Source organism: Demequina maris, assembly GCF_000971155.1.
Lineage (GTDB): Bacteria > Actinomycetota > Actinomycetes > Actinomycetales > Demequinaceae > Demequina > Demequina maris.
Window position 1 is genome coordinate 113,415 of record NZ_BBLX01000002.1, and the last position, 56,798, is coordinate 170,212.

Sequence of the window (56,798 nt, forward strand, 5' to 3'; positions counted from 1 at the left end):
GCTCGGCTCCGCCGCGCTGACCTTCGCCGCCTTCGCGACCCTGCTCGCCTTCGACACCCCGCGGCCGATGTGGCAGCTCGCGCTCTTCACCCTCGCGATCGGGCTCGGCGGCCCCGCGTCCGCGGTCGGCTTCGACTTCGCACGCACGTTCTCCGAGCGCCACCGGCTGGGCACCGCGAGCGGCTTCGTCAACGTCGGCGGCTTCTCCGCGACCATCCTCGCGGTGCTGCTCGTGGGCCTCGTGCTGCAGCTCGTGTCCGCGCCGGGCGCGACGGTCTACACGCTCGACGAGTACCGGATCGCGTTCGGCGTGCTCGCGGTGCCGTGGGCGGTCGGCGTCGCCGGCGTGATCGGCTCGCGCCGCCTGGCACGTCGCGACATGGCGGCCGGCGGGGTCGTGGTGCCGCCGCTGCGCGAGGCGCTGCGCCGCCGTCGCTGAACCTGGGTCCGAGGTCCGACGCGCGGGGACCGGTCGCGCCGTACCGTGAGGCGACCCTCGGAGGGACCCGTGACCCAGCCGCCCGCGCCCACGATGCGCGCCCGCGCGCCCCGGGCGGCCTGGCTCGTGCTGATCTCCGGCATGGCGCTGTACTTCGTGGCGATCGTCAACCGCACCGCGCTCGGCGTCGCCGGCGTCGCGGCGCTCGACCGCTTCGGCATCGAGGCCGCGTGGCTGTCGATCCTCGCGATCGCGCAGGTCGCGACCTACGCGGCGCTGCAGCTGCCCGCGGGCGCGCTGCTCGACCGCTGGGGCGCGCGCCGGCTCATGATCGGCGGCGCGCTGCTGATGGCGGCCGGCACCGCGCTGCTCGCCGTCACCACGAGCCTGCCGCTCGCGATCCTCGCGCGCGTGCTCATCGGGGCGGGCGACGCCCCCATCTTCATCTCCGCGTGCCGGCTCATCCCGCTGTGGTTCCCGCCTCGCCGCGTGCCGGTGCTCGTGCAGGTCACGGGCCTCGTGGGGCAGGCCGGCCAGCTCGCGACCTCCATCCCCGTCGCGTGGCTGCTGCGCGACCTCGGGTGGAGCGCCACGTTCGCGGTGCTCGGCGCGGCCACCCTTGCCGTCGCCGCGCTCGCGTTCCGGGGAATCCGGGTGCCGCCCGCCGACCCCGGGACGCGCACCGTCGCCGCCCCCGCATCGTCCCTGCGCGAGTCCATCCGCGTCGCCTCGCGCCCGGCGGGCACGCGTCTGGGCTTCTGGACGCACTTCCTGTCGCTGTGCTCGGCCAACACGGTCGCGCTGCTGTGGGGCGTGCCGTTCTTCGTCTCCACCCAGGGCCTGTCGCTGGCCGAGGCGAGCGCGCTGCTCATGGTCATCACTCTCACCAAGATGGCCGCGGGCCCGCTCGCTGGCTCCTTCACCGCGCGCCATCCGCTGCGCCGCAGCTGGCTGGTGATCGGCTCCGCCATCGCGACGGCTGCCGCGTGGGTCGCGATCCTCGCGCCGTCCACGCCGCGCCCGGTGTGGGAGCTCGGCGTGCTCATGGCGGTGATCGGCGCGGGCGGCCCCGTGTCCCTCATCGCGCTCGACTACGCGCGCACCTTCGGCCCCGAGGAGGCGATGGGCACCGCGACCGGCTTCGTGAACGTCGGCGGCTTCGTGTCGACCATCCTCGGCATCGTGCTCGTGGGCGTCACGCTGCAGGTGGTCTCGCCCGACGGCGCCGCGACCTACACGCTCGACGAATACCGGATCGCGTTCGCGACGCTGCTCATCCCGTGGGTCATGGGGATGGCCGGGGTGCTGCGCAACCGCCGCCTCGCGCGCGCCGACATGGCCGCCGCCGGCGTCGTGGTGCCGCCGCTGCGCGAGGCGCTCAGAAGGCTCCGATAAGGGACGATGGTGACGTTCACATCGCGGGTTTGACGGGGGGCCACCCGTGGTCCCACAATCCTCACAACAGTGCGTGTCGGCTGCACAAGTCGGCGCGCACTGTCTCTTTTTCCGGTCTGTCCGGGATGCGTGGACGATGCGCGTCGCGGGTGGGCCCGGCGGGCGGCGGCGTGGTGCGCGGAAGCGCCGTGACCGGACCGTTACCGTAGGACGGTGGTCGACTACATCGGGCGCGCGCTCGTCGCGGACGCCCTGCGCGAATGGAGGGAGCAGCTCCAGCAGCTGGCGACCGTCTCGCCGCTGCGGGACCTCGCGCTGAGCGAGACGACCACGGTGGACCTGCGGGGCTCGCATCCCGGCGGGCTGGCCCCGCTGTTCGCCGGCCGCGCCACCTCTCTCGGCGTCCTCATCCGCGACCCCGAGCTGTACGCGCAGGCGCTCCACCGCATCCGCCTCATCCGCGAGAACGCCGAGCGCGTCAAGGCCGCGACCGGCGTGTGGACCGCCGCGATGGTCATCGGCACCGTCGCGTGGGACGAGGACGGCCGCCGCCGCGAGATGCCGCTCGTGATGCGCCCCGTCCACTTCGAGCCGGCGCGCCAGGGCGACGTCCTGCTCACCATGCTCGACGAGGTCGCGGTCAACCCCGTGTTCCTCACCGAGGCGCGCGACCGCGGCGTCGACACCGGCCTCGCCGGCTTCCTGCCGCAGGCCGGCCCGGGCCTCGAGTTCGACCCGCGCCCGCTGTGGCAGCACGTCCGCACGCTCGGCGAGGCGTTCCCCGGCATCGAGGTCGTGGACCGCCTGTTCGTGGGCGCGTTCGACGACCCCGAGCAGCGCCTCCTCGACGACCTCGACGACATGGACCCCGTCATCGGCGCGTCCGACATCCTCGCGGCCACCGCGGGCGACCAGGACGCGCAGGCGCTGCTCGCGCAGCCGCTCCCCGCCTTCCCCGTGGGCGACCGCGACCCGTTCGCGGAGCGCGGCGTCGGCGACCTCGACGACGTCGAGTTCGCCGCGCTCGACCTCATCGCGACCGGCCGCTCGGTCTTCCTGCAGGCGCCGCCCGGATCCGACCCGGTGGGCGCCGTCGCGGCCATCGTGGCCGATGCGGCGGCCTCCGGTCGCGCCGTCATGGCCGTGGGTGGCACCGAGCAGTCGGTGCGCGCGGTCGCGAAGCGCCTGGACCGCGTCGGCGTGTCCGAGGCGTACGTGTCCGGCGCGGTGGCGTCGTGGAACGAGACCGCCCGTCGCCGCCTGCTGACCTCGATGACGATGGGGGTCGAGGACGTCGAGGACGAGCGCCTGCGCGCGGCGGGCGAGAGCCTCCTCACGGCGCGCCACGAGCTCGAGACGCGCCTCGACGCGCTCCACCGCCCGCATCGTCCCTGGGACGTGAGCGCGTACGACGCCGTGCAGGCCGTCGTGCGCCTCATCTCCACCTCCCCCGCGCCCCAGACCCAGCTGCGCCTGGGCGCCGAGGCCGCCGCGCTGGTCGCCGAGCACGGCTTCGCGTCCGTCGCGCAGGCGATCGTCGAACGCCTGCGCCCCGACGCCGCGCCCGAGGAGCCCGCGCCCACGACCTCGCAGGCGACGACCGTGCTCGTGCCGTGGTGGTCCGAGGTGACGGACGACGCCGAGGAGGGCGCCCGCCTCGACGAGGCGCTCGCGACCCTCGTGGTGCGCCACGTGCCCAAGATGCGCGCCGAGGCGCAGATCGCGGCGCACGAGACCGGGATGGACGAGGCGCCCACGATCGCCGCGTGGGCCGACCAGGTGGGCCTCTTCACGGACCTGCGCGCGACGCTGGAGATCTTCTCGCCGGCGGTCTTCCACCGCTCGCTGCACGACCTCGTCGCCGCCACGGCGCCCCTCGGCACCCCGCAGGCCGGCGCGCTCGCGCGCCGCGACCGTCGCGCGCTCCGCCGCCGCGCCGTCGAGCTGCTGCGCCCGGGGCGCACCAAGGACGACCTGCACGAGAACCTCGTCGCCGCGCACGCGCAGGCGCTGCGCTGGCGCGCGCACTGCTCGGCCGGCGGCTGGCCCCTCGTGCCCGACGACTTCGACCTCTACGCGGACCGCATCGAGAACGTGCTGCGGCTGTGGTCGCGACTCGCGGGGCCGGTCGCCCAGGTCTCCGGCGAGGACGACCTGCTCGACCAGCCGTGGGAGCACGTCCGCGAGGTGCTCGAGCGGCTCGCCGAGGGCGTGCCCGGCACGCTCGAGGCGGCCGAGGCGGTGCCGGTCGAGCGCGACCTCGAGTCCGCGGGCCTGGGCCCGCTGCTGGCCGAGCTGGCCGCGCGGGACGAGGCCGACGCCTCGCCCGAGCAGGTGCGCCGCGACCTCGAGTTCGCGTGGTGGGCCTCGGCCTTCGACGCGATCGTGTCCGCGGACCCGCGGCTCACGGAGGAGGGCGCGGTCGGCCGCGTCGTCGAGCAGTTCCTGGTGCGCGACCGCGAGTTCTCTGAGGCCCGCGTGGGGCCGCTCATGCGCGCCGTCGCCGAGCGTCGCCGCATCGCGATCGCCCGCCACCCCGACTTCGCGCGCGACCTGTTCGCCACGCTCGTCGAGGGCGCCGATGCGCCGTACCGCGAGCTCTGGCGCGACCACCAGCCGCTCGTGAGCGCCCTGCGCCCCATCACGCTCGCGACCGCCGAGCAGGTGTCACGCCTCGCCCCGCCGACGCGCTGCCTCGACGTGGCGGTCGTGTTCGGCGCCGAGTCCCTCGCGCTCGCGGAGACCGTCCCGACGCTCGCGCGGGCCCGCCAGGTGGTCGTTGTCGGCGACGCCGAGTCCGCGACCCGCAGCGCCGTCGCGGTGTTCGCGCAGATGCTCCCGCGCGTGCCGCTGCACGCGCTGCCGCAGCCGCGCGACCCGCGCGTCACGGGCGTGCTCGGCACGCTCGCGTACGGGCGCTCGCTCAGCTCGCTGCCGTCCGCCGGCATCCCGCACGCGCTCGACGTGACCGTGCTCGACGCGACCGGCTCCGCCGCCGCGGGCGAGCGCGCCGTCGAGTCCACGCATGCCGAGGTCGCGGCCGTGATCGACCACGCCGACCGCGTGGTCCACTCGATGCCGCGCCGCACGCTCGCGATCGTCGCGGGCAACGAGCTCCACGCGGCCCGGATCCGCGACACGCTCGACGAGCGCGGCGCACGCCTCGCCGAGGCCGTCACCGTCGTGACGTTCGGCAACGCCGCGGGCCTCGACGTCGACGAGGCGATCCTCACCCTCGGCTACGCCCGCGACGCGCAGGGCACGCTGCCTGCGCGGCTCGGCGCGCTCTCGGAGGAGTGGGGCGCGCAGGCGCTCGCCCAGGCGGTGGTCGCGAGCCACGAGCGCCTCACGGTCGTCACCGCGCTGGGCGCGGACGACCTCGCGGCGATCGCCGAGGGCGCCGAGGCCGACGCGATCGACGGCCTGCGCGAGCTCGTGCTCGCGGTGGCCACCGAGCCGGTTCCGCCGGAGCGTCCCGAGCCCGCGCCGGGCGACTGGCTGCTCGCCGACATCGCCGGCCGCGTGCGCGCCGAGGGCTACGCGGTGCACGTGCGCTACGGCGCCGGCGCCGACGCGATCCCGCTTGTGGTCGGCGGTCGTCACGACCGCGGCTACCGCGTCGCGGTCGTCACGGACGAGGCGGCGCGCACCGGCTCGGCCAGCGTGCGTGATCGCATGCGCCACCAGTACGCGAGCCTCGAGGCGCTCGGCTGGACCGTCGTGTCCCTGTGGACGCTCGACGTGTTCATGGACCCCGAGGCCGCCGTCGCCGCGATCGTCGACGCGGTCGAGCGCGAGAAGGCGCCGCTCGTGTGGGAGCAGCCCACCCTGGACCTCGGCGTCGAGACGTCGGAGATCCGCGTGCCCGCGGAGGACGTGTTCGACCTCGACAAGGTCGACGACGTCACCGGCGCGATCCCGGAGCTGCGGGCCGAGGAGCCCCCGGCCGCGCCCGTCGAGACCCCGGCCGAGCCCGAGGCGCCGGACGTCACTCTCGGCATCTCGGTGATGCTCGCGGAGCAGATCCTCGCCGACAAGGTCGAGACGCGCGCGCTGCAGCAGGTGCAGGCCGAGCTCGACTTGAAGGGCGCCGCCGACGAGGCGGACGATGAGCCCATGACCGACGAGATCGTCGAGACCGACGAGACCGATGCGCGGGAGCCGGAGGAGCCCGAGGCCGAGGCCGCCGAGCCCGAGTCCGACCAGGACGAGGCGCCTGCCGAGACCGACGCGACCGACGCATCGTCCCTGCCCTCGCCGCCGCCCATCCGGCCGGCGTCGCGCGGCTCCGGCCGCCCGCTCATCCCGACGCGGGCGAGCGAGGACCTCGACGAGGGCTGGGGCGGCTCGCACGGCGGCTCGAGCCGCGACGAGGAGATCAAGCGGGAGCGTCCGCCGCACTGGTGAGCGGCGGTCGGGGGATCAGGAGGCGCTGGAGGCGGTCTTCGCGTCCGAGCGCGAGTCCGTGCGGTAGAAGCCCGAACCCTTGAACGTCACGCCCACCGAGCCGAAGCGCTTGCGCACGGGCGCGGTGCACTCGGGGCACTCGGTCAGCGCCGCGTCGTGGATGGACTGGACCGCATCGAACGCGTGATCGCACGCGGTGCACGCGTAGGAGTACGTAGGCATGCGCACATTCTACGCGGGGAGCGGGAATGCCCCCTCGGGTGTGATGACCATGTCCACGCCGAGGTCGTGACGCTCGCGCGGCAGGGGCGCCGCGCCGGCGTCGTGGACCTCGTTCGCGAAGGTGAGGGCCACCACGGGTGCGGCGGGCCGGGCGTCCATGAGCGCGCGGTCGTACCAGCCGCCGCCCTGACCCAGGCGGGTGCCCGCCGTGTCCACCGCGAGGGCCGGCACCACGATGACGTCGGCCTCGGCGAGCGCCGCCGACGGGAGGAAGTCACCGCTGGGCTCGGGCGGGCGCCCCGGGGCGCGCTCGATCAGGTCCTCGACGCCGCGATAGACGCCCCAGCCGCGCTGCAGCCCGTCGCCGAGCAGCGGGATCAGCACCTTGATGCCCCGGCGGTGGAGCGCCTCGATGAGGAGGTCCGTGCCGGGCTCGTGCGCGCGGGAGGCGTACACGGAGACGCAGCGCGCCTCCTGGATGCTGGGGAGGGCGAGCACGAGGTCGCGAAGGGCGGCGGCCGCCTCGTGGCGCCGCCTCTCGCTCCGCTGGAGCCTCTCGCGTCGGATGCTCGCCCTCAGGTGCGCCTTCGCCTCGTCCGGTTCGAGTGCGCGCAGAGAGCTGTCGGACATCGGCGTCATGGGCACCATTGTGCCAAAGATGAGTAAATCTTTGTTCCAACTCCGGGCATGTCCCTAGGCTCGGCACATGTGTCGAGCAGGAGGTCGCCTGTGCTGAGCCGGACCCTCGAGGAGCACCGCGCCGCGGTGACGAACGCGCTGGCGCCCATCCCGCCGCTCACGGTCCTCGTGGGCGACGCGGCGGGTGCGACCCTCGTCGAGCCGTTGGTCGCGACGGCGCCCCTGCCCGCGTACGACATCGCCGCATGGGACGGCTACGCGGTCCGCGCGGCCGACGTCGCCGGCGAACCCCTCCCCGTCGCGCACGACGTGTCCTTCGCCGACCACGGTCCGCGCACGCATCTGCCCGGCACGGCCGCGCGCGTCGCGTCCGGGATGGCGGTCCCCACGGGCGCCGATGCGGTGGTGCCGCTCGTCGCGACGGACGGGGGAGTGGCGCGCGTCGCGGTGCACGCCCCGGTCCGCGCCGGGGCCGGGGTCCGCCGCGCGGGCACCGACGCCGAGGCGGGGCGCATGGTCGTGCCCGCGGGCCGGCGCCTGGGCGGCCGCGAGCTCGCGCTCGCCGCGTCGCTCGGCCACCCGCGCCTCACGGTGCGGCCGGTGCCGCGCGTCGTCGTGGTCGCGACCGGCAGCGAGCTCGTCGACCCCGGCCGCCCCGGCGTGCCCGAGGCCACGGGCCACCTCATCGCCGTCGCGGCGCGCAACGCCGGCGCGCACGCGTACCGGGTGGGCCCCGTCCCCGACGACCGTCCCACGCTCCGCACCGCGATCGAGGACCAGCTCGTGCGTGCGGACCTCCTCATCGTCACCGGCGGCCTGAGCGCCGGCAGCCACGACACGGTGCTGCAGGTGCTCCAGGACCTCGGCACGGTCGACGACGTGCGGCTCGCCCTCGAGCCAGGACCCCACCATGCGTTCGCGATGCTCGGCGAGGAGGGCGCGCGCCAGGTGCCCACGATCGCGCTGCCCGGCGCGCCCGCGGCCGCCGCCCTCGCCTTCGAGGCGTACGTGCGGCCCGCGCTGCGGCGCATGTGCGGCTTCACCGAGGTGGTCCGGCCGGGCGTGCGCGCGCGGCTCGACCGCGGCTGGCCGTCGCCGGCCGGCGTCACCCAGGCGGTGCCGGTGCGGCTGGGCCTGGATTCCTCGGGCACCGTCATCGCGAGCCCCGCCTGCGAGCCGGGCGACGTGACGCTCGCGGCGCTCGGCGACGCCGACGGCATCGCGTGGGTCGACGCCGCTGCGACCGCGGTGCGCGAGGGCGACGTGCTCCGGTGCACCGTCTGGGACGACTGATGGCGCGCGACCTCGTGCTCGACGGGGCCGGGCTGCGGCTGCGGCCGCTGACCGCGCGCGACGAGGACGAGTGGATGCGGCTGCGGCAGGACAACCGCGACTGGCTGCGTCCGTGGGAGGCCACCGTGCCGCCCGAGGTCGCCGCGACCGACATGTCGTTCCGCGCGTTCGTGCGGCAGGAGCGGCGCCAGCGCCGGCTGCTCGAGGCGTTCCCGCTCGCGATCGAGGTCGACGGCGCGCTCGCGGGCCGGGTCGTCATCGCGGGCATCCAGTGGGGCGCGCAGCGGTCGGGATCGCTCGGGTACTGGATCGCGCAGGACCGGGCCGGCCTCGACCTGGTGCCGCGGGCCGCCGCGCTGCTCACCACGCATGCCTTCCGGGTGGGGCTGCACCGGGTCGAGATCGCGATCCGGCCGGAGAACGCCGCCAGCCGGCGGGTGGCCGAGAAGCTCGGCTTCGTCGAGGAGGGCCGGCGGCGGTCCTACCTCTACATCGACGGGGGCTGGCGCGACCACGTCATCTTCGCGCGGACTCAAGACGACCCTCGTACCGGACGATATTGGGGTGTCGGCGGCTGACACGCCGGGCGCGTTGCGGCGCTCGCGGGCGGCACGGCCGTAACGTCGTGCCATGCCTCCCGCTGGACTGCTCGCGATCATCGCCCTCGGCATGGTGCTCGCCTACGTCATCCCCCAGCGGATCCGCGAGCGCGCCGACTACGCGCTCGTGAGGACCGAGGACCGGTACTCCGCTGAGATGCGCGTGGTGAAGACCACCGCGTCCCGCGTCGAGAAGCCCATCGACCGCGCGTCGACCGACTCGGGCGAGGTCCCGCTGCTCGTCACCGGCGCCGCGCGTGCCTCGATCGCCTCGCTCGGCGCGGACGCGATGTCCCGCCCCGCGGGCCCGATCGACAAGGCCGCCACCGCGGCCCAGCGCCAGCTCATCGCGATGCGCAGCGACCGTGCCTCCGCGCTGGCCGAGCGCCGTGCCCGTGCCCGCCGTCGCGCCCGCGTCGCGCTGGGCGTGACCCTGCTCGCCACCACCGCGTGGGTGCTGGTCGCGTTCGGCCTGGCGCACGCCGTGGTCGGCGCGATCGCGACCGCGGTGCTCGCGGGCGTGCTCGTCCAGGGTGCCCGCGCCGCCGCCGCCCAGCGCCGCGTCGACGCGCGTCTCGCGCTCGTCGCCCGCGAGGTGGGCGCTGCCGCGACCGCGACGCAGGCGCTGCGCAAGGTCACCGCGGACCGTGCGGCCGGCCTCGAGTCGCAGCCGTCCGACGTCGCGACGCAGGCCATCAAGATCGTCACCTCCGTGGACCTTGCGCCGCTCGCGGCGCCCGCGCCGATGCCGTTCGCGAAGGTCACGGCCTCGGTCGAGCCGGCCCCGCCGGCCGTCGAGGAGTCCGCGGCGTGGAGCCCCCGCGAGCTGCCCGCCCCGAGCTACACGCTCAAGGCGGAGGTCCGGCCCGCGCAGGCCCGCCCGCTCGACACGGGCGACATCGCCGCGGCCTCGTACCGCGCCGAGGAGGGCGAGGGGGCGCCGGCCGCCCCCGCGACCGGATCGCTCGACGCGATCCTCGCCCGCCGCCGCAGCGCCTCGGCCTGAGCCGCCCGGTTCGACGCATCGTGCTCTGAGCCGCGCCGCCACCTCGCAGCGCGCCTCGGCCTGACGGCCAGGACGGTCCGCACCCCCACCTGACGCAACCGGCGTACGGGAGCGGGGACGATGCGCATCGTGCCTGGTCGCGGCTACCGGCGCCGATCTCATGCGCCGGTTCGGTGCGGGCGCGGGCGGCCGAGGACGGGCGACGACCGGCGAGGAGGCGCGGGAGCGGGCCGCCGCCGACCCACCCGACCCTTCCCGTTGCGACCCTCTCCGGACATGGTTACTGTCCTGTCAGTAATGGACAAGGATGTCCATTGCACCTCAAAGGAGAGGAAACGCCGCATGACGCATCACCCGACCGGCCGGTTCCGCCGAGGCCTCGCCCTCGCCGCCGGCGTCACGCTCGTCGCGGGAGCGGCGGTGGCCGCACCGGCCGCCGCGGCCCCGCCGCAGGACATCGACCCGACGGCGCCCGACCTGGGCCCGAACGTGACGATCATCGACCCCACCATGACCACCGCCGAGATCCAGGGGATCGTCGACGACCTGGTCGACCAGCAGCGCGACGCCGAGATGACCACGGCGCGCCACGCCGTGCTCTTCCTGCCGGGCGAGTACGGCGCCCCCGGCGCCCCCCTCCAGATCGAGGTGGGGTACTACACCGAGATCGCGGGCCTGGGCGCGATGCCCGACGACGTGACCATCACCGGCAAGGCCGACGTCTACAACCGCTGCCTCGGCGACGACGCGAACCCCAACTGCATCGCGCTGGTGAACTTCTGGCGCACCCTGTCCAACCTCGCCGTCCACGTCGACGGCACCGGCCAGGACGGCTGCCGCGCGAGCGGCAACTTCTGGGCCGTCTCGCAGGCGGTGTCGATGCGGCGGGTCGACATGTCGGGCGGGAACCTCACCCTGATGGACTACTGCACCGCCGGCCCGCAGTACGCCAGCGGCGGGTTCATCGCGGACTCGCGCCTGCCGTTCACCATCAACGGCTCGCAGCAGCAGTGGCTCACCCGCAACAGCGAGGTGGCCGGCTGGAGCAACGGCGTCTGGAACCAGGTCTTCGCCGGAGTCGTGGGCGCACCGGGCGACGCGGCCTTCCCCGCCGAGCCGTACACGACGCTCGACACCACCCCGCTCAGCCGGGAGAAGCCCTACCTCTACGTCGACGACGACGGCGTCTACCAGGTGCGCGTCCCGTCCGCGGCGCGCGACACCGCGGGCATCAGCTGGGCCGACGGGATGACGCCCGGCCGCTCGATCCCGATCGACGAGTTCTACATCGCCCGCCCCGGCGACAGCGTCCAGGAGATCAACAACGCCCTCGCCCGGGGCCGGCACCTGCTGCTCACGCCCGGCGTCTACGACATCGCGCGCAGCATCGAGGTCAAGCGTCCCGACACCGTCGTCCTCGGCATCGGCCACGCGACCCTCACCGCGGTGGGAGGCGCGACGCCGCTGCGCGTCGCCGACGTCCCCGGCGCGATCGTCGCGGGGGTCACCATCGACGCGGGCGAGACGCTCTCGCCGGTCCTGCTCGAGGTGGGCAAGAGGAACGGCACGAACGGGTCCAATGCCCGTGCCGCCGCCGACAACCCCACCACGCTGTCCGACGTGTACTTCCGCGTCGGCGGCCCGCACATCGGCCGCACCGAGACCGCCCTCGTGGTCAACAGCGACGACGTCCTCATCGACCACACCTGGGTGTGGCGGGGCGACCACGGCGTCGAGGGCTTCACGGAGGGCGTCAACGGCGACACCGACCGGTGGGCGACCAACACCGGCCTCGACGGCGTGGTCGTCAACGGCGACCGCGTGACCGCGACCGGGCTGTTCGTCGAGCACTTCCAGCGCTACAACACGCTCTGGAACGGCGAGGACGGCACGGTGGTGCTCTACCAGAACGAGCTGCCCTACGACCCGCCCACGCAGGCCGACTGGACCCAGCCCGACGGCACCCTCGGCTACCCGGGCTACAAGGTCGCCGACGACGTCTCGACGCACCGCCTGTACGGCGCGGGGGTCTACGTGTTCAACCAGAACAACCCGGAGATCCTGACCGCCAACGGCTTCGAGGTGCCGGAGGTGCCGGGCGTGCAGCTGCACCACCTCATGACGGTCAACCTCAGCGCGGGGACCATCGAGCACGTGGTCAACGGCGTCGGCGACGCCGCCGACATGGACCACGTGGGGGCGCCGGCCTACCTCGTCGGCTACCCGGCCCCCTAGGGGACGATGCGGGGCCCCGGTCGCCCGAGAGCGGCCGGGGCCCCGTCGTGCCACCTACGCGCGGGCACGCACCTTGCGTCGGGCCGGTGCGCCCACGGGCGCCGCGCCGGGCAGCATCGCGAACAGCCGGTCGAACACGTTGACGCGGTCGAACTGCATCGCGTGCTCGCGCGCGCGGCCCTCCCACCACTCGGCATCCGCCTCGTCCATGCCCGCGGCGCACACGTTCAGCGCCACGGTGAGCGCGGACGGGTCGCCGGAGGGCACCACCACGGCCGTGTCGCCCACGGCCTCGAGGATCCCGCCCGTGTCGCACGTGATGACGGGGCCGCCGCCCGCGAGCATCTTCTCGACCAGCGCGATGCCGAAGGTCTCCGTGAACTCCGGCGCCGGCTTCGAGGGCAGCGCGTAGGAGGTGCAGGCGGCCATGAGGTGCGGCTTCTCGTCGTCACCCACGTCCTGCAGGAAGACGATGCGGTCGCGCGCCGCGGTGCGGGACGCCACCTCCTGGAAGTACGGCAGGTCCGGACCCCGGCCGGCGATCACGAGCGTCTGGCTCTCGCACGCCTCCGAGGCCGCGAAGCCGCGGATGAGGTCGTCGACGCCCTTGGCCTTCTGCAGCCGCGACAGGTACAGCACGAACTCGCCGCGCCGCAGCCCGCGGGAGGCGAGCACCCGGTCCGTCTCCGCATCGTCCAGCGACAGGTACGCGGACGTGTCGATGGCCGGGTACGAGATCCGCACCCGCTCCTCGCACTGCGCCGCGAAGGCCGTGCCGTACATCGCGTCGAGCTCCGCCGCCGACGCCACGATGACGTCCTTGGTGTACTGCGACACCGCGACGCACACGTCCTGGCTGAGGTAGGTCGACAGCACCGCGGCCGCCGCCCCGAACTCGCCGTGGTCCACCGCGGAGCGCACCACGTCGGTGATGTCCGAGCCGACCGCCTCCGCGATCGTCGTGACGTTGACCGGCAGGCCGGTCGACTGCGCGATCCGCAGCGCGTCCGCCACCGCGGTGGTGTGCGGGTGGAGGTACAGCGACATCGCGACGGTCGGCACGCCGTCCGTGAAGAGCTCCACGAGGCGCCCCACCATGCCGGCCAGGTAGCGGCCGTCGGGGATCTTGTAGCCGCCCACCGGCCCCGGGCGCTCGACGGTGATGCCGGGGGAGTAGGGAAGGACGGTGTCGAGCGGCTTGAGGGGCAGGCCGGTCTCCTCGAGGCGATCGAGCGGCCAGGTGACGATGCGTACATCGTCGAAGCCTCGGGTGAGCGCGACCTCGGCGAGGTTGCGGGCCTCGCCCGAGTGGCCGCAGATGACGGGGTCGGCCCTGACGATGATGACGAGCCTGCGGTTGACCTCGGTGTTCATGACACCTCCTTCACGGGAGCAGCCCCACGGTGGGGCGGGGGGTGGAGGGCGGACGCTGCTTGCGTCCCCAGTCGCTCGGGGAGTCCCCGAGCACGAATCGCAGCTCTCCGCCCAGGTGGAGCTCGGAGCCTGCGATCCAAGACGACTCGACGGGGGACCCGTCGAGGGTGACCGACCGGACGTACTGCACCGGTCCGCCGGGCCGGGGCTCCGTGAAGCCCTCGGTGACGATGTGGAGCTCTCCGCGCGCCATGCGCATCCTCGCTGAGGCGAAGGCGGGCGGGTGAAGCAGGAACAGGCTCTGCCCTGCGACGGGGAACAGCCCCAGGCTGGCCCAGACGTACCACGACGATAACCCGCCCGAGTCGTCGTTACCAGGGAGTCCTCCGCGACCGGGCCCGAACATCTGGTGGACGATGCCGTGGACCACCTCCGCGGTCCGGTCCGGACGGCCCGCGTAGTGGTAGGCCCAGGGGGCCTCCATGTCGGGCTCGTTGTTGAGGCCCTCGAAGCGGCCGAGCGAGTAGCCGGCGACCATCTCCCCCGCGGACGGGCGCTCGCCGGGCTGCGTGACCGGCTCCGCGCCGTAGCCGAAGAACCGGTCGAGCATCTCCACGAACGCGTCGTCGCCGCCGGCGAGCTCGATGCGCGCCGCCATGTCGTGCAGCAGGCGGAACGAGTAGTTGTAGCGGGTGCCCTCGTAGTACGTGGACTCCTTGAGTAGCCCGGTCCGCGGGTCGAACGCGTTGCGCCAGCGCCCCGCCAGCTCGACGTCCTCGCCAAGCTGCGCGCGGTCGCCCAGCAGCTCGGCGACCACGCCGGCGCACCAGTAGCCGTACGCGAGGTCGAGCGTGTGGCTCATCGGCTGGGCGTAGCCCTGGAGCAGGAACTCCTCGCCATACGCGCGGCGCAGGTCCGTCTGCATGTGCACCAGCGCCCAGTCCCAGTCGATGCCGTGGACGCCGAGGTGCGCGAGGTCAGCGAGGAGCGTGTGCACGAGGGCGCTTCCCTGCCGGCTGAAGCGGTCCGAGCCGCGCGCCATGCGGTAGCCGATGGGCAGGTTGCCCTCCTGCTCCGCGATCGTGAGCATCGCGTTCGCGAACTCCACCACCCGCTCCGGCATGAGCGCGGTGAGCAGCGGCAGCTGCGTCCGGTAGATGTCCCACATGGTCGACACGTCGAAGACGAACGGCCCCTTGGCGCCCCAGAAAGGGCTCTCGTCGGGGGCGAAGCAGGGCTTGATGAGCGAGTGGTAGACCGCGGTCGCGAAGACCTCGCGCCGCGCATCGTCCTCCGTCTCGACGCTGATGGCGTCGAGCAGCCCCCGCCACGTCTCGCGCGTGCCCGCGAGCCGGCTCGCGAAGGTGCCCAGCTCGCCCAGGTCCTTGCGGAGGTTGGCGCGGGCCTGCTCGACGCCGCGCAGCGAGAAGCCGATGCGGAGCTCGACGGTGCGGTCGGGCGCCGCCGCGCCGATCCACATGAGGCCGAACGGCCGCAGCGTCGACGGGCGGATCGAGTCGAGGTCGAGGCGCGTGCCGGCCTGCATGAGGCGGCTGTCGTACCAGAGCATCTGGCGCCAGTCCTCGGCGTCGCACTCGATGTAGACCGCGAGCGGCACGCCCTCGACGACGATCTCGCCCTGCACGACGCCGGGCTCGACGGACTCGAGCCGCGCGCGCAGCGGGAGCGTCGCGCCGTACGGGATCTCGAGGCCGCCGAGCGAGAAGTCGACGACCAGGCGGGCCGAGGGGTGCTCGGGGAACGTGTAGCGGTGCACCACGGACTTGGGGCCGGCGGCGAGCTCGGCCTCGATGCCGTTCTCCATGACCGCGTGGTAGTAGCCCGGGTGCGCCTCCTCGTCGACGATCTCCCACGCGCGGTCCAGCTCGTCGAGCGGCTCGAGCATGGGCGTGACGCGGAAGTAGTTGTAGTACTTGCGGATCGCGCCGGTGCCGGACTGTTGGAAGTGCGTGAACCCGGAGGCGACGTTCCGGTCGTGCAGGCGCGTGGGCACGCCCTCGGTGGAGAGGTCGTACAGGCCGTAGCCGGTCGGGTAGGCGCCGGAGTAGGCGCACGCGGACACCATGCCGAGCGGGTAGCAGGCGCCGGGGTGCGTGTTGCCCACCTGCGGCTTCGGCCACCACCAGGTCGCGGCGATGCCCGTCGGGGCAGGGAGCGAGGTGGCCTCGGTCCCGATGAACGGATCGACGTCGTCGTACACGGCGGCACCTCCTTCCCGAAGCCTGCTCCTGACGAGCGGGGGCCGCACATCGTCGTGAGGCCTTGGAGTGACGGTAGGTGCCGCGAATGTCACCGTTATTGCGCGATTGTGACGAACTCTTTAACTTTTGCCCGGACTTTGCCGGGACGATGCGGCGGCGGAGGCGGTCGCGAGAGGCCGCGGGATGTACGTGCGGCCCCCGGAGAGGTGCTAATCTATTCGAGCACTTGGGGCTGTGGCGCAGTTGGTAGCGCGTCTCGTTCGCAATGAGAAGGTCAGGGGTTCGATTCCCCTCAGCTCCACCAGTGAGAAGGGGCCCGCCGGCAGGCGGGCCCCTTTCTTCATGTCCGATCGGCCGCGGGCAGGTGCCCGCGCCTCGCCTGCGGCGCATCCGCGTCGCCGGGCTCCGGCGCGGCGGAGGACCGCGCCGCCGCGGGCCCCGCGGTCGCGCCGTGGAGGAGGACGCTGAGCAGCACCGTGAGCGCGACCACCGCGATGGCCTGCGCGACCAGGGGGTGCTGGGACTCCGCGAGCTCCTCGACGGCGATCAGCGCGAACACCACCGAGGCGAGGCCACGTGGGCCGAACCAGCCCAGGAAGAGCACGTGCCAGGGAGGCAGGCCCGCGCCGACGAGCGCGAGGGCCACGGGCAGCATCCGCAGCACGGTGAGCGCGAGCACCGCGTAGAGGACGGTCCAGCCGTTCGCGTCGGCGAGGATGACGGGGATCAGGCCCGCGCCGAACAGGAACCACACCCCCAGCGCGAGGAGCTCGCCGCCGAGCTCCGGCAGCACCACGTCCGCCTCGGTGTCCACGAGGTCCTTGGCGGCGACCGCGCTGAACGCCAGACCGGCCGTGAACGCGGCGATGAAGGCGTTGGCGCCCGCGGCCTGCGCGAGCCCGAATGCGCCGACCGCGAGCGACAGCACGGCGATCCGGCGCGCTCCCGGTGTGGTCCAGCCGCGCCGCGTCGCGACGGTGGCGGCCCACCCGCCCATCACCCCGACGGCCACTCCCGCGCCCGCGCCCACCCCGAGCTCGCGGACCACGGTCACGAACGCGACGGACTCGGTCGCCGACGTGAGGCCCAGCGCGCTCGCGGTCAGCACCACGCCCACCGTGACCACGGGCGTCGCGATCCCGTCGTTGAGCCCGCTCTCGACGTTGAGCGACCGGCGCAGGAGCAGCGGGATGCGCCGGTCCTCGATCACGGGCGCGCTGAGCGCCGCATCGGTGGGCGCAAGGGCCGCCCCGATGAACAGCGCCAGCGCCCACGGCATGTCCGGGCCGAGGAGGAAGGCCGCGGCGGTGCCGAGCACGATGGCCAGCGGCAGCCCGATGCCGAGCAGCCGCAGCGGCACGGCCGCCTGGCGCCGCAGCGCGCGCAGGTCGATGCGCGACGCGTCGGCGAACAGCAGCATCGCGAGGGCGAGCTCCGCCACCGCGTGGGCCGACCGCGTCTCCACGTCGATGGCGAGCGGCCCCCACCACGGGTTGCCGAGCAGGAACCCGACGAGCGTGAAGAGCATGGGACCGGTGAGGTTGTGGCGGGAGAGCGCGCCCGACAGGAACGCCCAGGCGGCGATGAGCAGCGCCAGCGCGGTGATCGACGTGGCGTCCATAGGCCGACGCTACGGCGCTGCGGGCATCCCTACCAGAGGGAACGCCTCACCTCCGCGGGGTCGGTCCGCGAGCAGCGCGCCGCGCTCGGTCGAGAGGGCTCCCGTCGGAGCCGACGGTGCTCGCTTCGATGAGAGCATGTGACCATGCTGCGCACGCTCCAGTCCTCCCTCGTGCTCGAGGCCTCCGGCCCGGCACGTGTGGTGCTCTCGGTCGCCGCCTCCGGCGCGCGGCCCGAGGAGGAGACCCTGACCGTCGAGGTCGACGGCGAGCCCGTCGCCGTGCGCGAGCTCGTGGACCACCACGGCTCGCGCCTCCACGAGCTCGACGTCGACGGAGGGCGCATCGACGTCTCCTACCGCGCGACCCTCGAGGGACGCCATGACCCGGTGCCCGTGACGGACCTCGATCACCTCCGCTACCTGAGGCCCAGCCGCTACTGCGAGTCCGACACCCTGCACCCGATGGCCGTCGCCGAGGCGGGGGACCGCACGGGCCATGACCTGCTCGAGTTCGTCTCGAGCTGGGTGGGGACGCAGCTCGCCTACGTGTCCGGATCGTCGCGCCCGACCGATGGCGCCGTGGCGACCGTGCTCGCCCGTCAGGGCGTGTGCCGCGACTTCGCGCACGTGGTCGTGGCGCTGCTGCGCACGCTGGACGTGCCCGCGCGCGTGGTGTCCGTGTACGCGCCGGGACTCGAGCCCATGGACTTCCACGCCGTCGCGGAGGCGCTCGTCGACGGCGAGTGGTGGGTGGTCGATGCGACCGCCCTCGCGCCGCGACAGACGATGGCGCGGATCGCCACCGGTCGCGATGCGGCCGACACCGCGTTCCTCACCACCATCGGCGATCCGGTCGAGCTCGTCTCGATGGAGGTCGGCGCCGTCGTGGACGATCTTCCGCGCGACGACGTGCGGGAGCGGGTCCGCCTGGGCTGACGCTCCGCCTACAGGGCCTCGAGCAGCACCGCCGATCCCTGCCCGCCGCCGCCGCAGATCGCGGCGACGCCGAGCGCGCCCGAGCCGAGGCCCGCGAGCGTGCGCGCGGCGTGACCGACGATGCGCGTGCCGGACGCCCCGATGGGGTGGCCGAGCGCGATCGCGCCGCCGTGCGGGTTGACGATGCGCGGGTCGAGCCCGAGCCGCGAGGCCGAGGCGACGGCCACCGCCGCGAAGGCCTCGTTGATCTCCGCGGTCGCGAGCTCCGCGGCCGCTCGTCCGGCCTTGGCCAGCGCGACCTCGGCGGCCGCCGCGGGCTGGTGGTGGAGCGACACGTCCGGACCGGCCACGAAGGCGGTCGCGAGGATCCGCGCCAGCGGGCGCTCCGCGAGGCCCTCGCGCGTGAGCACGATGGCCGCCGCGCCGTCCGTGATCTGCGAGGCGTTGCCCGCGGTGATCGTGCCGCGGCCGCCGAACGCGGGGCGCAGCCGCGCGAGCGACTCGACCGTGGTGTCCGCGCGCAGGCCGTCGTCCGCGACCACCGCATCGTCCCTGCGCGGGGGTGTCAGCGGCGCGATCTCCTCGGCCTGGATCGCGGCCGACGCCGCGAGGCGGCGGTGCGACTCGGCGGCCCAGGCGTCCTGCTCCTCGCGCGTGAGCGCGTGCCGCTCGGAGTGCTCCTCGGTGGACTCGCCCATCGAGCGCCGCTCGAAGGCGTCCGACAGGCCGTCGTGCGCGAGGGTGTCGAGCATCTCGATCGCGCCGTAGCGCGCCCCGAGCCGCGAGCCCACGTACGCGTGGGGCGCGAGCGACATCGACTCCTGGCCGATCGCGAGCACCACGTCGGCCTCGCCGGAGGCGATGAGACGCGCACCCTGCGACACGGCCTCCGTGCCGGACAGGCACACGACGTTGAGGGTGGCGGCGGGCACGGTGAGCGGGACCCCGGCCGCGACGGCGGCCTGGCGCGCGGGGTTCTGGCCCGCGCCGCCCTGGAGCACCTGGCCGCCGACGACCTGGTCGACGCGGTCGGGCGCGATCCCGGCCCGCTCGAGCGCGGCCGCGGCGGCGTGCGCCCCGAGCGCGGTCGCGGGGATGCGGGCGAACTGCCCGCAGTACTTGACGAAGGGCGTGCGCGCGTAGCCCGCGATGACGACGCTCACGCGGGCACCTCCACGCGCACGGGGGCGCCGGTGGCCTCCGCGACCTGCTCGAAGGTCACCCCGGGCGCGAGGCGGCTGAGGACCAGCCCGCGCTCGTCGATGTCGAGCACGCACAGGTCGGTGACGATGCGGTCGACCACGCGGACACCCGTGAGGGGCAGCGTGCAGTCCTCGACGATCTTGGGCGCGCCGTCCTTCGCGACGTGGTCCGTGATCACCACGACCCGCTTGGTGCCCGCGACCAGGTCCATCGCGCCGCCCATGCCCTTGACGAGCTTGCCGGGGATGGTCCAGTTGGCGAGGTCGCCGTGCTGCGACACCTGGAGCGCGCCCAGGATCGCGGCGTCGACGTGGCCGCCGCGGATCATCGCGAAGCTCGTCGCCGAGTCGAAGAAGCTGCCGCCCGGCAGGACCGTCACGGTCTGCTTGCCGGCGTTGATGAGGTCCGCGTCCTCGTCACCCTCGATCGGGAACGGGCCCATGCCCAGCATCCCGTTCTCGCTCTGCAGCGTCACCGTCACGCCCGGCGGCAGGTGGTTCGCCACCAGCGTGGGGATGCCGATGCCGAGGTTGACGTACTGGCCGTCCTCGAGCTCCTCGGCGGCGATCGCCGCCATCTCGTCCCGCGTCCACCCCATGTCAGGCCTCCCTCGTGGTGCGCTGCTCGATGTCCTTGACCCGCGGCGTCGAGCGCACGAGCCGCTGGACGAAGATCCCGGGCGTCTCGACCGTGTCGGGGTCGAGCGGGTGCGGGTCGACGTGCTCGGACTCGACCAGCGTGATCCGGCCGGACATCGCCGCGAGCGGGTTGAAGTTGCGCGCGGTGAACCGGTAGCGGAGGTTGCCCGCGGTGTCGGCACGATGCGCCTTCACCAGGGCGACGTCCGCGACGATGCCGCGCTCCAGCACGTAGTCGAGGCCGTCGAACGACGCGGTGGGCTTGCCCTCCGCGACGGGGGTGCCCACGCCGGTGCGCGTGTAGAAGCCCGCGATGCCGGCGCCGCCGGCGCGCATGCGCTCGGCGAGCGTGCCCTGCGGCGCGAACTCGACCTCGAGGTCGCCCGCGAGGTACTGCTCCGCGAAGCGCCTGTTCTCGCCCACGTACGACGCGACCACCTTGCGCACCTGGCCGGACTCGAGCAGGATGCCGAGCCCCTTGCCGTCCACGCCCATGTTGTTGCTCACGATGGTGAGGTCGCGCGCGCCCGTGTCGCGCACCGCCTCGATGAGGTCGGTGGGGTTGCCGCTGAGGCCGAACCCCCCGACCGCGATGATCTGCCCGTCCCTGACGACGTCCCGCACCGCATCCGCGGCGCTGGGGTACAGCTTCCCCATGGTGCCTCCGACTCCGTTGTCTGACCACATCGTGGATAGATGGACGGTAGACCTGACGGGTGATTCGGGTCAATGAGCCCGCAGGATGTGGTCATCGGGGGCTAGGGTGTCCACTAAGTGGACGATGCGGGGGTCGCCGTGGCGGAGCAGGGGGCGCAGGTCGTGGCGCGCGTGGGCGCGGTGCTGCGCGTGCTCAGCGCGGCCGCCGGCACGCCCGCGTCCACCTCGCGCGTCGCCGAGGCGACGGGCCTCACCCGGCCCACCGCGCATCGTCTCCTTTCCGCGCTCGCGGGGGAGGGCCTGGTCGACCGCGACGCCGACGGCGGCTGGGTGCTGGGCCCCGAGGCGTACATCCTGGGCGCCGTCGCCGCCGACCGCTACGACATCACCGAGCTCGCGCGCGACGCGGTGCGCGCGGTCGCGCACGCGACGGGGGAGAGCGCCTTCCTGTCGGCGCGGCGCGGCGACGAGTCCGTGTGCCTGCTGCGCGAGGAGGGGTCCTTCCCCATCCGCTCGCACGTGCTCTACGAGGGCATCCGCTTCCCGCTGGGCGTCGCGTCCGCCGGGCTGGCGATGCTGGCGATGCTCCCCGAGGCCGAGCGCGAGGCCTACCTCGCGCGCGCCGACCTGGTCGCCGAGTGGGGTCCGGCCCACGCGACGGCCCCGCTGCGCGCGCGCCTGGCCGCGGGCCGCGCGACGGGCTACGTGGTCAACCCCGGGCTCATCGTCGAGGGCTCGTGGGGCATGGCGGCGGCGGTCTTCGATGCGGCGGGCCGGCCCGCGTGGGCGCTGTCGGCCACGGGCGTCGAGTCGCGCTTCGGCCCGGACCGGCAGGGCGAGATCGGCCGGGTGCTGCTCGAGCAGGCCCACGCGGTGACGCAGAGGCTCCGCGCCCGCTGACCCGCGCCCGCGGGATAGGTGACACCGTGTGTCATCCATGTTTCCGCTGGCACCCCCGCCGTGACACATGCGACACGCACGTGTCCGGTCGGTTAACGGTGGCCCGGACCTTCCCCGGCTCCGTGGTTCTTATCGGAACGGCCGCCTCCTTGAAGGATCGATGACGTCAACACACGTCGATCGAGAACCGAGGAGGTGACCGTGGCGAAGTACCTGGCCAAGCGGCTCGGATCGGCACTGCTCGTGCTGTTCGCGCTGTCCCTGCTGTCCTTCGGGATGGTGCGCCTGATGCCCGGAGACCCCGCGCTGCAGTACCTGAACATCGACAACCCGGACCCGAACCAGCTCGCGGAGATCCGCGCGGAGCTCGGCCTCGACCGGCCGTGGACCACGCAGTACCTCGAGTGGCTCGGCGGGGTGCTCCACGGCGACTTCGGCACCTCGCTGACGAAGTCGCAGGAGATCGGGACGATGCTCGGCGACCGGTTCCCGGTCTCGCTGCAGCTCGCGATCATCGCCGTCATCGTCGGCCTCGTCATCGGCCTCCCCAGCGGCGTCGTCTCGGCGGTGCGCCAGGGCACGCCCCTCGACGGACTCATCCGCGGCGGCTCGTTCATCGCGCTGTCCGTGCCGGCCTTCGCGATCGGCGCGGTTCTCATCATGGTGAACGCCTTCACCTTCAAGCTCCCGCTGATCGGCTACACGCCGTGGGAGAAGGGCCCCGTCGCCTCGGTCCTGTCGCTCCTGGTGCCCGCGCTGGTGCTGTCGCTCGCGATGTCCGCGGTGATCTCGCGCTACTCGCGCGGCACGGTGCTCGACACGCTCTCCCAGGACTACATCCGCACGGCCCGCTCGAAGGGCGTCCCGACCGGGCGCATCGTGCGCGGGCACGCGCTGCGGAACGCGCTCATCCCCGTGACCACGGTGGTCGGCATCCAGCTCGCCGCGCTGATCGGCGGCACGGTCGTGATCGAGAGCATCTTCCAGATCCCCGGCATGGGCTCGATGCTCATCGAGGCGATCAACAGCTCCGACTACCCGACCATCCAGGCCTGCGTGCTCGTGCTCGGCGCGTGCTTCGTGCTCATCAACCTCGTCGTGGACCTGCTCTACCCCGTCATCGACCCCCGGGTGCGTGCCTCATGATCAAGCTGAAGAAGAACGGCGCGCTCGTCGCCGGCATCGCGATCCTCGCCGGCCTCACGGTCTTCGCCGTCCTCGGCCCGCTGGTCGGCGGCTACGACCCGAACCTCACCACCGGCGGCCCGTTCGAGGGGCCCTCGGGCACGCACTGGCTCGGCACCGACAACATCGGCCGCGACAACTTCGTCCGCCTCGCGATCGCCACCCGCTACGCGCTCGTGATCTCGCTGGTGTCCTCGGTGATCTCGATGATCATCGGCACCAGCATCGGGCTCGTCGCCGGCTACGCGGGCGGCCGCCTCGACAACCTGCTCATGCGCGGCACCGAGATCATCATGGCGATCCCCGCGATCCTGTTCGCGCTCGTCATCCGCGTGATCATCGGCCCCGGCTTCCTGCCGCTCATCATCGCGATGGCGATCATCGGCGCCCCCGGCTTCGCGCGCATCATGCGCTCGCCCATCCTGGTGCTGCGCGACCGCGACTTCGTGGTCGCCGCCGAGATCGCGGGCGTCCGCAAGCCGTGGATCGCGCTCAGCCACCTGCTGCCGAACGCGACCACGCCGATGCTCGTGAACTTCGCCTCGACCGCGTCGCTCGCGGTGCTCATCGAGTCGAGCCTCAGCTTCCTGGGCCAGGGCGTGCAGGCGCCGGACCCGAGCGCCGGCCGCATGATCTCCGAGTCCATGCGCTACATGCAGCTCGACCCGCTGCTGATCGTGCTACCCGCGGTGCTCATCACGCTGCTCACCGTCGCGTGGAACCTGCTTGCGGACGGCGTCCAGATGGCGCTGTCGCCCAAGGCCGGCAACCTCGCCGTGCCCACCCGCGGCCGCCGCCGCAAGAAGACGTCCGGAGCGGCCGGCAGGGCCGCGACCGGCACGACGGTGGAGGCGGGCGAGCGTCCCGTGCCCGCCGACACCCCCCAGGACGAGGCGGCCCCGGCCCGGGTCTGACCCACCCGCCGCGCCCCGTCCCATCCCCATCCAAGGAGGAGACCCGCATCATGAGGACCATCACCCGAGGGATCGCCGCCACGGCCGCCGTGGCTGTGCTCGGCCTCTCGCTCGCCGCCTGCGCGAGCGGCTCCGAGACCGGCGCCGCCGAGTCGTCCGAGCCGCTGCCGGCCGTCGAGGGAGGCGCGCTCGTCTACGCGAGCGACGTCCAGCCGCTCGCCGGCGGGCTTGACCCGTACGTCGCGCAGGCCTTCGCGAACTCGAACGCGCTCGTCCAGATCTACGAGCCCCTGCTCGCCAAGGACGCCGACGGCACGGTCATCCCGTGGCTCGCCGAGTCGTGGGAGCAGGTCGACGACCTCACCTACACCTTCACGCTGCGCGAGGGTGTGACGTTCTCGGACGGCACGCCGCTGACCGCCGACGACGTGGTCTACTCGCTCGAGCAGATCCGCGCCTCGCAGGCCGGCGCGAGCTACTTCCCGACGGTGGACCAGATCACCGCGGTCGACGACGCGACCGTGCAGCTGACGACGCTGGTGCCGGACGCCACGATCCTCAACGTCCTGTCCTACCGGGGCATGGTCATCGTCAACCAGGCCTGGTACGAGGCCACCTCGGAGGAGGAGCGTCAGACCTCCGCGCTCGGCACGGGCCCGTTCGTGCTCGACGAGTGGCAGGACCAGGTCTCCATGACCTTCACCGCCAACGAGTCCTACTGGGGCGAGGGCCCCGAGGTCGACACGCTCGAGTTCGACTTCATCGGCGACGAGAACGCGCGCGCCGCCCAGCTGCGCCAGGGCTCGGGCACCGACATGGCCTGGTTCCGCGACCCGATCCAGGTCCAGTCGCTCGAGGCCGAGGGCTACACGGTCGGCGAGAACGCCGCGACCCGCTCGCTCACGATGTACGTCAACGCCTCCGACGGCCCGCTCGCGGACGTCAAGGTGCGCCAGGCCGTGTCGAAGGCCATGGACCGCCAGGCCCTCATCGACTTCGCGATGGGCGGCATGGCCGAGCCCAGCCTCGTGGTGCCGGTCGGCGACCCGTGGGGCATCGCGCCCGACGAGTCCACCCCGAACTACACGCACGACGTCGAGGGCGCCAAGGCGCTGCTCGCCGAGGCGGGCGAGACCAGCCCGACCATCACCCTCACCTACGCCTCGGACGCGGCCTTCGCGCTCGACGTGCCGATGGTCGAGGTGCTCAAGCAGCAGCTTGCCGAGGCCGGCATCACGCTCGAGCTCGTGGGCAAGCCCTGGACCGAGGTGCTGCAGTCCTACATCGGCGGCACCTGGACCGGCCTGGTCCTCGTCCCCGGCGTCTACATGCCGGACCCGTCGGCGTACTTCGCCACCGTCCTGACCCCGGGCCTGCCGATGGTCACCACGGTCGACGAGACCTCGCCCGAGGTCGCGCTGTACATGCAGCTGCGCTCGACCTTCGATGAGGCCGAGCGGGCCGAGGTCCTCGCGCAGCTCGAGGCCGCGGTCGCCGAGAACGTCAACGTGCTCGTCGCCTACACCGGCCCGCAGCGCTACGAGGTCTGGGGCGACACCGTGACCGGCTACGAGGTCGACCCGTACACCTACCGCGAGGGTCTCGCCACCACGGCGAAGACCTCCTGAACCCTCCGGCGGGCGGGCGGCTCCCCTCAGCCGCCCGCCCGCCGGGACCCCACCGCAACCCACGCACCAGTCAGAGGAGGACGCCATGACCGCGACGATCGCCACCACCGACGCGCTCGCCGTCGAGGACCTCAGCATCAGCTACGGCGGCGGCACCCCCGTCGTCTCCGGGGTCGACCTGCGGGTCGGGCCCGGCGAGATCCTGGGCGTCATCGGCGAGTCCGGGTGCGGGAAGTCGAGCATCGGCTTCGCCGTGCTGGGCCTCCTTCCCAGCACCGCCCGCGTCGAGGCCGCCCGCCTCGACGTCGGCTCCCGGCCCATGGGCGACGCCGACGAGGAGGACTGGAACGAGGTGCGCGGCCGCGTCGCCTCGATGGTGTTCCAGGAGCCGATGTCCGCGCTCAACCCGTGCATGCGGGTGGGCGCCCAGATCGCCGAGGTGCTGCTCGTGCACGGCCTCGCCGACAAGAAGGCCGCCCACGCCCGCGCGCTCGAGCTGCTCCGCCTGGTCCAGGTGCCCGAGCCCGAGCTGCGCGCCAGGCAGTTCCCCCACCAGATGTCCGGCGGCATGCGCCAGCGCATCGTCATCGCGATGGCCCTCGCCGCGAACCCGCAGCTGCTCGTCGCGGACGAGCCGACCACGGCCCTCGACGTCACCGTCCAGGCCCAGATCCTCGATCTGCTCGACCAGATGCGCCGCACCACCGGCGCGGGCGTGCTGCTCATCAGCCACGACCTCGGCGTCATCGCGCAGACCTGCGACCGGGTGGTCGTGATGTACGCCGGCGAGATCGTCGAGGAAGGCGAGCCCGCCGCGGTGCTGGCGAACCCCTCCCACCCGTACACCGCGGCCCTCGTCGCCTCGATCCCCACGACCACCACCGCGGCCCGCGAGGACCTGCCGATGATCGCCGGCGGCGTCCGCGACTCCGACCGTGCCACCGCCGGGTGCCGGTTCGCGGCACGATGCGCGTTCGCGACGGACGCGTGCGCCGCGCCCCAGCCGCTGGTGCAGGTGGCACCCGACCACACGGCCCGCTGCTGGCGCAGCACCGAGCTCTCTCTCACGACGCGCACGGAGGTGACGGCATGACCCTCACGGACCTCGACCTCACCCCCCGCCCCGAGCAGGCGGCGGAGCCGCTCATGACGCTCAACGGCATCCGCCAGGAGTTCCCGGCGTCGGGCGGGCGCACCGTGCACGCGCTCGACGGCGTCACCCTCGAGGTGCAGCGCGGGGAGACGCTCGGCATCGTCGGCGAGTCCGGCTGCGGCAAGTCGACGCTCGCACGCGCCGCGCTGCTGCTCCGCAAGCCCACCGCCGGCGAGATCCGCTTCGACGGGGCCGATGCGCTGGCCATGCGGGGCGGCCGCCTCCGCGCCCACCGTCAGCGCGCCCAGATGGTCTTCCAGGACCCCAACGACTCGCTCGACCCGCGCTACAAGGTGCTGCGCTCGGTCATGGAGCCGCTGCTCGCCGCGGGCGTGCCGCGCCGCGAGGCGAAGGAGCGGGCGCTCGCCGCCCTCGAGGCGGTCGGCGCGCCCGACGGCGCCGCGGGCCGCTTCCCTCACGAGTTCTCCGGCGGCCAGCGCCAGCGCATCGCGATCGCCCGTGCGATCGCGACCGAGCCCGAGCTCGTGGTGCTCGACGAGCCCACCAGCGCGCTCGACGTGTCGATCCAGGCGCAGATCCTCAACCTGCTCCTCGAGCTGCAGGAGAGCAAGCAGCTCACCTACATGTTCATCTCGCACAACCTCGCGGTGATCCGCCACCTCTCGCACCGGGTCGCGGTCATGTACCTCGGCCGCATCGTCGAGGTGGGGCCCGCGGCGCAGGTGCTCGCCGACCCGCTCCACCCGTACACGGCGGCGCTGCTGTCGGCCGTGCCGGACCCCGACGCGGGCAGGCGCGAGCGGATCATCCTCCAGGGCGACCCGCCGAGCCCCACGCAGCGGGCGACCGGCTGCGCCTTCGCGAGCCGCTGCTGGCTCGCCACCGAGAAGTGCCGGACCGAGGCGCCGCCGCTGGTCCACAGCGACGTCGCGGCCGATTCCCACGGCGGCCACCTCGTCGCCTGCCACCGTCCCGGCGAGGGCCAGGAGGCGCTGCGCCTCGGCCTGCGTCCCGCATCGTCCACCACCGTCTGAACCAAGGAGAAGCCATGACCGAGACCGTCACGATCCTCACCGCCAAGCTCGTCCGCACGATGGACGATGCGGTGCCCACCGGCACCGCCGTCGCGGTCCGCGGCGCCACGATCCTCGCCGTCGGCACCCCCGAGGTGCTGCTCGCGACGTACCCCGGCGCCGAGGTCGACGACCGCTACGCCGACCAGGTGCTCGCACCCGGCTTCGTCGAGGCGCACTCCCACATGGGCGCCGGCATGGACAGCCCGTTCTACCTGGGCTACTTCCCGCGGATGACCCCCGACGGCACGCCCCTCGCGGGCGCACAGTCGTGGCAGGGCGTCCTCGACGCCCTGAAGGCGTGGGACGCGGCGCTGCCCGAGGGTGAGGTCCTCAACGCCCGCGGCCTGGACATGCTGTTCCACCCGGGCGAGACGCTCGACCGCCACGCGCTCGACTCCGTGAGCGCGACGCGCGGCATCTACGTGATCCACGCGAGCGGCCACGTCGCCACCGCCAACTCCGTGCTGCTCGAGAAGGCCGGCTACGGCGCCGACACCGACATCGAGGGCGTCGTCAAGGGCGCGGACGGCCTGCCCACCGGCGAGCTGCAGGAGATGGGCGCGATGATGCCCGTGATGGCCGCGCTGGGCATGGACTTCTCCAAGGGCATGACGTCGGAGCAGGGCATGTACGACTTCGCCGCGGACGCCCGCAACCACGGCTGCACCACCGCGACGGACCTCGCAAACTTCGATGCGGTGCGTCCCGGCGGCCTCGAGCTGCTGGCGGAGGTCACCGGCCGCGAGGACTTCTCGCTGCGCCTCGTGCCCGCGACCTTCGGCGGCATGACGAGGTCCGCCGAGGAGGCCGAGGGCATGGCCGCGCTCGTGAAGTCGGTCCAGGGCAAGGGCAACGCCAAGCTCCACCTGGGCACGGTCAAGCTCATGCTCGACGGCTCGATCCAGCAGCACACCGCGAAGCTGCAGGACCCGGGCTACGTGTGCGGCCACGACGACGGCATCTGGAACACCGACGCCGAGACGTTCCGCGCGCAGGTGAGCGCCTTCCACAAGGCCGGCCTCAACATCCACGTGCACTGCAACGGCGACGAGGCGACCGAGGTCTTCTGCAACGCCGTCGAGGAGGTCCTCGCGGAGTCCCCGCGCTGGAACCACCGCCACACCGTCACCCACTCGCAGCTCACCACCCGCGCCCAGTACAAGCGCATGGCCGAGCTGGGCATGGGCGCCAACATCTTCTCCAACCACATCTGGTACTGGGGCGACCAGCACATCGACCTCACGGTGGGGCCGGACCGCGTGCAGCGCATGAACGCGGCCCGCACCGCGCTCGACTCGGGCGTCAAGATCGCCCTCCACTGCGACACCCCCGTGACGCCGCTCGACCCGCTGGCGACCGCGTCGTACGCGGCCGAGCGCCGCACCCCCACGGGCCGGAGCTGGGGCGACGCCGAGCGCATCTCGGTGAAGGAGGCCCTCGAGGCCATCACGATCGGACCGGCCTACCTGCTCAAGCTCGACCACCTGGTCGGCTCGATCGTCCCCGGCAAGTACGCGGACTTCGCGGTCCTCGACCGCGACCCGTTCGAGGTCGCCGAGGTCAAGGAGCTGCGCGACATCAACGTCCTCGGCACCGTCGTCGGCGGCGTCCACTTCCCGTCCCCGGTCCACGCGACCGTCTGACCCGGTCCCTCTGAAGGAGGCTGAGATGCCCATCCCCCACGACCCCGCTGGCCGCGAGGCCTACGCGCTCGACCGTGCCCACGTGTTCCACTCGTGGTCCGCGCAGAAGGCGCTCGACCCCATGGTGATCACCGGCGGCGAGGGCTCCTACCTGTGGGACGCCGACGGCAACAGGTACCTCGACTTCTCGTCGCAGCTGGTCTACACGAACGTGGGCCACCAGCACCCGAAGGTCGTCGCCGCGATCCAGGAGCAGGCCGCGACCCTCGCGACCATCGCCCCGGCGCACGCCAACGACAAGCGCTCGCTCGCCGCGAAGCTCATCACCGACCTCGCGCCCGAGGGCATGAACAAGGTGTTCTTCACCAACGGCGGCGCCGAGTCGATCGAGAACGCGATCCGCATGGCACGCCTGCACACGGGCCGCACCAAGGTGATGTCGCAGTACCGCAGCTATCACGGCTCCACCGCGACGGCCATCCAGGTGACGGGCGACCCGCGCCGGTTCCCGAACGAGTTCGTGCCCGCCGGCACGGTCCACTTCTTCGGGCCGTTCCTCTACCGCTCGGCGTTCAACGCGACCACCGAGCAGGAGGAGTGCGACCGCGCGCTCGAGCACCTCGAGCAGATGATCACGTTCGAGGGCCCCGGCACCATCGCGGCCATCGTCCTCGAGACCGTGCCCGGCACGTCCGGCATCATGCCCCCGCCGCCGGGCTACCTCGCGGGTGTGCGGGAGCTGTGCGACCGCTTCGGCATCGTCATGATCTGCGACGAGGTGATGGCCGGCTTCGGCCGCACCGGCGCCTGGTTCGCGATCGACCACTACGGCATCACCCCGGACCTCATCACGTTCGCGAAGGGCGTGAACTCCGGCTACGTGCCCATGGGCGGCGTCATCATCCGCGACGAGATCGCGGCGACGTTCGACGAGCGCGCCTACCCGGGCGGGCTCACCTACTCGGGCCACCCGCTGGCCGCGGCGGCCGCCGTCGCGACCATCGAGGCGATGCACGAGGAGCAGGTCGTGGAGAACGCGGCCCGCGTGGGCGCCGAGGTCTTCGGCCCCGAGCTGCGCGCGATGCAGGACCGCCACCCGTCGATCGGCGAGGTCCGCGGCCTGGGTGTCTTCTGGGCGCTCGACCTGGTCAAGGACCGTGCGACCAAGGAGCCGCTGGCGCCCTACGGCGGCGCGGCCCCGGCCGTCACCGGCGTGCTCGCCGCGGCGCGCGAGGCGGGCCTGCTGCTGTTCAACCAGTTCCACCGGATCCACATCGTGCCGCCGTGCTCGATCACCGACGAGGAGGCCCGTGAGGGTCTCGAGATCCTCGACGAGGCGCTCGAGGTCGCGGACGCGGCCTACGAGGGCGTGCGCGAGGCCGTCGCGGTCTGATCCGACGCGAGACCGGGAGGGGGCGGGCCCAGCACCGCCCCCTCCCTTCGTCTCTCCGGGCGCCCGGCGCTACTCCGCGAGCTGCTCGCGGATCGCCTCGCCCAGCAGCTCGATGCCGCGCGGGATCGCCTGCAGCGGGATCGTGTTGAAGCCCACGCGGATGTGGTTCCGTCGCGCGCCCTCGAGGTAGAAGCGCTCGCCGGCGTCGACCAGCACGCCCTTGCCGCGCGCGAGGGCCGCGGTGCGGGTGCCGTCGAACTCCTCGGGGCCCGTCACCCACACGCTGAGCCCGCCCGCGGGCACGGGACCCAGCGGGAACGGCAGGTGCCGCTCGAGCTCCTCGGTGACGGTCTCCCACTTGCGGACCAGGTGGCGGCGGTGCTGGCGCAGCGCCCGGTGGTACTCGCCGGACTCGATGAAGAGCCCGAGCGCCCGCTGGAGGTGGCCCGACGGATGCTTGGTGAGGTACCGCCGGCGCTCCCGGAGCGCGGCGATGAGCGCCGCATCGGCCACGACGAAACCGAGCCGCAGGCCCGGCGCCACGAACTTCGAGAACGTGCCCACGTAGATGACGCGACCGGTGCGGTCGAGCGACTTGAGCGACGGCGTGGGCCGGCCCTTGAAGCGGACCTCCGAGTCGAAGTCGTCCTCGATGATGAGCGCGTCCTCGGACTGGGCCGCGCGCAGGATCGCCGCGCGGCGCGAGTAGGAGGTCGTGACCGAGGTCGGGTGGTGGTGGCTGGGGGTGAGGTAGACGAACTCCGACCGCGCGGCGTCGGCCTTCGACACGCGCGCGCCCGAGGCGTCGACCTCGACGGGGTGCAGCGTCGCGCCCGCGTTGCGGAAGATGTGCCACGCGTCGACGTAGCCGGGGTTCTCCACGCTCACGGTGTTGCCGGGCTGGATCAGGAGGTCCGCGAGCATCGACAGCGCCTGCTGCGCGCCGTTGGTGATGATGACCTCGGACGGGCTCACCGACATGCCGCGCGGCGGCAGGATCTCGCGGCAGATCGCCTTGACGAGCAGCTCGTCGTCCGCGTCGACCGAGTCGCGCAGGCTCGCCGCCATGTGAGGCCCGGCGAGGGCGTCGTTGAGCGCCCTCAGCCAGGCGCGGGCGGGGAAGGACGACAGCTCGGGCTGACCGGGCAGGAACGGGAAGGGGTAGCGGTTCCAGTCCGGGTGCGCCGCGGCGTGGTGGAGGTCCTCGCCCAGCGGGCGCGGCAGGCGCGCCTGCCAGTCGACCTGGCCGGTGGGCACCGAGCGGTGGTGCGGCGCGCGGGCCGGCTGGGGAGCGGACGATGCGCCGGGCTGGGCCGTCGCGAGGCGTTCGGCGGCGGGGTAGAGGCCCGAGCGCGGGCGCGACTCGATGAGCCCGAGCGCCGTGAGCTCCTGGTACGCCGCCGAGACCGTGTTGCGCGAGACCCCGAGCACGCCTGCGAGGTGGCGCGACGATGGCAGGGGGCGGTGCGGCTTGAACCGTCCCTCGAGCAGCGACTGCTCGAGGAAGCGGCGCACCTGCTGGAAGAGCGGCTCGCGGCTGTCGGGGTCGAGGTACTGGCGCGCGCGGTCGCCGAATGCCTCGTCGGTCTCGATCTCGCGTTCGCTGGTCATGCGTCCCTCCTGGGCCGGGCTCACGCGACGATCCCGCGCGCGGCCAGCACCGCTCCGGACACGAGCGACAGCACGAGGGCCGCGGTGCGCACCGCACCGGCGGGGATCCTTCTCACGAGGGGTGCCGCCACGGCCGCGCCGATGATCACGGCGGGCGTGAGCGCGAGCCCGGCCAGCGCGTCGAGTCCGAGCGGACCCGCTCCGGCCCTGCCCGCGGACAAGGATAGCGAGACGAGCGACAGCACCGACGTCACCGCGAAGTACGCGGACAGCGTCGCGCGCATCGTCCTCACCTCGGCCGGACGGTAGACCACCGCCATCGGCGGGCCGGGCAGGGCGGCGATCGGCGTGAGCGCGCCGCCGAGGCCGCCGGCGACCGCGACGGTCGTCGGGGTCATGCGGGCGCGCCACGCGACGAGCGACAGCGCCGATGCGGCGACCACGACCGCGCCGACGACCACCTGGGTCGCGGCGGCCGGGGTGACCTGCGCGACGACCGTGCCGACGACGATGCCGGGCACGGCCGCCACGGACGCCCGGAGGAGGTCGCGGCGGTCGAGCCAGCGGCGCTCGGTCCAGGCGGCGACGACCATCACGACGACGGTGATCGCGAGGACCGCGCCGATGCCGAGCTCCGGCGCGACCAGCACGAGCAGCGGCACCGCGACGATGCCGAACCCCATCCCGGTCGCCGCCTGCACCACCGTGGCGAGCACCACCACCGCGCCCGCGACGAGCCATGCCGCCACCGTCATCCGCACCTCCGAGCCATGCGCCGATCCTCCTGGCTCCCACGCGCGCGGGCCAGGTCCACCGGCGGACGTTCCGAGGGGCCAGGCGTTACGCCGGGGAAACACTGTGGCACCCGGTGCCGGGCGTCGACTGGCCCTGGCTCCCCGGGGCCCGGCCAGCCATAGTGGTCGCAGGCCGCCGGGAACCGGCAGGCATCCACACGAGAACGGAGAGCAGAGATGGCACAGCGGACGGCGGTCGTCACCGGAGCGAGCAGCGGGATCGGCGCGGCCAGCGCGCGGGCCCTCGCCGCGGACGGCTGGCACGTCGTGCTCGGCGCCCGCCGCACCGACCGCCTCGAGGCGCTCGCCGAGGAGATCGGCGGCACCGCGCTGCGCCTCGACGTGACCGACCAGGAGTCGGTGGACGCCTTCTGCGAGGCGATCGGGTCGTGCGACCTCCTGCTCAACAACGCGGGCGGCGCGCTCGGCACCTCCTCGATCGCCGAGGGCGACGTCGACGAGTGGCAGTGGATGTACGACGTCAACGTGCTCGGCACCCTCCGCGTCACGAAGGCGCTGCTGCCCAAGCTCGTCGCGTCGGGCGACGGCCAGGTCATCAACATCGGCTCGATCGCGGCCCGCGAGCCCTACAAGGGCGGCGGCGGCTACAACGCGGCCAAGCACGCGGTCGCGGCGATGACCCGCGTGCTGCGCATCGAGCTGCTCGGCCAGCCCGTCCGCGTGTCGGAGATCGACCCGGGCATGGTCGAGACCGAGTTCTCGCTCGTGCGCTTCGGCGGCGACGCGGAGAAGGCCGCGAAGGTCTACGAGGGCGTCACGCCGATGAGCGCGGAGGACATCGCCGAGGCCGTGCGCTGGGTCGCCTCGCGCCCCAAGCACGTCAACATCGACCAGATCCTCATGCTCGCCACGGCGCAGACGTCGGCGCAGGTGGTCCACCGGGAGGCCTGAGCCCGCGAGGGTCACAGCGACCTCACAGGATCGGCGGGTACGCTGATCGGGCACTCGCGCGCGAGGTCACGGTCGCATAAGGATGCGGCCGGACCGGGAACCTTCGCGAGGGCTCATCGGTTACCGGGTCGATCCCGCGTGCCGCTCGCCGCCGCGACCGACGCGGACGACCCCCGTGAGGAGATCCATGAAGAAGAACGCGCTCACCGCCGTCGTGCTCGGCTCGATCGCCGTGCTCGGCCTGGCCGCGTGCAGCCCGGCCTCGGAGTCGGACGCGTCGCCGTCCGCCTCGGCCTCGACCGACGCCGTCGCCGTCGACCCGGCGGCCGACGCCGCGGCGCTCGAGACCATCGAGTGGACGGACGAGGACGGCGTGCCCGTGCTCGCCTTCGACACCCCGCTGACCGTCACCGACATCGCCACGCGCCACATCGCGGACGGCGACGGCGAGGTCATCGAGGAGGGCCAGAACGTCACCCTCGACTACGTCGTCTACTCCGGCACGGACGCCTCGCAGATCTACTCGACCTTCGAGGCGGGCACGCCCGAGGTCGTCACCATGGCCGACGGCCAGGTCGTCGAGGACCTCTACGACGCGCTCATCGGCCAGCAGGTCGGCGCCGACCTCCTCTACGTCTACCCCGACACCTCCTCCGAGGACGGCGCCGCGGTGGTCATGGCGGTCACGGCGTCGAGCGCCGTGACGCCGCTCGAGCGCGCCGAGGGCACCGCGGTGAAGCCCGCGAAGAACCTGCCGACGGTCACGCTCGACGACGACGGCAAGCCGTCGATCGACTTCTCCGACGCGGGCAAGAAGCCCGAGGAGCTCGTGGTGCAGCCGCTCATCGAGGGCGACGGCCAGGAGGTCGCGGAGGGCGACCAGATCACGGTGCACTACACCGGCTGGATCTGGAACGGCGACCAGTTCGACTCGTCGTGGGACCGCGGTGCCGCGACCTCGTTCACGCTCGCTTCCGGCTCGCTCATCGACGGCTGGGTCGACGGCCTCGCCGGCCAGAAGGTCGGCAGCCAGGTGCTCCTCGTGATCCCGCCGGACCTCGCGTACGGCGACCAGGAGTCCGACACCATCCCGGCGGACTCGACGCTCGTGTTCGTGGTGGACATCCTCGCCGCGAGCTGACGCTCGCCTGACGTACGAAGGCCCCCGGCGCTCGCCGGGGGCCTTCGTCGTCTCCGGGTCAGCCCTCGGCGGGCGGGTCCGCGGGGGACGATGCGGCGGCGGGCTCGGCCGCGGCGCTCGCCGAGTCGATCGGGATGACGTCGTAGGTACGGCCCGAGTTCTTGACGATCGAGGTGATGAGCGCCGCGACCGGCAGCGCCATGAACGCGCCGAGCGGTCCCGCGATCGCGCCGCCCGCCAGCGCGCCGCCGAAGGCGACGGCGCCGTTGAGCTCCATCGTCTGCGACGAGAACCGCGGGCTCAGCCAGTAGTTCTCCGCCTGCTGGTAGACGAGCACCCACGCGAGCAGGATGAGCGCGGGGACGAGGCCCTGCACCGCGAGCACGATGATGATGGGCAGCGCGGCGCCGATGTACGTGCCGATGAACGGGATGAACTCCGACACGAAGCCCATGAACAGCGCCAGCGGGATCGCGTAGACGAGCGGCAGCCCCACGAGCAGCATTACGACGAAGCCGAGGCCGCCGCAGACGCCCATGAGCAGCAGGCGGGAGTAGAAGTAGCCGCCGGTCTGCTCGATCGACGTGTCCGCGATCCACGCGAACGTGCGCTGGCGCGCCGGGGGCATGCGCGACATGAGGGCGCGCATGATCTGCGGCCACTGCGCGGCGATGTAGAAGGCGAACGTCGCGACCGTGAAGAGGTCGAAGATCAGTCCGATGCCGGAGGTCACGATGCCGAGCACCTCGTCCGCCCACGTGCGCACGAGGTCGGAGAAGCTCGTCAGCGCCTCGTCGGTCGCCGAGGTGTCGACCGGCACGCCGAGCACGTCCTGGCTCCACTCGCTCAGCGCGGACGTCCACCCGGGGAGGTTGTCGTGGACCGCATCGGCGAACTTCGCGATCGCCGGGATGAGCACCGCGACCATGAACACGACCAGCAGCACGGCGGCCAGGTACATGAGCCCCACGGCGGCGCCGCGGCGGATCCCGTAGCGCCGGTGCAGGCCGGTGACGCCGGGCAGCATCGCGAGCGCGATGAACAGCGAGAGCACCAGGATGCCGAGCAGGTGGCGCATCTGGAACGCGATCCACAGGCCCAGCAGCACGATGAGCACCACGCCCACCGCGCGCCACAGCGAACGGCGCACGACGGCGTCGACCCACAGCGGCGCGGGCTCGTCGGCGCGGCGCGCGGCCTGCTCGGCCGCGGCGCGCGCGACGTCCTCGGGCAGCTCCTCGGTGTCGGGCGCCGGCGAGTCGGCCGTCACAGCTCGACCTCGTGGCGGCGGCCGAACGTGAACGCGCGGACGAGGCCGACGATGCCGAGCACCACGAACACGGCGGCGGCGATCCACACCAGCACGGTCGCGGTCAGGCCGGGCGAGGCCAGCACCACCGCGCCCGCGAGGATGCTCACGATCCCGTACGCGATGGCCCAGCCCCGCGAGCGCGCCTTGCCGGACTCGACGAGCACCATGATGCCGTCGATGATCCAGCCGATGCCGATCGTGATGGCGACCACGAGCAGCAGCACCGCCGTCGACGCCTCGAGGTTGCGCAGCGTGATGACGCCCGCGAGGAGCATGAGCACTCCCATGATGATCGCCAGCGCGCGCAGGCCCCCGGACAGCGCCGAGCCGACCACGCCCATCGCGATGCGGGCCACGCCGGCGACCGCGAAGTAGATGCCGATGAGCACCGCGCCGACGGCGAGGGTGCGCCCGGGCCACACCATCAGCGCGACGCCGACGCCGAGCGCGACGACGCCGAGCACGGCGAACATCACCCGCACCGCCGTGACCGCGCGCGCGGTCAGCTCGCGCTCATCGATCTCGAACCCAAGACTCCTGGTCTCCTGCATGGCTTCCCCTCTCGACGGGCCGCCGTGACCTGCGGCTGCTCTCACGCTACCGCCGCCGTGGCGCGCGGTGCCGGAGGTGGCGGCCGGGTTCCGGGACGCGGGCCCAGGCGGCGCAATTATGAGGCTTTTGTGCACATTGCGAGAGTTGCGTGCAAGAATGAACGCACGGTTGCAGGTTGCTTGCGAGGGGGGAGCTGCAATGTCGCTCGACGACCTGGACCGACGGATCATCGCCGAGCTGCGGCTCGACGGCCGGGCGAGCTATGCCGAGATGGGTGCGCGCATCGGCCTCTCGCCGTCGGCGGTGAAGCGTCGGGTGGATCGGATGGTGGCCGACGGCTCCATCCAGGGCTTCCACGTGCGCCTGGACCCCGAGCTCGACGGCGCGGGCACCGAGGCGTACGTCGAGATCTTCTGCACGGGCACCGTCGCGCCCGACGAGCTGCGGCGCATCCTCAAGGCCATCCCGAACGTGGTGGAGGCCTTCACCGTGACGGGTCAGGCGGACGCGATCGTGCGGCTCCGCGCGGCGACCATGTCCGACCTCGAGGCGGCGCTCGAGCACGTCCGGCTCGCCCCGCAGGTGGACAAGACGCGCAGCTCGATCGTGCTGTCGCGCCTCATCGAGCATCGCGACGGCTGAGGCGCTAGATCCAGCTGGGCAGCCACATGTGGGCCTGCCAGTACCGGAACGGGATCGGTGTGCCCACCCATAGCGGCACGAACAGCCCCGAGATCAGCAGGATCGCGGCCAGGATCAGCCCCACCCCGATCGTGCCGCGACGCGACCACCCGCCCTCGAGCTCCTCGGGCTGCGCGATGCGCCGCAGCGCCCACACGAGCGTGAGCACCATGAACGGCATGAACGCCACCGAGTAGAACGTGAAGATGGTGCGGTAGGCGTACGGCAGCCACGGCACCCAGCCGGCGAGCACGCCCGCGGACACGGACAGCGCGAGGATGTCGCCGCGCCGCACCACGCGCCACAGCGCCCACACGAGCGCGGCCGTCGCGAGCCACCACAGCAGCGGGTTGCCGAGCGCGTGCACCGCGGACACGCAGCGGTCGGCGCCGCAGTCCGCGCCCGGCACGTCCTCGAAGTAGAAGGCCGTGGGCCGCCACTGGACCAGCCAGAGCCACGGGTTCGACATGTAGTTGTGCTCGGTGGTGAGCCCCGTATGGAACGTCCACATCTGGTGGTGGTACTGCACCAGCGAGTTGAGGGAGTCGGGCAGCCAGGTGAGCCCCTCGCCGGGGTGGGACTCGGCCCACTGGCGGTCGTAGGACCCGTCCGTGAGGAACCAGTTCGCCCACGTCGCGACGTAGACGACGGGCACCGCCACGAGCGTGAAGAGCCCCGCGGGCACCGCCCGCGCGAACGCGCCGGCGAACCACCGCTCGCATCCCAGCTCGCGCCGCGCCACGACGTCCCAGACCACCGACAGCACCAGCAGCACCGCGGCGAAGTAGAAGCCGGACCACTTGACCGAGCCGGCCAGCGCGAAGGCGACGATCGCCGCGAGCCGCCACCAGCGGATGCCGGTGCGCGGCCCGAGCCCGGGCACCCGGGCGTCGGGCTCCAGGCCGAGCTCGTCCCGGACCCGCGCGACGCCGTCCTCGAGGATCCTGCGTGTGCGGTCGCGGTCGACCACGAGCAGGAAGAAGCCGAGCGCGACGAAGAACGCGAGGTAGCCGTCGAGGATCGCGGTGCGCGACAGCACGATGGCCTCGCCGTCGACCGCGACGAGCACGCCCGCGACGCCGCCCCACAGGGTCGACCGGAAGAGCCGGCGCGCGGCGAGCGCCACGAGCACCGCGGTGAGCGCGCCGAGCACCGCGCCGACCACGCGCCACCCGAACGGGTCGTTGCCGAAGATCGCGATGCCGAGCGCGATCAGCAGCTTGCCCACCATGGGATGGACCACGAAGTCGCCCTCGGTGGTGAGCCCGGACGTGTCGCCCGCGGCGAAGGCCTGGTCGTCGCCCGTCCAGTCGCCCTCGTAGCCGAGCTCGGTGAGCGAGTACGCCCCGCGCGCGTAGAACACCTCGTCGAAGACCAGCGCGTGCGGGTCCGACAGCGACGCGAGGCGCAGGATCGCGGCGAGGACGCCGACGCCCACGGCCATGAGGGCGGCGCGCCAGCGCCACAGCGTCGCGAGATTCACACGCGAAGCCTAGCCGCGCGCCGCGCCGGTCCGGCCGCGCCGCGTCGTATGCGACCCTGGGGACATGACCGGACGGATCGTGCTCGCCGCGACGCCCATCGGGAACGTCGGCGACGCGTCCGAGAGGCTGCGCGACGCGCTCGCGACCGCGGACGTCATCGCCGCCGAGGACACGCGTCGGCTGCGCGACCTCGCGGGCCGCCTCGGGATCCGCCTCCACGCGGAGACGGTCGCGCACCACGACCACAACGAGGGCGACTCCGCCGCCGCGCTCGTCGAGCGCGCCGCGGCCGGCGACACGGTCGTCGTCGTGTCCGATGCGGGCATGCCCGCGGTCTCCGACCCGGGCTTCCGCGTGGTCGAGGCCGCCGCCGCGGCCGGCGTCGACGTGACGGTGCTGCCCGGTCCCTCCGCCGCGCTCGCGGCGCTCGCGCTGTCCGGGCTGCCGACCGACCGCTTCGCCTTCGAGGGCTTCCTGCCGCGCAAGCCGGGGGAGCGGGCCTCGCGGCTCGACTCGCTCGCGACCGAGGAGCGCACGCTCGTCTTCTTCGAGGCGCCGCACCGGCTCGCCGCGACGCTCGCGGCGATGGCCGCGGCCTGGGGCGGCGACCGCCGGGCCTCGGTCTCGCGCGAGCTCACCAAGACGTACGAGGAGACCCGCCGCGGCACGCTCGCCGAGCTCGCCGCGTGGGCCGAGGAGAAGGAGCCCCGCGGGGAGATCGTCGTGACGGTCGAGGGACGCGCGGCGGAGGCGCCGGGCGTGCCCGCGCTCGTGGGCGAGGTGCTCGCCCGCGTCGCGGCGGGCGAGCGGGCCAAGGCCGCCGTCGCGGACGTCGCCTCCACGGCCGGGGTCCCCAGCCGCGAGCTCTACGCCGCGGTGCTGGCCGCGCGGGCCGCCGAGTGAGCGCGGCGTCGCCGCGTCGACGGCGGCGCCTCGTCCCTGCCGCCGCCATCGCGCTCGCGTGCTTCGGGCTCGGCCTCGGCGCCGGCGCGCTGATGCCGCCCGCCGAGGGGTGGCCGCTCGTCGCCGGTACCGAGGTCGCCGTCGCGACCCCGACCGCCGGATCCTCGGCGACGCCCGATCCCGCCGCATCGTCCCTCGCGGCGATCACCGCGGGCGCCGTCCCCGTGGAGGACCGGACGCCCGAGATCCAGGTGACGACGCTCGACCTCGACGACCCGGCCTCGTTCACCGTGGTCGTGAACAAGGTCCGACCGCTCGACCCCCTCGACTACGTGCCGGCGGACGTGGTGACGCTGGACGCGGTGCCGGGCGGCGGGACGATGCGCGCCGAGGCGGCCGCCGCGATGACCGCGCTGTACGAGGCGGCCGCGGCGGAGGGCGCGGGCTTCACGGTGTCGACGGCGTACCGCTCGTACGACCTCCAGTCCTCGCTGCACGCGGGGTACTCGCGCTCGCGCGGGTACGACGCGGCCGACCGCTTCTCCGCGCGCGCCGGGTACTCCGAGCATCAGACGGGGCTCGCGGCGGACATCCGCGCGGACGGCTGCGACCTCGAGCCGTGCTTCGCGGACACCGCGGCGGGCCGCTACGTCGCGGAGCACGGCTGGGAGCACGGCTTCATCGTCCGCTACCCCGCGGACAAGGAGGAGGTGACCGGCTACATCTACGAGCCGTGGCACCTGCGCTACGTCGGGAGGCCGCTCGCGAAGGCGATGCGGGACAGCGGCGCGGCCACCATGGAGGAGCACTTCGGGCTCGCCTTCGCGCCCGACTACGAGCCGTGACCGGGCCCGGAGGACGGACCCTCCGCGAACACTAGGATGGACGCCATGTCACGCATCCTGTCCGCGGTCGCCTGGCCGTACGCCAACGGCCCCCGCCACATCGGTCACGTCGCCGGGTTCGGCGTCCCCTCGGACGTCTTCAGCCGCTACATGCGCCTCGCCGGCAACGACGTCCTGATGGTCTCGGGCACCGACGAGCACGGCACGCCGATCCTCGTCCAGGCCGAGGGCGAGGGCGTGAGCCCGCAGGAGCTCGCTGACCGCTACAACCGCGTGATCGTCGAGGACCTCACCCAGCTGGGCCTGTCGTACGACCTCTTCACCCGCACCACCACGGGCAACCACTACGCCGTCGCGCAGGCCATGTTCAAGGCCGTGCACGCGAACGGCTACATGCTCTCCGAGACCACGCGCGGCGCGATCTCGCCGTCGACCGGCCGCACGCTGCCCGACCGCTACATCGAGGGCACCTGCCCCATCTGCGGCTACGACGGCGCGCGCGGCGACCAGTGCGACAACTGCGGCAACCAGCTCGACGCGATCGACCTCAAGAACCCGGTGTCCCGCATCAACGGCGAGACCCCCAAGTTCGTCGAGACCGAGCACTTCTTCCTCGACCTGCCGGCGCTCGTCCAGCCGCTCACCGACTGGCTCGGCTCGCGCCAGGGCTGGCGCCCCAACGTCATGAACTTCTCCAAGAACCTGCTCGTCGACGTGCGCCCGCGCGCGATGACGCGCGACATCGACTGGGGCATCCCGGTGCCGCTCGAGGGCTGGGAGGACAACCCCGCCAAGCGCCTCTACGTGTGGTTCGACGCGGTCATCGGCTACCTCAGCGCCTCGATCGAGTGGGCGCGCCGCTCGGGCGACCCGGACGCGTGGCGCCAGTGGTGGAACGACCCGTCGGCCCTGTCCTACTACTTCATGGGCAAGGACAACATCACCTTCCACTCGCAGATCTGGCCCGGCGAGCTCATCGCCGCCAACGGCCGTGGCGCGCGCGGCGGCTCGCTCAGCGAGTTCGGCGACCTGCAGCTGCCCACCGAGGTCGTGTCGAGCGAGTTCCTCACCATGGAGTCCGCGAAGTTCTCGTCGTCGCGCGGCCACGTCATCTACGTGCGCGACATGCTGTCGCGCTACCAGCCGGACGCGCTGCGCTACTTCATCGCGGTCGCCGGCCCGGAGACCTCGGACGCGGACTTCACGTGGTCCGAGTTCAAGCGCCGCAACAACGACGAGCTGGTCGCCGGCTGGGGCAACCTGGTCAACCGCACCGCGTCGCTGCTGCACAAGAACGTGGGCGAGATCCCGGCGCTCGGCGAGCTCGCCGACGTCGACCGCGCCGCGCTCGCGGCCTCCGAGGCGGCGTTCACCACGGTGGGCGGCCACATCCGCACGCAGCGCCAGCGCGCCGCGATCAGCGAGACGATGCGCGTGATCGGCGACGCGAACAAGTACCTGGCCGACACCGCGCCGTGGAAGCTCAAGAACGAGGACCCGCAGCGCATGCGCACCGTCCTCGCGGTCGCGGCCCAGCTGGTCTCGGACGCCAACACGATGATGTCGCCGTTCCTGCCGCACTCCGCGCAGAAGGTCCACGAGGCGCTCGGCGGCACGGGCGTGCTCGCCCCGATGCCGCAGATGAACGAGGTCGCCGACCTCGACCTCGCGGACCGCCACTACCCGGTGATCCAGGGCGACTACACGTCCGTGGCCGGCTGGGGCCGCACGGACCTGGTCGCCGGCACGGCGGTCCCGGCCCCGTCGCCGATCTTCCAGAAGCTCGACGACGAGATGGTCGAGGCCGAGCTCGAGCGGATGGCGGACGAGTAGCCGATGCGCGCCGGAGCCTGGCCGCCCGCGCCCGAGGCGCTGCCGGTCGCGGTGGTCGACAACCACTGCCACCTCGAGTTCCCGGCGGGGGACCCGGAGCTGACGGTCGAGCGGCGCCTCGCGGACGCCGCGGCCGTGGGCGTGGACCGCGTGGTGCAGATCGGCTGCGAGGTCGACTCCGCCCGGTGGACCGCCGAGGCGGTGGACCGCCACCCGACGATGCTCGGCGGCGTGGCGCTCCACCCGAACGAGGCGCCGCTGCACGCGGCCGGCACGCACGACAGCGGGCTGTCGTACGAGGACGCCTTCGCCGAGATCACCGCGCTCGCGCGCCGCGACCGCATCCGGGTGATCGGCGAGACGGGCCTCGACTACTTCCGCACGTCCGAGGAGGGGCGGGACGCGCAGGTTCGCTCGTTCCGCGACCACATCGCACTCGCGAAGGAGCTGGGGCTGCCGCTGCAGATCCACGACCGCGACGCGCACGCCGACGTCCTCGACGTGCTCGAGCGCGACGGCGCCCCCGACGTCACGGTCTTCCACTGCTTCTCCGGCGACGCGGCGATGGCACGCCTGTGCGCGCATCGTGGCTACTACCTGTCGTTCGCGGGCACCGTCACCTTCAAGAACGCCGAGGGGCTCCGCGCGGCGCTCGCGGTGACGCCGCCGTCGCACGTCCTCGTCGAGACCGATGCGCCCTTCCTCACGCCGCATCCGCACCGGGGCGCGCCCAACGCGCCGTACCTCGTGCCGTTGACGATGCGCACCATCGCGACCGTCCTGGAGCTCGATCTGGCCGCCGCGTGCGAGGTCGTCTCTGCAACGTCGGAAAAGCTGTATGGCCCCTGGTAGTCCACGGTGTGTGGGAAATCCCACAGCCCCCTTGACTTAAGCCGGGTTGGACACGGTCGTTATCAATATGAGACAAAAGGGCTCAGTGAAGCGCGGCTGACCGGTCGCGAGACGAGAGGACCACGTGAGCTATCGACGTTCCAACCCGATGCCTGGCGGGCGCCGCGAGCGCCGCGCCGAGCGCGGCGTGCGGACCCGCGTGCTGACGCAGATCGGCCTCGGCGTCGCCGTCGCATCGTTCGCCGTCGGCTCCATCGCCGCCGCCGCTGTGCCCGCCCTGACCGACGACCCGCAGGTCACCACCCAGGCCGACCTGGCCGCCCTTCCCGAGATCGCCACCCACAAGTCCGATGGTGCCGTCGTCAAGACGGAGACCAAGGAGGTCGCGATCAAGCCCGGCTCCGTCAAGCAGGACGACCCGGAGCTGGAGAAGGGCACCGAGGAGGTCGTGACCGAGGGCGAGCCCGGCTCGCAGGTCATCACGTACGACGTCACCTACGTCGACGGCGAGGAGGTCTCGCGCGTCGAGACCCTCAAGCTCACCGTCGAGCAGCCCACCGACGAGGTCATCGCGGTCGGCACCATGGAGGAGACCGAGGAGTCCACGTCGACGTCCGTCCCGGCGACCTCGTCCGTCTCGCCCGGCACCGCCCGCGCGCTCGGCCAGCAGATGGCCGCGAGCATGTACGGCTGGACCGGTTCCGAGTGGTCGTGCCTCGACGCGCTCTGGCAGCGTGAGTCCGGCTGGAACCCGAACGCGCACAACCCGTACTCGGGCGCGCACGGCATCCCGCAGGCGCTCCCCGGCTCCAAGATGGCCACCGCCGGCGCCGACTGGGCGACCAACCCCGCGACGCAGATCACGTGGGGCCTGGGCTACATCAGCGGCCGCTACGGCACCCCGTGCTCCGCGTGGGGCCACTCCGAGTCCGTGGGCTGGTACTGACCCCGGTGGCCAACCTCCTGGGTCCCACCGACATCCGCCTCCTCGCGCAGTCGCTCGACACCGCTCCCCACAAGAAGTGGGGTCAGAACTTCGTCGTCGACGCCGGCACGGTGCGCCGCATCGCGCGCCTGTCGGGCGTGGGTCCCGGCGACCGTGTCGTCGAGGTGGGTCCGGGGCTCGGATCGTTGACGCTCGCGCTGCTCGAGACCGGCGCGGACGTCACCGCGGTCGAGATCGACCCGGTGCTCGCCGCGGCGCTGCCCTCGACCGTGGCCGAGCGCGCGCCTGACGACGCCGACCGCTTCGACGTCATCCACCAGGACGCCCTCAAGGTCGACGCGCTGCCGTCGCCGCCGCGTGCCCTCGTCGCCAACCTGCCGTACAACGTCTCGGTGCCGGTGATCCTGCACTTCCTCGAGATCTTCCCGACGCTCGAGCGCGTGCTCGTTATGGTGCAGGCCGAGGTCGCGGACCGTCTCGCCGAGCCGCCGGGCTCGCGCACCTACGGCGTGCCCTCGGCGAAGGCCGCGTGGTACTGCGCCGTGCGCCGCGCGGGCGACGTGGGCCGCGCCGTCTTCTGGCCCGTCCCGCGCGTCGACAGCCGCCTCGTGCTCATGGAGCGTCGCGACCCGCCGACGACCACCGCGAGCCGCCAGGAGGTGTTCGCCGTGGTCGACGCCGCGTTCGCCCAGCGCCGCAAGGCCCTGCGGGGCGCGCTGTCCGGCATCGCCGGCTCCGCCGCGGCCGCCGAGGCCGCGCTGCGCCAGGCCGGCATCGAGCCCCTGACCCGGGGCGAGCAGCTCACCATCGAGGACTTCTCAGCCATCGCCGAGGCCCTGGCCTCTGGCAGTCTGGGGTCATGACCCGCACCGTCCGCGCGAAGGCGCCCGCGAAGGTGAACCTTCAGCTCACCGTGGGCCCGCGCCGTGCGGACGGCTACCACCCGCTCGTCACGGTGTTCCAGGCGCTCGACCTCTGGGAGGTCGTCGAGGCCACGCCGCGCACGGACGGGCGCATCACGCTCGCGGTCGACGTGGCCGCCGGGTCGCCCATCGACGCCTCCGGGGTCCCGCTCGACGGGTCCAACCTCGCCTGGAAGGCCGCGGAGCTGCTCGCGCGCACGTTCGGCATCGCCGACGGGGTGGACCTGCGCATCGTCAAGGGCGTGCCCGTCGCCGGCGGCATGGCCGGCGGCTCGGCCGACGCGGCGGCCGCGCTGGTCGCGTGCGCCGAGGCCTGGGACACGGGCGCGACCCGAGGCGAGCTCGCCGCGCTCGCTGCCCGGCTGGGCGCGGACGTGCCGTTCAGCCTGCACGGCCACACCGCGGTCGGCATGGGTCGCGGCGACGAGCTCACGCCGGTGATGTCCCATGGCGAGTTCCACTGGGTGCTCGCGACGCAGTCCACCGGGCTGTCGACGCCCGAGGTGTTCGCGGAGTACGACCGCCGTATCGAGGCGCGCGAGCAGGCGGTGTCCGACCTCGAGATCGACGGGCCGATCATGCGCGCGCTCATGGCGGGCGACGCGGTCGCGCTCGGGCAGTCGCTCCTCAACGACCTCGAGGCGCCGGCGCTCGCGCTGATGCCGCGGCTCGAGGAGGTGCTCGACGCGGCCGAGGCGGCCGAGGCGTGCGGCGTGATCGTCTCGGGCTCGGGGCCGACGGTCGCGGCGCTCGCGCGCTCGCGTCAGCACGCGCTCGCGATCGCGGCGCACCTCAAGGCGTCGAAGACGTGCGACGCCGTGGTGACCGCGTCCGGGCCGGCGTCCGGCACGCTGCTCGTGCAGGACTGAGCGCCGGACCGAGGGTCAGACCCCCGGCTTCTCCCGCAGCGCGTCGCGGATCTCGGTGAGCAGCTCGACCTCGGTGGGGGAGACCGGCTCGTCGGGCGCGGGCTCCCCGGCCTTGCGGCGCTCGGCGAGCTTGTTGAGCGGCATCACGATGACGAAGTAGATCGCCGCCGCGATGATGAGGAAGTTGATGATCGCGGTGAGGAAGGCGCCGATGCTGAGGACCGCATCGTCCGCGGTGTCGCCGGGCGTGCCGCCGTTGTTGAGCGTCCACACCCACACGTCGGACAGGTCGGGCTTGCCGAAGATCGCGGCGATGACCGGGTTGATGACGTTGTCCACGAGCGAGGTCACCACCGCGGTGAACGCCGCGCCGATGATGATGCCGACCGCGAGGTCGATCACGTTGCCGCGCGTGATGAAGTCCTTGAAGCCCTTGAGCATGGCGGTCCCTCCCCTGAGACGCTGAGGACGCCCCCACGGGCGCCCTTCCGCACACTACGACGCGGCGGTGCCGCCGCGCATTCCCAGGGACGATGCGCGGGTGGCGTCAGTCGGAGGGCAGGTCCGGCCGGCGCTCGAGCGAGGACAGCCCGTTCCAGGCGAGGTTGACGAGGTGCGCCGCGACCACCTGCTTCGACGGCTCGCGCACCTCCGCCCAGTGCTGGCCGGCGAGCGCGACCATGCCGACGAGCATCTGCGAGTACACGGGCGCGACGGCGGGGTCGAGGCCGCGCTTGCGGAACTGGTCGCCCAGCAGGCCCTCGACCTGCGCGGAGACGTCGCCGAGCAGCGACGAGAACGTGCCCGAGGCCTGCGCGACCGGCGAGTCCCGCGCGAGGATGCGGAAGCCGTCGGGGGAGTCCTCGATGTAGCCGAGCAGCGCGAGCGCCGCGCGCTCGACCAGCTGGCGGGGGTGCGCCTTCTGCGCGAGCGCGCCGGTGAGGGCGCCCAGCAGAGCCTCGACCTCGCGGTCGACGATCACGGCGTACATGCCCTCCTTGCCGCCGAAGTGCTCGTAGACCACCGGCTTGGAGACGTCCGCGCGCGAGGCGATCTCCTCGACGGACGTGCCCTCGAAGCCCTTCTCCGCGAACAGCGCGCGGCCCACGGTCAGCAGCTGCTCGCGACGCTCCCGCGCGGTCATGCGGGAGCGGGGGCTGCGGCGGGGTTCGATGGTCACAGGCTCAAGTGTGCCGTGAATCCTGGCAGACTTGACGCCCGGGTGCGGCGAGCCGTGCGGCCGTCGCCCCGTTCCGCCCTGGTGTAACGGCAGCATGCGGGCCTTTGGAGCCCTGCGGTAGAGGTTCGAATCCTCTGGGCGGAGCCTTATTTGCCAGGCAGTATCTTTCCTCCGGCTCCTTGCGTGCAATTAGCGTGCGTCTGCTTCTGGTGGCGTCTGCGGCCTATTTGGGAGCGCCCCGAGGTCATTTCGGCCTGTTCGCGGCGTGGGCCGCGAGATGTGTCACACGATGCGGGTTTCCTACGCGCAACGCTGTATGTTTCGGGAAGTTGTGGAATTGCTGAGGGGGCAAACATGGCAAAGACGTCAGCGGGCGGGTGTCTCACCTCGTGGCCTGTGATCGTTCTCGGATTCATCCTGGGAGTCGTTCCCGGCGTGATTCTGTTGTGGCTGCGGCCTGGCACGCGTGTGAAGACGAAGCTCATCGCGACCGCTGTCGCCGTCCCTGTCTTCTTCATCGCGCTCGCCGTCAACGGCGGCGAGTCCGACTCGACCACCGATGCGGCCGACGAGCCCGTCGCGGTCACCACTCCGTCGGCAACTCCCACCGAGTCCGCGGAGCCGGTTGCGTCGCCCGTCGCCGGCGAGAGCGAAGAACCGGAACCCGAGGAGACCAAGACCGCGGACCCCGTCGTCGGGCAGGTCGCAACCTTTGAGGCTGAGGCAGACGCGACTACAGCCGAGACGGCGGCGCTCGCGCTGACCGTCAAGGGTCGTGCTGCGAAGACCGGCTACTCGCGTGAGCAGTTCGGTGACGGCTGGGTGGACGTCGACCAGAACGGCTGCGATACGCGCAACGACATGCTCAAGCTTCGCCTCACGAAGAAGGACATGTCGGGTAGCTGCAAGGTGCTGTCGGGCACCCTCGACGACCCGTACACCGGCCAGTCCATCGTCTTCGAGTACGGCGGCGCGAGCGAGGTCGACATCGACCACATGGTCGCCCTGTCGGACGCATGGCAGAAGGGTGCCGCGAAGTGGAAGTTCGCGAAGCGTGTGGCGTTCGCCAACGACCCGCTGAACCTTGAGCCCGTCGACGCGGGAGCGAACCGCCAGAAGGGCGACGGCGACGCCGCCACGTGGCTTCCGTCGAACAAGTCCTACCGCTGCGAGTACGTCGCACGTCAGGTTGCCGTGAAGACGAAGTACGGCGTGTGGGTGACGCAGGCGGAACAGGACGCAATGCTGCGCGTGCTCGACGACTGCCCCGACTATCTGCTCCCCGGGCCGGGCGATCAGCCTGTGATCGCCAAGAACACGGGCGGCCCTGCGCCGGAATCCACGCCGAAGAAGACCAGCACCCCGAAGCCTGCTGAGACAACCGCGCCAGCTGAGCCGGAGACGGACCCGCGCTACCCCTACTGCAAGGACCTCCCGTCCGGATACGGTCCCTACTACAAGGGCACCGACCCCGAATACGCGTGGTACACGGACCGAGACGGAGACGGAATCGTCTGCGAGTAGCGCCTGCATCAACGGCGCCGGGTCACGGCTCTTGAGGAAATCGCAAGCAGCGTCCGTGGGGAACGCAGGCGCGAGCGGTAGGCTCCCGAGGTGAATTCGCCTGCCGGTCGCCTCTACATCGACGGATACAACCTCTACAAGAGCGCACTTGAGCGCGAGCCGAGCCTCAAGTGGCTCGACCTCGAAACCCTGGCTGACGCTTTAATGCCAGGGGTGCGGGTGGATCGCGTCTTGTACTGCTCCGCGGAGGCAATGCCCACGAAGGCCGACCCACACGCCAAGAAGCGTCAGGCTCAATACTGGCGCGCGCTCACGCAGCGAAACGGCAGCCGCGTCGTGGTGGTGCGGGGCAAGCACCAAAGGCGAAAGTTGTCCGGCGCTCCTGTGAGAGACCCCGAGCGGTACTGCTTGGCGGGTGGGCCAGCGGACTGCCGCTGCTGCGCCGACGCAACTTGGCACATCAAGCGCCGCGAGGAGAAGCAGACTGACGTGAACCTCGCGATCCGGCTGGTGCAAGATGCGCTCGAAGGGAAGATTCAGCGCGCAGCGATCATCTCCGACGATACGGATCTTCAGGGTGCCATCGATCTGCTCGCAGCGAATGCCGCGACAAAGCACATTCCGGTCGACGTTTTCAGCCCGGCGAGGCTGGGGTCGAAGGCTCCGCTCAAAGGCGCAACGAACGGTGACCTGACGGAGGAAGCCCTGCGTGCAGCTCAGTTCCCAGCGACGGTGAGCCTACGAGGTCGAGCCGCCGCCGTTCGTCCCGCTGAGTGGCAGTAAAAGCGAAACCGGACCCCTCTAGTGAGGAATCCGGCTCCCCCCGCATCAATGGATGCGAGTGCTTGCCTGAACGATACATCAGCACGATTGCCGCGTCCACCTTGGCCATCCGCGCGAGTCCGTTTGCGCGATCTGCGCTCGCGCCGAGGTTCGAACTGCATGCCGTGTTGCCGAGCGCGGTGCTACGCGCGACCGCCTTGTATGCAATGCCTTAGCCGAGTGTCGCTCCCTTGGAGCGGTTGCACGGCTCGCAGAGAAGTTGGATGTTGCGTTCAGTGTTTGCGCCGCCCATCGACACGGGAATGATGTGATCAAACTCGAGGTTCTCGTTTGACCCGCACTCGGTGCAGCGCCCCCTATCACGCTGCCAAACGGAGTGACGCACTTCCTTCGCAATTGCCTGTCGCGCGGACGAGCTTGACGGCGTGTCTGCTTGCTCGCTACGTGCCCGAGCGCGAGCGAGGCGTGCGCGCTCCCGACTCAGCCGCTCGTCTATCAAAGCTCGGACATCCGTTGGCGACAGATTCTCAGTGGCCGTCTGCTTGTAGAGCGAGCCCTCGAAGTGCCAGTACGTCGCACCTTCACACCAGATCTCCGTCGGCTCTTCGCCCCTGATCTGCGCACGTGATCTTTGCCGCACACTGCCTTCGTACTTGCGTTTACCGACGCGCCACTTCACGCCGGTCAGAAAGCCCTCTCGGTAGTGAGTCGCATTAACAACACGCAGCATGGGCGCCAATGCTAGTCAATTGCGTCCCGAAGGGGGGCAGCCCGTGGCAGTTCGGATGCAGCTGAGATGTCTCTGCCTTGTCGCGTTCGTTTCCTTCTGACGCCAAGAGTGCTGGCATGCGCACAAGGTTGCGCGAGACGTGTACCGCAGGCACTGCTGCGCGAGTCCCGCGGCCGGCCTGCTCTGGAGGCGCCTGCCCCGCCTGAGGTCACTCAAATGGGCCATGTCGACTTCAGGTCGAACCCGCGCTCTTCGAAGCGGGCGAAGCGTTTCATTCCCATCGCGGAGCATTTCCAATCGTGTCCCGAATGTCGCGCGTCGTCACTCGAATGTGAACGGGCCCGCAGCAGTATGGAAGGTCTCGCCGTCGCGCCACACCGCTGTCGCGTTGCCGCGAGTGATCAGGTCCAGGAGATCGCTACGCGGCCTGTTGGGTAGCAGCACGGCGTGCCGCGTTTCGGGTGCGAATCGGCCGTAGTCGATGAGCTGCCCGAGCGCCATGCGAATGCTCTCGCGCGTCACGGTTCCCTTCGCTTCAACGAGCCAGCCAGAGTCGAGGTTGACGTCGGTATAGATTGGCCGCGCTTCACCTGGCGGAATCACGCGCAAGCGTCCATGCGCGACACCGGCAGCACGCGCTCGCGCGCAGAACGCCCTCACTAGTTCGGCTTCCACTCGCTCGGCCGTGTACGGCTCGCGGGATGGATTCACGACAGCGCGCTCTGTCTTCGAGTCTTCAACCGGAACTTCCGCAATGCGAGGCTGCGTCTCGGGTGCGTCCGTCAAGGACGATTTCACGGGCTCACCCCTGTCGACTTCAGATAGCGGCTTGAGGACGAAGACGATCACGCTCCGAATAGGTCCGCCGCCGGTCTCAGGGGCGTCCGTGCGGTACCAGTTCTCGCACGTGAACTCGCCGACGTAGTCGACGGTGCCGCCCGCGCCGTAGAACAAACGAAGCGCACGTTGCTCCAACTGGTGGTCGCGCACCGACCTGTTGCCGCCCTTCATCTGTTGGTCGCCGAGCTGGCCCTCGCCGGTGTAGTGGAAGCACCCGTCTTCCTTCCACCCGTCGTAGTAGCCGTGCTGCTCTCCTGAGGCGGGGTCAGTAAAGAGGAAGACGTTCGGAGAGGCCGCGGACGGGCTGATCCCCTGCTGGCGGCGCCCCCCGTAGGTGGCGTGTAGGTCGGTGCGCTTGACGGTGCTCCCCGGCTGCAGGCTGAACTGGCTAACCATCATTTCCCCTTCTGACTTGCATCGGCCGACCGATGCTGAGCTGACTCTGAAGACGGATATCCAACTATCATATCCAAATCGAGGGTCAAAAAAAAGGGTCCGATTGCTGTATGCGCTTCGTTTGCCCGAAGACCCGTGGCCGCAGCGGTTGCGCGGTTGTCGTACGAGAGGCGTGCCGGTCGACTGTCTGAGCCCAGTGCCAGGATCGGTCCATGAACTGGACGGACTGGCTTGACCTCGGGATTGATCTATCGCCGCGCAAGGTGATCCGCGCGGCCCTGCTCGTACTCCTTGGGGCAATGATCATCTTCAACTGGTACGAGCCCATTTGGTGGTACGGCAACGCGAAGGCTGAAGAGATCATGAGCGCAGTCTCGTCGTTGCTCGCTCCGTCTCCTTCGCCGCTCGCACCCTGACGGTCAGGCGCGCGAAGTGCCCGAGCATTGGCCGCGCGCAGGCAGCGAAGCCCTGATGTGGGCGGGAGCTCTGACGTTGTCGTTGGTCAGGCGCCAAAGAAGGAACATTACAGAGAGGCTGTAATGTGCTTAGGTGGTCGCGTGACTCGAAACCCCTATCGTCCTGGCGTCGGTTTGCAGCCGCCGTTTTTGGCCGGCCGCGACCAGAACCAGAAGGACTTCGAGCGCGTCCTGAGTCGTGCTCCTGAGATCCCTGGCAACGTTCGTATGACCGGGTTGCGCGGTGTCGGCAAGACGGTTCTGCTGCAGCGATTCGCCGAGATTGCCGACGAGCAGAACTGGGCGACGATCGCCGTCGAGCTCGAAGCGCGCCATTGTGATGACACGGCCTTTGGCAGCCTTGTTGGCGCCAAGGTCAGCGAACTCGAAACGAGGCTGTCGCGAATTGAGCGCGTGAAGCGCGCGGTCAGTGGTGCGGTCCATACCGCCCGCCAAGCTGTGACGGTGTCTTACGAGGGTTTCGAATGGAGCGCCGCGGGTGACCTCGATAGGAGCACTGCTGCAATTGCGGATTCGCTGGCCGCGGGCGTCGACGCCTCGTTGAAGGCGGGGAAAGAAGGGCTCGTCTTGCTGTTCGACGAAGCTCAGGTGCTCGTCGATGACAAAGATGCGAGCGGTTCTCACGCGCTGTCGGCGATCGTCGCAGCAGTCTCGACAATGCAGAAGGAAGCCGCTCCCATCTGTCTAGTTCTCTGCGGCCTGCCGACATTGGCTGTCAATCTCCTGGGGGCGCGAACCTACACGGAACGCATGTTCCAAGGATTCAAGATCGATTCGCTGAAGGCAGAGCCTGCCCGCGAGGCGTTCACGCGACCTCTGCGCGATACAGCGATTTCGCTCGAGCCGCGACTAGTGGACCGTGTGCTGACCGAAGTGGATGGCTACCCCTACTTCATCCAGCTGTGGGGTGCCGAGCTCTGGGATGCGGCAACCTCGGCGGATGAGAGCACACTTACGGTGGAACTGCTCGATGCTATAGAGGAGCAGATCTACGAACGACTCGACCTTGATTTCTATGACCCGCGAGTCGAGTCGTTGACCCCGGCGGAGCAGGACTTGCTGATGGACACGGAGGAGTGTGCGTATCCGCCGCTTGCGGTGGCGGACCTGAATGCTGTGTCCCCCAAGACCTCGGGCAACGTCAACGTCTTGCTTGGCCGGCTGGTGAAGGCGAACGTGATCTACCGTCAGCGGAAGGGCGAGTACCTCTACACCGCGCCAGGCTTTCGGGACTACCTCTCGCGGCGCAAGCAGCGCGAGTAACGCTCGCCTTAGGCTCGTGAGCGGGCTGGGTTTCCGTGGCCGCCAAGGCAGCGAAGCGTTTGACCCTCCGCACTTCTCTGCGCCCTCCCCGGCGGTCACACGCGACCAGGGGGGAGGGGGTTCCCCCCTGGCCCTGCGCGATGGCGCCGTGACTCCTTCAGTCCCTAGCGTTGTCCTCGGGATCGATCGGTTCGAGGCGATACGCGATCAGCGCTCCGGGTACAGCGACCTGGCGGTACTCGACGGGCTTGGGCATTCGGTACGGCCTGACCCGTGCGAGGGCCGGCGCCGCCAGCTTCGCGCCGACCTCAACGAGTGCACCCCAGCGGCCGGCGCGTCCAGTAGTGGACTGCCAGGCGTCCCATACGCGGCGCCGATGCGCGCCTCGGGCGTCGACGGTGAGCGCCAGTTGCACCGTCGCATGGTCCGTGTTCTCGATGCCTGCGAGGTTGGCGACTTGGCCGAGCTGGTCGGCTGCCTGCTCTAGCTTCTTCACGAGCACCGGCACGGACGCCCAGGCGTTCGACACGGTCTTGGGCTGGCGCATGATCGCCTCGGGGGCTGCGTCGGGGTCGGCTGCGCCGAGGGCTTTCGTCAGTTGCCTGGCGACATCGTCGTATGCCTCGCGAGCCTGGTCGTAGTTGGCGTCGGCGGTGTCTGCGTAGGTGTGAAGGAGCGCCGGCAGGATTCCCGCTGCAATCCGCCGCTTCACCTCTGCTCGCGCTGCAGGCGTGGCCAGTGCGTCAACGAGTGCGGCTGTACGCAATATGGCGAAGTCAGCGTCTCGGCCGGACACAAGACCATCCACGATGGCGTCGGTCGCGCTGGGACCCGGCGTACTGAATTCATGCCATCGATCACGCAATGCGCGGTGCTCGGCTGATTCGGTCGCGCCGCCGGCGACTGCCTGGTCAACGCGGGCGAGGTGTCGTGCGACCGCCAACGTTGCGTCGCCTGCCATCGGCTCACTCATTGGCGTGGCTCTGGGCGTTTAGGAGGGCTGCGAGCGCTGCTGCGAACCCAGGAGCGTTGAGGGCTTGCGAGCCGTCGCGGCCGGCGAGCTTGGCGTCAATTGCGTCTTCAATTCGATCTTTCATGGTTCTATCTCCACTTGGTAGTTGGTGTTGTTGATGACCGCGCGCGCGTGGGCGCACTTGGCGTATTTGGAATCGCCGCACTGCTCGCAGTGCCACGTGTGGCGTCGCTGTCGTATTCGCACTTCTCGGTCAAATGCGAGGCGGACGATCGCGAAGGTGTCGGTTCGACCCACGCTTCGGAGCCAGACCTGGGCGGGGATCATCGGCGCCCCGTGAGCTTGAGTGCCATTGGGGTCACTCCCAGTGCTCTGCAGGTGCTGTCCCGAGCGTCCCCTTGTCCCATCGGTTGCTTTCGAATAACTCCGCTTGGGACGCTGGGACGGTCGGGACACTCTCGTATAGGCCCCGCTCGACTCGCCTGACGCGACCGCTTTCTGCGAGCCGGGCAAGGTAGCGCCGGGCGTCGTGGATGCCGAGGGCGATCTCGACCTTCTTCGCAGATGTTGGAGCCGCCTGGCGGGTCAAGTAGGCGACGATCGCTGTGGATCGCTCGGATACGCCGTCGACGGTCGCCCTTCTCGTTGCCGCGGTCGCCGCCTCGGACAAGCTGTCGCCGTCCAACGTCCAGCGCCCGGATTCGCTGCGCACGGCGAACTCGCTTTCGGGAACGTCCCGGCCGCTGACGCGAAGCACGCCCGTGGTCTCATTGCGCGGACGCTCCAGGTTGACCGTGAAGTCGGCGGCGCCGTTGAGTCCGTTCGTGCCGCTAGTGGAGTCCATCCAATCGACGGACCCTGCCTTGCGCGTGTGATGTACCACGAGCAGGCACGTGCCGGGGTGGTCGTCGGCGATGCGCTTCAGCGCTGAACCGATCCGGTAGTCCCGTTGGTAGGCGCTCTCGCCCGGCCCCGCCATCGGCATGACCCTCCCGAGTGTGTCGAGTGCGACCAGCGGATTCAGGCCGCCGTGCAGTCCCAGCCACGCCTCGATGACGAGTGGCACGTCTGCTGGCTGCGCCTTCGTCAGGTAGTGCAGGTTCGCTGGGATCGGAACATCAGGGCCGAGAAGGTGTCGCGCGCGAGACTGCATGCGGCGATCGCCGTCCTCGAGCGCGAGCACCAGTACGGGCCGAGCTTCGCCGGTGTCCACGACGCCGAACGCGGGCAATCCGCTCGCGACGGCTAGCGCGATTCCATAGACGCACCAGCTCTTGCCGGCCTTCGGAGGGCCGGTCAAGATGCCGAAACCTTCGGGAAGGATTCCGGGCACCGCCCAGCTGATTACGGGAAACTCTTGGCGGTCGAGCCAGTCACCTGTGCGGATGTCGGCGAGGAGTGAGTCAATCACGACGCTCGGCTCTCAGTATCGCCGGAGTTTGAGAAGCGGGCAGCCAGTTCCCATGCTTGCCATGCGACAGGCGCGGCTTGCGGCGAGTAGCCGACCATCGCGGCCACGCTCGGATCGTCAGCATGAGCGAGTAGCCGCGCGTAGCGGTCGAGCTCGGCGGGCTGCATGCCGTAAGTAGAGGGGAGCGCCCGTTGCTCTGGGTCCTCATGCTCCTGCATCGCCATCAATTCAGACTGCCCATTGGAATCAGGGAACCTTCGAGCTGGTCGCGATCGACTCGAATCAGGCGGCCGTGTCCTGGAGTGCGGTAGGCGACGATCGCGCCCTCGGCGATTCGGCGCCGGACTGTCTTTGCCGAGCACCCGAGATAGGCGGCAGCTTCGGCGACGCTGATAAGTGAGCGCGGACATTCAAAGCGCTTCATGTTTATTTGCTCCTATGCAAATTGGCGGAGATATGTAGCTCCTCGGCCTTTGCGGCGTCGGATCGGGGCGATAGGCGCAGCCCGTCGGCTAAGGCGCTTGGGGCCACGACCGCCCGTATGTGTTATTTAGCTCCCAGGAAGGGCCGATTCAAACCGCGTCGCGTGCAGCGCGTGGACAACCGTGGACAGCCCGTCGACGACCGTGGACAACCTGTCGACGACCGTGGACAACCTGTCGACGACCGTGGACAACGCGTGCATTCGTATGGATGACAAAGGGCGGTGTACCGAGTCGCGACCCTGCCGCTCGCGTTTGGCGCCGCACGCTGCGTCGCAGCTAGTCAGCCTCCGTCGCGAGGCGCGACAGCGATTGCGCAATTGCTCGATCGCGCGTTTCGTCC

General features: G+C 71.7%; 52 protein-coding genes and 2 tRNA genes (2 of these 54 cut by a window edge). 32 read left to right on the forward strand and 22 right to left on the reverse strand.

The genetic code is table 11. The features are described from left to right. The 3 genes from AOM02_RS02770 to AOM02_RS02780 form a co-directional block, all read left to right on the forward strand. Positions 1-439, forward strand: the final stretch of a protein-coding gene (locus AOM02_RS02770; RefSeq protein WP_062296422.1) for an MFS transporter. Its footprint begins 857 nt before the window's first position; 439 of the gene's 1,296 nt are visible here — the last part of the coding sequence; its start codon lies off the left edge, out of view; the stop codon is at positions 437-439. 69 nt (positions 440-508) lie between these two features. After that, a complete protein-coding gene (locus AOM02_RS02775) occupies positions 509-1,834 on the forward strand; it encodes an MFS transporter (RefSeq protein ID WP_228373757.1) in 1,326 nt (441 codons plus the stop codon). Between the two features lie 213 nt (positions 1,835-2,047). After that, the gene (locus tag AOM02_RS02780; protein WP_062296424.1) at positions 2,048-6,241 is read left to right on the forward strand and encodes a PDDEXK-like endonuclease domain-containing protein; all 4,194 of its coding nucleotides are present in this window, start codon (positions 2,048-2,050) and stop codon (positions 6,239-6,241) included. A 15-nt stretch (positions 6,242-6,256) separates the two neighbouring features. On the opposite strand, the gene AOM02_RS02785 is transcribed toward AOM02_RS02780, so the two are convergent. Both AOM02_RS02785 and AOM02_RS02790 read right to left on the reverse strand, forming a co-directional pair. Next, a complete protein-coding gene (locus AOM02_RS02785; protein WP_062311061.1) occupies positions 6,257-6,463 on the reverse strand; it encodes an FmdB family zinc ribbon protein in 207 nt (68 codons plus the stop codon). A 9-nt stretch (positions 6,464-6,472) separates the two neighbouring features. After that, complete coding sequence (locus AOM02_RS02790; protein ID WP_062296426.1) at positions 6,473-7,102, reverse strand: 5-formyltetrahydrofolate cyclo-ligase; 630 nt, start codon at positions 7,100-7,102, stop codon at positions 6,473-6,475. A gap of 90 nt (positions 7,103-7,192) precedes the next feature. Here AOM02_RS02790 and AOM02_RS02795 point away from each other — a divergent pair, with 90 nt between their 5' ends. The 4 genes from AOM02_RS02795 to AOM02_RS02810 all read left to right on the forward strand — a co-directional run bounded on the left by AOM02_RS02795 (position 7,193) and on the right by AOM02_RS02810 (position 12,235). Continuing rightward, a complete protein-coding gene (locus AOM02_RS02795) occupies positions 7,193-8,395 on the forward strand; it encodes a molybdopterin molybdotransferase MoeA (protein WP_062296428.1) in 1,203 nt (400 codons plus the stop codon). Beyond that, positions 8,395-8,973, forward strand: coding sequence for a GNAT family N-acetyltransferase (locus AOM02_RS02800; RefSeq protein ID WP_228372653.1), 579 nt, complete (start codon positions 8,395-8,397; stop codon positions 8,971-8,973). The genes AOM02_RS02795 and AOM02_RS02800 overlap by 1 nt, the downstream gene beginning before the upstream one ends. 52 nt (positions 8,974-9,025) lie before the next feature. Next, positions 9,026-10,000: a hypothetical protein gene (locus AOM02_RS02805; RefSeq protein WP_062296430.1), complete on the forward strand. Its 975-nt coding sequence runs from the start codon at positions 9,026-9,028 to the stop codon at positions 9,998-10,000. A gap of 342 nt (positions 10,001-10,342) precedes the next feature. Then, the gene (locus AOM02_RS02810) at positions 10,343-12,235 is read left to right on the forward strand and encodes a pectate lyase-like domain-containing protein (RefSeq protein WP_062296432.1); all 1,893 of its coding nucleotides are present in this window, start codon (positions 10,343-10,345) and stop codon (positions 12,233-12,235) included. A 54-nt stretch (positions 12,236-12,289) separates the two neighbouring features. On the opposite strand, the gene AOM02_RS02815 is transcribed toward AOM02_RS02810, so the two are convergent. Continuing rightward, positions 12,290-13,609 carry a glycosyltransferase gene (locus tag AOM02_RS02815; protein WP_062296434.1) on the reverse strand — a complete coding sequence of 440 codons (1,320 nt, stop codon included), beginning with the start codon at positions 13,607-13,609 and terminating at the stop codon, positions 12,290-12,292. A gap of 10 nt (positions 13,610-13,619) precedes the next feature. Beyond that, positions 13,620-15,830, reverse strand: a complete 2,211-nt coding sequence (locus AOM02_RS02820; protein ID WP_062296436.1) for a glycoside hydrolase domain-containing protein — start codon at positions 15,828-15,830, stop codon at positions 13,620-13,622. Between the two features lie 229 nt (positions 15,831-16,059). On the opposite strand from AOM02_RS02820, the gene AOM02_RS02825 reads away from it, so the two are divergent. Continuing rightward, positions 16,060-16,135, forward strand: a tRNA-Ala gene (locus tag AOM02_RS02825). A 36-nt stretch (positions 16,136-16,171) separates the two neighbouring features. On the opposite strand, the gene AOM02_RS02830 is transcribed toward AOM02_RS02825, so the two are convergent. Further along, a complete protein-coding gene (locus AOM02_RS02830; RefSeq protein WP_062296438.1) occupies positions 16,172-17,452 on the reverse strand; it encodes a cation:proton antiporter domain-containing protein in 1,281 nt (426 codons plus the stop codon). A 144-nt stretch (positions 17,453-17,596) separates the two neighbouring features. On the opposite strand from AOM02_RS02830, the gene AOM02_RS02835 reads away from it, so the two are divergent. Next, positions 17,597-18,388 carry a transglutaminase-like domain-containing protein gene (locus AOM02_RS02835; protein ID WP_062296886.1) on the forward strand — a complete coding sequence of 264 codons (792 nt, stop codon included), beginning with the start codon at positions 17,597-17,599 and terminating at the stop codon, positions 18,386-18,388. Positions 18,389-18,396: 8 nt separating this feature from the next. Here the strand turns inward: AOM02_RS02835 and AOM02_RS02840 are convergent, their stop codons facing one another. Genes AOM02_RS02840 through AOM02_RS02850 form a run of 3 tightly spaced genes read right to left on the reverse strand, consistent with a single transcriptional unit; the run spans position 18,397 to position 20,886 of the window. Then, positions 18,397-19,551: an acetyl-CoA C-acyltransferase gene (locus AOM02_RS02840; protein ID WP_062296440.1), complete on the reverse strand. Its 1,155-nt coding sequence runs from the start codon at positions 19,549-19,551 to the stop codon at positions 18,397-18,399. After that, on the reverse strand, positions 19,548-20,189 hold the full coding sequence (locus AOM02_RS02845) for a CoA transferase subunit B (RefSeq protein WP_062296442.1): 642 nt from the start codon (positions 20,187-20,189) through the stop codon (positions 19,548-19,550). Before AOM02_RS02845 ends, AOM02_RS02840 begins: the two co-directional genes overlap by 4 nt. Before the next feature lies 1 nt (position 20,190). Then, positions 20,191-20,886 (reverse strand): CoA transferase subunit A, encoded by a 696-nt coding sequence (locus tag AOM02_RS02850; protein WP_062296444.1) that lies wholly within the window; start codon positions 20,884-20,886, stop codon positions 20,191-20,193. 117 nt (positions 20,887-21,003) lie between these two features. Between AOM02_RS02850 and AOM02_RS02855 the strand changes: the two genes are divergently transcribed. From AOM02_RS02855 to AOM02_RS02890, 8 genes are all read left to right on the forward strand, one after another. Beyond that, positions 21,004-21,786 (forward strand): IclR family transcriptional regulator, encoded by a 783-nt coding sequence (locus AOM02_RS02855; protein ID WP_228373758.1) that lies wholly within the window; start codon positions 21,004-21,006, stop codon positions 21,784-21,786. A gap of 201 nt (positions 21,787-21,987) precedes the next feature. Further along, positions 21,988-22,932 (forward strand): ABC transporter permease, encoded by a 945-nt coding sequence (locus tag AOM02_RS02860; protein WP_062296888.1) that lies wholly within the window; start codon positions 21,988-21,990, stop codon positions 22,930-22,932. Next, positions 22,929-23,885 carry an ABC transporter permease gene (locus AOM02_RS02865; RefSeq protein ID WP_062296446.1) on the forward strand — a complete coding sequence of 319 codons (957 nt, stop codon included), beginning with the start codon at positions 22,929-22,931 and terminating at the stop codon, positions 23,883-23,885. The genes AOM02_RS02860 and AOM02_RS02865 overlap by 4 nt, the downstream gene beginning before the upstream one ends. A 50-nt stretch (positions 23,886-23,935) precedes the next feature. Next, a complete protein-coding gene (locus tag AOM02_RS02870) occupies positions 23,936-25,513 on the forward strand; it encodes an ABC transporter substrate-binding protein (protein ID WP_062296448.1) in 1,578 nt (525 codons plus the stop codon). 85 nt (positions 25,514-25,598) lie between these two features. Then, positions 25,599-26,606, forward strand: coding sequence for an ABC transporter ATP-binding protein (locus AOM02_RS02875; RefSeq protein WP_062296450.1), 1,008 nt, complete (start codon positions 25,599-25,601; stop codon positions 26,604-26,606). After that, a complete protein-coding gene (locus AOM02_RS02880) occupies positions 26,603-27,661 on the forward strand; it encodes an ABC transporter ATP-binding protein (protein ID WP_062296452.1) in 1,059 nt (352 codons plus the stop codon). The genes AOM02_RS02875 and AOM02_RS02880 overlap by 4 nt, the downstream gene beginning before the upstream one ends. Positions 27,662-27,675: 14 nt before the next feature. Beyond that, the gene (locus tag AOM02_RS02885) at positions 27,676-29,346 is read left to right on the forward strand and encodes an amidohydrolase (protein WP_062296454.1); all 1,671 of its coding nucleotides are present in this window, start codon (positions 27,676-27,678) and stop codon (positions 29,344-29,346) included. A 25-nt stretch (positions 29,347-29,371) separates the two neighbouring features. Further along, complete coding sequence (locus tag AOM02_RS02890) at positions 29,372-30,739, forward strand: aspartate aminotransferase family protein (RefSeq protein WP_062296460.1); 1,368 nt, start codon at positions 29,372-29,374, stop codon at positions 30,737-30,739. Between the two features lie 69 nt (positions 30,740-30,808). Here the strand turns inward: AOM02_RS02890 and pdxR are convergent, their stop codons facing one another. Both pdxR and AOM02_RS02900 read right to left on the reverse strand, forming a co-directional pair. After that, positions 30,809-32,350, reverse strand: a complete 1,542-nt coding sequence (gene pdxR, locus AOM02_RS02895; protein ID WP_062296462.1) for a MocR-like pyridoxine biosynthesis transcription factor PdxR — start codon at positions 32,348-32,350, stop codon at positions 30,809-30,811. Between the two features lie 20 nt (positions 32,351-32,370). Next, on the reverse strand, positions 32,371-33,105 hold the full coding sequence (locus AOM02_RS02900) for a TSUP family transporter (protein ID WP_062296463.1): 735 nt from the start codon (positions 33,103-33,105) through the stop codon (positions 32,371-32,373). A 216-nt stretch (positions 33,106-33,321) separates the two neighbouring features. Here AOM02_RS02900 and AOM02_RS02905 point away from each other — a divergent pair, with 216 nt between their 5' ends. Both AOM02_RS02905 and AOM02_RS02910 read left to right on the forward strand, forming a co-directional pair. Continuing rightward, the gene (locus AOM02_RS02905) at positions 33,322-34,056 is read left to right on the forward strand and encodes an SDR family NAD(P)-dependent oxidoreductase (RefSeq protein WP_062296466.1); all 735 of its coding nucleotides are present in this window, start codon (positions 33,322-33,324) and stop codon (positions 34,054-34,056) included. A 187-nt stretch (positions 34,057-34,243) separates the two neighbouring features. Beyond that, positions 34,244-35,197, forward strand: coding sequence for an FKBP-type peptidyl-prolyl cis-trans isomerase (locus AOM02_RS02910; protein WP_062296468.1), 954 nt, complete (start codon positions 34,244-34,246; stop codon positions 35,195-35,197). A gap of 58 nt (positions 35,198-35,255) precedes the next feature. Here AOM02_RS02910 and AOM02_RS02915 read toward each other — a convergent pair whose 3' ends face one another. After that, a complete protein-coding gene (locus AOM02_RS02915) occupies positions 35,256-36,467 on the reverse strand; it encodes an AI-2E family transporter (RefSeq protein WP_062296470.1) in 1,212 nt (403 codons plus the stop codon). Next, complete coding sequence (locus tag AOM02_RS02920; protein ID WP_062296472.1) at positions 36,464-37,060, reverse strand: HdeD family acid-resistance protein; 597 nt, start codon at positions 37,058-37,060, stop codon at positions 36,464-36,466. The genes AOM02_RS02915 and AOM02_RS02920 overlap by 4 nt, the downstream gene beginning before the upstream one ends. A gap of 199 nt (positions 37,061-37,259) precedes the next feature. Here AOM02_RS02920 and AOM02_RS02925 point away from each other — a divergent pair, with 199 nt between their 5' ends. Then, positions 37,260-37,703 (forward strand): Lrp/AsnC family transcriptional regulator, encoded by a 444-nt coding sequence (locus tag AOM02_RS02925; RefSeq protein WP_062296474.1) that lies wholly within the window; start codon positions 37,260-37,262, stop codon positions 37,701-37,703. A 4-nt stretch (positions 37,704-37,707) separates the two neighbouring features. Here the strand turns inward: AOM02_RS02925 and AOM02_RS02930 are convergent, their stop codons facing one another. Next, positions 37,708-39,225, reverse strand: coding sequence for a dolichyl-phosphate-mannose--protein mannosyltransferase (locus AOM02_RS02930; RefSeq protein ID WP_062296476.1), 1,518 nt, complete (start codon positions 39,223-39,225; stop codon positions 37,708-37,710). Between the two features lie 64 nt (positions 39,226-39,289). On the opposite strand from AOM02_RS02930, the gene rsmI reads away from it, so the two are divergent. The 7 genes from rsmI (at position 39,290) to AOM02_RS02965 (ending at position 46,397) form a co-directional block, all read left to right on the forward strand. Continuing rightward, entirely contained in the window at positions 39,290-40,129 is an 840-nt protein-coding gene (gene rsmI / locus AOM02_RS02935) for a 16S rRNA (cytidine(1402)-2'-O)-methyltransferase (RefSeq protein WP_062296478.1), read from the forward strand. Further along, positions 40,126-40,974, forward strand: coding sequence for a M15 family metallopeptidase (locus AOM02_RS02940; RefSeq protein WP_062296480.1), 849 nt, complete (start codon positions 40,126-40,128; stop codon positions 40,972-40,974). Before rsmI ends, AOM02_RS02940 begins: the two co-directional genes overlap by 4 nt. 45 nt (positions 40,975-41,019) lie before the next feature. Further along, positions 41,020-42,807 (forward strand): methionine--tRNA ligase, encoded by a 1,788-nt coding sequence (gene metG, locus AOM02_RS02945; RefSeq protein WP_062296890.1) that lies wholly within the window; start codon positions 41,020-41,022, stop codon positions 42,805-42,807. A gap of 3 nt (positions 42,808-42,810) precedes the next feature. Continuing rightward, a complete protein-coding gene (locus AOM02_RS02950; RefSeq protein WP_062296482.1) occupies positions 42,811-43,659 on the forward strand; it encodes a TatD family hydrolase in 849 nt (282 codons plus the stop codon). 124 nt (positions 43,660-43,783) lie between these two features. Beyond that, positions 43,784-44,605 carry an aggregation-promoting factor C-terminal-like domain-containing protein gene (locus AOM02_RS02955; RefSeq protein WP_156156054.1) on the forward strand — a complete coding sequence of 274 codons (822 nt, stop codon included), beginning with the start codon at positions 43,784-43,786 and terminating at the stop codon, positions 44,603-44,605. 5 nt (positions 44,606-44,610) lie between these two features. Beyond that, complete coding sequence (gene rsmA, locus AOM02_RS02960; protein WP_228373759.1) at positions 44,611-45,468, forward strand: 16S rRNA (adenine(1518)-N(6)/adenine(1519)-N(6))-dimethyltransferase RsmA; 858 nt, start codon at positions 44,611-44,613, stop codon at positions 45,466-45,468. Continuing rightward, the gene (locus tag AOM02_RS02965) at positions 45,465-46,397 is read left to right on the forward strand and encodes a 4-(cytidine 5'-diphospho)-2-C-methyl-D-erythritol kinase (RefSeq protein ID WP_062296486.1); all 933 of its coding nucleotides are present in this window, start codon (positions 45,465-45,467) and stop codon (positions 46,395-46,397) included. The genes rsmA and AOM02_RS02965 overlap by 4 nt, the downstream gene beginning before the upstream one ends. Before the next feature lie 15 nt (positions 46,398-46,412). Here AOM02_RS02965 and mscL read toward each other — a convergent pair whose 3' ends face one another. Then, on the reverse strand, positions 46,413-46,838 hold the full coding sequence (mscL, locus tag AOM02_RS02970; RefSeq protein ID WP_062296489.1) for a large conductance mechanosensitive channel protein MscL: 426 nt from the start codon (positions 46,836-46,838) through the stop codon (positions 46,413-46,415). Between the two features lie 106 nt (positions 46,839-46,944). Next, positions 46,945-47,541 carry a TetR/AcrR family transcriptional regulator gene (locus AOM02_RS02975; protein ID WP_062296491.1) on the reverse strand — a complete coding sequence of 199 codons (597 nt, stop codon included), beginning with the start codon at positions 47,539-47,541 and terminating at the stop codon, positions 46,945-46,947. Positions 47,542-47,649: 108 nt separating this feature from the next. Between AOM02_RS02975 and AOM02_RS02980 the strand changes: the two genes are divergently transcribed. From AOM02_RS02980 to AOM02_RS02990, 3 genes are all read left to right on the forward strand, one after another. After that, positions 47,650-47,721, forward strand: a tRNA-Gln gene (locus tag AOM02_RS02980). Between the two features lie 210 nt (positions 47,722-47,931). Then, positions 47,932-49,101, forward strand: coding sequence for a GmrSD restriction endonuclease domain-containing protein (locus tag AOM02_RS02985; RefSeq protein ID WP_082104837.1), 1,170 nt, complete (start codon positions 47,932-47,934; stop codon positions 49,099-49,101). Positions 49,102-49,191: 90 nt separating this feature from the next. Further along, on the forward strand, positions 49,192-49,884 hold the full coding sequence (locus tag AOM02_RS02990) for a PIN domain-containing protein (RefSeq protein WP_062296492.1): 693 nt from the start codon (positions 49,192-49,194) through the stop codon (positions 49,882-49,884). A 211-nt stretch (positions 49,885-50,095) separates the two neighbouring features. Here the strand turns inward: AOM02_RS02990 and AOM02_RS14025 are convergent, their stop codons facing one another. Further along, positions 50,096-50,614 carry an HNH endonuclease gene (locus AOM02_RS14025; protein WP_082104838.1) on the reverse strand — a complete coding sequence of 173 codons (519 nt, stop codon included), beginning with the start codon at positions 50,612-50,614 and terminating at the stop codon, positions 50,096-50,098. 321 nt (positions 50,615-50,935) lie between these two features. Next, on the reverse strand, positions 50,936-51,853 hold the full coding sequence (locus AOM02_RS02995; protein ID WP_169746586.1) for an SRA domain-containing endonuclease: 918 nt from the start codon (positions 51,851-51,853) through the stop codon (positions 50,936-50,938). 209 nt (positions 51,854-52,062) lie between these two features. On the opposite strand from AOM02_RS02995, the gene AOM02_RS03000 reads away from it, so the two are divergent. Next, positions 52,063-52,266 (forward strand): hypothetical protein, encoded by a 204-nt coding sequence (locus tag AOM02_RS03000; protein ID WP_062296497.1) that lies wholly within the window; start codon positions 52,063-52,065, stop codon positions 52,264-52,266. Positions 52,267-52,407: 141 nt separating this feature from the next. Then, positions 52,408-53,589 carry an ATP-binding protein gene (locus tag AOM02_RS03005; protein ID WP_169746587.1) on the forward strand — a complete coding sequence of 394 codons (1,182 nt, stop codon included), beginning with the start codon at positions 52,408-52,410 and terminating at the stop codon, positions 53,587-53,589. 157 nt (positions 53,590-53,746) lie between these two features. Here AOM02_RS03005 and AOM02_RS03010 read toward each other — a convergent pair whose 3' ends face one another. The 5 genes from AOM02_RS03010 to AOM02_RS14035 form a co-directional block, all read right to left on the reverse strand. Next, complete coding sequence (locus AOM02_RS03010; RefSeq protein WP_156156055.1) at positions 53,747-54,550, reverse strand: hypothetical protein; 804 nt, start codon at positions 54,548-54,550, stop codon at positions 53,747-53,749. Between the two features lie 370 nt (positions 54,551-54,920). After that, entirely contained in the window at positions 54,921-55,973 is a 1,053-nt protein-coding gene (locus tag AOM02_RS03015) for an AAA family ATPase (protein ID WP_062296503.1), read from the reverse strand. Further along, entirely contained in the window at positions 55,970-56,197 is a 228-nt protein-coding gene (locus tag AOM02_RS03020; protein WP_062296506.1) for a hypothetical protein, read from the reverse strand. Before AOM02_RS03020 ends, AOM02_RS03015 begins: the two co-directional genes overlap by 4 nt. Then, complete coding sequence (locus tag AOM02_RS14030) at positions 56,197-56,397, reverse strand: excisionase family DNA-binding protein (protein WP_082104840.1); 201 nt, start codon at positions 56,395-56,397, stop codon at positions 56,197-56,199. Before AOM02_RS14030 ends, AOM02_RS03020 begins: the two co-directional genes overlap by 1 nt. Before the next feature lie 337 nt (positions 56,398-56,734). After that, positions 56,735-56,798 carry the 3' end of a tyrosine-type recombinase/integrase gene (locus AOM02_RS14035; RefSeq protein WP_082104841.1) on the reverse strand. The gene runs 1,058 nt beyond the window's last position, so the window shows 64 of its 1,122 coding nt (coding positions 1,059-1,122); its start codon lies beyond the right edge, outside the window; its stop codon occupies positions 56,735-56,737.

Excerpts from the sequence above, each read along its gene's own strand:
- AOM02_RS02785 (WP_062311061.1), bottom strand. The coding sequence starts at position 6,463 with ATGCCTACGTACTCCTACGCGTGCACCGCGTGCGATCACGCGTTCGAT.
- AOM02_RS02845 (WP_062296442.1), bottom strand. The coding sequence starts at position 20,189 with ATGGGGTGGACGCGGGACGAGATGGCGGCGATCGCCGCCGAGGAGCTC.
- AOM02_RS02950 (WP_062296482.1), top strand. The coding sequence starts at position 42,811 with ATGCGCGCCGGAGCCTGGCCGCCCGCGCCCGAGGCGCTGCCGGTCGCG.
- AOM02_RS02925 (WP_062296474.1), top strand. The coding sequence starts at position 37,260 with ATGTCGCTCGACGACCTGGACCGACGGATCATCGCCGAGCTGCGGCTC.
- AOM02_RS02815 (WP_062296434.1), bottom strand. The coding sequence starts at position 13,609 with ATGAACACCGAGGTCAACCGCAGGCTCGTCATCATCGTCAGGGCCGAC.
- AOM02_RS02835 (WP_062296886.1), top strand. The coding sequence starts at position 17,597 with ATGCTGCGCACGCTCCAGTCCTCCCTCGTGCTCGAGGCCTCCGGCCCG.
- AOM02_RS02890 (WP_062296460.1), top strand. The coding sequence starts at position 29,372 with ATGCCCATCCCCCACGACCCCGCTGGCCGCGAGGCCTACGCGCTCGAC.
- AOM02_RS02905 (WP_062296466.1), top strand. The coding sequence starts at position 33,322 with ATGGCACAGCGGACGGCGGTCGTCACCGGAGCGAGCAGCGGGATCGGC.
- AOM02_RS02870 (WP_062296448.1), top strand. The coding sequence starts at position 23,936 with ATGAGGACCATCACCCGAGGGATCGCCGCCACGGCCGCCGTGGCTGTG.
- AOM02_RS02880 (WP_062296452.1), top strand. The coding sequence starts at position 26,603 with ATGACCCTCACGGACCTCGACCTCACCCCCCGCCCCGAGCAGGCGGCG.
- AOM02_RS02900 (WP_062296463.1), bottom strand. The coding sequence starts at position 33,105 with ATGACGGTGGCGGCATGGCTCGTCGCGGGCGCGGTGGTGGTGCTCGCC.
- AOM02_RS02910 (WP_062296468.1), top strand. The coding sequence starts at position 34,244 with ATGAAGAAGAACGCGCTCACCGCCGTCGTGCTCGGCTCGATCGCCGTG.
- AOM02_RS02830 (WP_062296438.1), bottom strand. The coding sequence starts at position 17,452 with ATGGACGCCACGTCGATCACCGCGCTGGCGCTGCTCATCGCCGCCTGG.
- AOM02_RS02920 (WP_062296472.1), bottom strand. The coding sequence starts at position 37,060 with ATGCAGGAGACCAGGAGTCTTGGGTTCGAGATCGATGAGCGCGAGCTG.
- AOM02_RS03020 (WP_062296506.1), bottom strand. The coding sequence starts at position 56,197 with ATGGCGATGCAGGAGCATGAGGACCCAGAGCAACGGGCGCTCCCCTCT.
- AOM02_RS02995 (WP_169746586.1), bottom strand. The coding sequence starts at position 51,853 with ATGATGGTTAGCCAGTTCAGCCTGCAGCCGGGGAGCACCGTCAAGCGC.
- AOM02_RS03010 (WP_156156055.1), bottom strand. The coding sequence starts at position 54,550 with ATGGCAGGCGACGCAACGTTGGCGGTCGCACGACACCTCGCCCGCGTT.
- AOM02_RS02805 (WP_062296430.1), top strand. The coding sequence starts at position 9,026 with ATGCCTCCCGCTGGACTGCTCGCGATCATCGCCCTCGGCATGGTGCTC.
- AOM02_RS02800 (WP_228372653.1), top strand. The coding sequence starts at position 8,395 with ATGGCGCGCGACCTCGTGCTCGACGGGGCCGGGCTGCGGCTGCGGCCG.
- AOM02_RS02885 (WP_062296454.1), top strand. The coding sequence starts at position 27,676 with ATGACCGAGACCGTCACGATCCTCACCGCCAAGCTCGTCCGCACGATG.
- AOM02_RS03000 (WP_062296497.1), top strand. The coding sequence starts at position 52,063 with ATGAACTGGACGGACTGGCTTGACCTCGGGATTGATCTATCGCCGCGC.
- AOM02_RS02790 (WP_062296426.1), bottom strand. The coding sequence starts at position 7,102 with ATGACGCCGATGTCCGACAGCTCTCTGCGCGCACTCGAACCGGACGAG.
- AOM02_RS14025 (WP_082104838.1), bottom strand. The coding sequence starts at position 50,614 with ATGCTGCGTGTTGTTAATGCGACTCACTACCGAGAGGGCTTTCTGACC.
- AOM02_RS02875 (WP_062296450.1), top strand. The coding sequence starts at position 25,599 with ATGACCGCGACGATCGCCACCACCGACGCGCTCGCCGTCGAGGACCTC.
- pdxR (WP_062296462.1), bottom strand. The coding sequence starts at position 32,350 with ATGACCAGCGAACGCGAGATCGAGACCGACGAGGCATTCGGCGACCGC.
- AOM02_RS02810 (WP_062296432.1), top strand. The coding sequence starts at position 10,343 with ATGACGCATCACCCGACCGGCCGGTTCCGCCGAGGCCTCGCCCTCGCC.
- rsmI (WP_062296478.1), top strand. The coding sequence starts at position 39,290 with ATGACCGGACGGATCGTGCTCGCCGCGACGCCCATCGGGAACGTCGGC.
- mscL (WP_062296489.1), bottom strand. The coding sequence starts at position 46,838 with ATGCTCAAGGGCTTCAAGGACTTCATCACGCGCGGCAACGTGATCGAC.
- metG (WP_062296890.1), top strand. The coding sequence starts at position 41,020 with ATGTCACGCATCCTGTCCGCGGTCGCCTGGCCGTACGCCAACGGCCCC.
- AOM02_RS02975 (WP_062296491.1), bottom strand. The coding sequence starts at position 47,541 with ATGACCGCGCGGGAGCGTCGCGAGCAGCTGCTGACCGTGGGCCGCGCG.
- AOM02_RS02985 (WP_082104837.1), top strand. The coding sequence starts at position 47,932 with ATGGCAAAGACGTCAGCGGGCGGGTGTCTCACCTCGTGGCCTGTGATC.
- AOM02_RS02865 (WP_062296446.1), top strand. The coding sequence starts at position 22,929 with ATGATCAAGCTGAAGAAGAACGGCGCGCTCGTCGCCGGCATCGCGATC.
- AOM02_RS02965 (WP_062296486.1), top strand. The coding sequence starts at position 45,465 with ATGACCCGCACCGTCCGCGCGAAGGCGCCCGCGAAGGTGAACCTTCAG.
- AOM02_RS14030 (WP_082104840.1), bottom strand. The coding sequence starts at position 56,397 with ATGAAGCGCTTTGAATGTCCGCGCTCACTTATCAGCGTCGCCGAAGCT.
- AOM02_RS02850 (WP_062296444.1), bottom strand. The coding sequence starts at position 20,886 with ATGGGGAAGCTGTACCCCAGCGCCGCGGATGCGGTGCGGGACGTCGTC.